General features: G+C 71.4%; 55 protein-coding genes, 2 tRNA genes and 1 pseudogene (2 of these 58 cut by a window edge). 26 read left to right on the forward strand and 32 right to left on the reverse strand.

The window, feature by feature from the left end; all coding sequences use genetic code 11:
* On the reverse strand, window positions 1–409 hold the 5' end (the start) of the coding sequence (locus tag H504_RS0101625; RefSeq protein ID WP_035302983.1) for a L,D-transpeptidase. Its footprint begins 662 nt before the window's first position; 409 of the gene's 1071 nt are visible here — the first part of the coding sequence; its start codon is at window positions 407–409; its stop codon lies beyond the left edge, outside the window.
* 264 nt (window positions 410–673) lie between these two features.
* Between H504_RS0101625 and H504_RS0101635 the strand changes: the two genes are divergently transcribed.
* The 3 genes from H504_RS0101635 to H504_RS0101645 all read left to right on the forward strand — a co-directional run bounded on the left by H504_RS0101635 (window position 674) and on the right by H504_RS0101645 (window position 3457).
* Window positions 674–746, forward strand: a tRNA-Lys gene (locus H504_RS0101635).
* 604 nt (window positions 747–1350) lie between these two features.
* Complete coding sequence (locus tag H504_RS38295; protein WP_169735302.1) at window positions 1351–2178, forward strand: DUF4184 family protein; 828 nt, start codon at window positions 1351–1353, stop codon at window positions 2176–2178.
* 295 nt (window positions 2179–2473) lie between these two features.
* Window positions 2474–3457, forward strand: coding sequence for a LysR family transcriptional regulator (locus H504_RS0101645; protein ID WP_026421330.1), 984 nt, complete (start codon window positions 2474–2476; stop codon window positions 3455–3457).
* 406 nt (window positions 3458–3863) lie between these two features.
* Here the strand turns inward: H504_RS0101645 and H504_RS32835 are convergent, their stop codons facing one another.
* On the reverse strand, window positions 3864–5150 hold the full coding sequence (locus H504_RS32835) for a GGDEF domain-containing protein (RefSeq protein WP_051385388.1): 1287 nt from the start codon (window positions 5148–5150) through the stop codon (window positions 3864–3866).
* 1512 nt (window positions 5151–6662) lie between these two features.
* Window positions 6663–7541: an SDR family NAD(P)-dependent oxidoreductase gene (locus H504_RS0101655; RefSeq protein ID WP_211239238.1), complete on the reverse strand. Its 879-nt coding sequence runs from the start codon at window positions 7539–7541 to the stop codon at window positions 6663–6665.
* Between the two features lie 439 nt (window positions 7542–7980).
* Here H504_RS0101655 and H504_RS32840 point away from each other — a divergent pair, with 439 nt between their 5' ends.
* Window positions 7981–9210, forward strand: coding sequence for an MFS transporter (locus H504_RS32840; protein ID WP_035302985.1), 1230 nt, complete (start codon window positions 7981–7983; stop codon window positions 9208–9210).
* Between the two features lie 13 nt (window positions 9211–9223).
* Complete coding sequence (locus H504_RS0101665) at window positions 9224–10012, forward strand: class I SAM-dependent methyltransferase (protein ID WP_026421332.1); 789 nt, start codon at window positions 9224–9226, stop codon at window positions 10010–10012.
* Here the strand turns inward: H504_RS0101665 and H504_RS32845 are convergent.
* Entirely contained in the window at window positions 9999–13481 is a 3483-nt protein-coding gene (locus tag H504_RS32845; RefSeq protein ID WP_051385389.1) for a BTAD domain-containing putative transcriptional regulator, read from the reverse strand. The two genes, H504_RS0101665 and H504_RS32845, sit on opposite strands and share 14 nt — an antisense overlap.
* A gap of 375 nt (window positions 13482–13856) precedes the next feature.
* Here H504_RS32845 and H504_RS32850 point away from each other — a divergent pair, with 375 nt between their 5' ends.
* The 4 genes from H504_RS32850 (at window position 13857) to H504_RS32860 (ending at window position 19104) form a co-directional block, all read left to right on the forward strand.
* Window positions 13857–16073, forward strand: coding sequence for a phospholipase A2 (locus H504_RS32850; protein WP_157440151.1), 2217 nt, complete (start codon window positions 13857–13859; stop codon window positions 16071–16073).
* A gap of 177 nt (window positions 16074–16250) precedes the next feature.
* A complete protein-coding gene (locus H504_RS32855; protein WP_245614030.1) occupies window positions 16251–18113 on the forward strand; it encodes an LCP family protein in 1863 nt (620 codons plus the stop codon).
* 126 nt (window positions 18114–18239) lie between these two features.
* On the forward strand, window positions 18240–18698 hold the full coding sequence (locus tag H504_RS0101685; protein ID WP_026421333.1) for a helix-turn-helix domain-containing protein: 459 nt from the start codon (window positions 18240–18242) through the stop codon (window positions 18696–18698).
* 49 nt (window positions 18699–18747) lie between these two features.
* Window positions 18748–19104: an effector-associated constant component EACC1 gene (locus H504_RS32860; RefSeq protein ID WP_035302986.1), complete on the forward strand. Its 357-nt coding sequence runs from the start codon at window positions 18748–18750 to the stop codon at window positions 19102–19104.
* Between the two features lie 566 nt (window positions 19105–19670).
* Here the strand turns inward: H504_RS32860 and H504_RS0101700 are convergent.
* Window positions 19671–19744: transfer RNA gene (locus H504_RS0101700), tRNA-Leu, on the reverse strand.
* A 102-nt stretch (window positions 19745–19846) separates the two neighbouring features.
* Between H504_RS0101700 and H504_RS0101705 the strand changes: the two genes are divergently transcribed.
* Window positions 19847–20068, forward strand: a complete 222-nt coding sequence (locus H504_RS0101705) for a DUF3618 domain-containing protein (protein ID WP_026421334.1) — start codon at window positions 19847–19849, stop codon at window positions 20066–20068.
* Here H504_RS0101705 and H504_RS0101710 read toward each other — a convergent pair.
* Entirely contained in the window at window positions 20065–20382 is a 318-nt protein-coding gene (locus H504_RS0101710) for a lipocalin/fatty acid-binding family protein (protein ID WP_026421335.1), read from the reverse strand. The genes H504_RS0101705 and H504_RS0101710 overlap by 4 nt on opposite strands.
* 122 nt (window positions 20383–20504) lie before the next feature.
* Window positions 20505–21095: a TetR/AcrR family transcriptional regulator gene (locus tag H504_RS0101715; RefSeq protein WP_026421336.1), complete on the reverse strand. Its 591-nt coding sequence runs from the start codon at window positions 21093–21095 to the stop codon at window positions 20505–20507.
* Between the two features lie 108 nt (window positions 21096–21203).
* Between H504_RS0101715 and H504_RS32865 the strand changes: the two genes are divergently transcribed.
* The 5 genes from H504_RS32865 (at window position 21204) to bcp (ending at window position 24672) form a co-directional block, all read left to right on the forward strand.
* A complete protein-coding gene (locus H504_RS32865; RefSeq protein WP_051385392.1) occupies window positions 21204–22718 on the forward strand; it encodes a flavin-containing monooxygenase in 1515 nt (504 codons plus the stop codon).
* A gap of 11 nt (window positions 22719–22729) precedes the next feature.
* Window positions 22730–23218: an SsrA-binding protein SmpB gene (gene smpB, locus H504_RS0101725; protein ID WP_026421337.1), complete on the forward strand. Its 489-nt coding sequence runs from the start codon at window positions 22730–22732 to the stop codon at window positions 23216–23218.
* 12 nt (window positions 23219–23230) lie between these two features.
* A complete protein-coding gene (locus H504_RS32870; protein WP_035302987.1) occupies window positions 23231–23413 on the forward strand; it encodes a hypothetical protein in 183 nt (60 codons plus the stop codon).
* 240 nt (window positions 23414–23653) lie between these two features.
* A complete protein-coding gene (locus tag H504_RS38300; protein ID WP_051385393.1) occupies window positions 23654–24166 on the forward strand; it encodes a hypothetical protein in 513 nt (170 codons plus the stop codon).
* Window positions 24167–24198: 32 nt separating this feature from the next.
* Entirely contained in the window at window positions 24199–24672 is a 474-nt protein-coding gene (bcp, locus tag H504_RS0101740; protein ID WP_026421338.1) for a thioredoxin-dependent thiol peroxidase, read from the forward strand.
* 52 nt (window positions 24673–24724) lie between these two features.
* Here bcp and rdgB read toward each other — a convergent pair whose 3' ends face one another.
* The 12 genes from rdgB to clpS form a co-directional block, all read right to left on the reverse strand.
* Entirely contained in the window at window positions 24725–25333 is a 609-nt protein-coding gene (gene rdgB, locus H504_RS0101745; protein ID WP_026421339.1) for an RdgB/HAM1 family non-canonical purine NTP pyrophosphatase, read from the reverse strand.
* Complete coding sequence (rph, locus tag H504_RS0101750; RefSeq protein WP_026421340.1) at window positions 25330–26091, reverse strand: ribonuclease PH; 762 nt, start codon at window positions 26089–26091, stop codon at window positions 25330–25332. Before rph ends, rdgB begins: the two co-directional genes overlap by 4 nt.
* Before the next feature lie 20 nt (window positions 26092–26111).
* Entirely contained in the window at window positions 26112–26882 is a 771-nt protein-coding gene (locus tag H504_RS0101755) for an MBL fold metallo-hydrolase (RefSeq protein WP_026421341.1), read from the reverse strand.
* Window positions 26883–26928: 46 nt separating this feature from the next.
* Entirely contained in the window at window positions 26929–27729 is an 801-nt protein-coding gene (gene murI, locus H504_RS0101760; RefSeq protein ID WP_035303046.1) for a glutamate racemase, read from the reverse strand.
* A 5-nt stretch (window positions 27730–27734) separates the two neighbouring features.
* Window positions 27735–28349 (reverse strand): rhomboid family intramembrane serine protease, encoded by a 615-nt coding sequence (locus H504_RS0101765; protein ID WP_026421343.1) that lies wholly within the window; start codon window positions 28347–28349, stop codon window positions 27735–27737.
* 53 nt (window positions 28350–28402) lie between these two features.
* A complete protein-coding gene (locus H504_RS0101770; protein ID WP_084467293.1) occupies window positions 28403–28876 on the reverse strand; it encodes an SRPBCC family protein in 474 nt (157 codons plus the stop codon).
* Window positions 28877–29596: 720 nt separating this feature from the next.
* The gene (locus H504_RS0101775) at window positions 29597–30547 is read right to left on the reverse strand and encodes a PLP-dependent cysteine synthase family protein (RefSeq protein ID WP_026421345.1); all 951 of its coding nucleotides are present in this window, start codon (window positions 30545–30547) and stop codon (window positions 29597–29599) included.
* Window positions 30547–30825, reverse strand: coding sequence for a MoaD/ThiS family protein (locus H504_RS0101780; protein WP_026421346.1), 279 nt, complete (start codon window positions 30823–30825; stop codon window positions 30547–30549). Before H504_RS0101780 ends, H504_RS0101775 begins: the two co-directional genes overlap by 1 nt.
* Before the next feature lie 73 nt (window positions 30826–30898).
* On the reverse strand, window positions 30899–31351 hold the full coding sequence (locus tag H504_RS0101785) for a M67 family metallopeptidase (protein ID WP_026421347.1): 453 nt from the start codon (window positions 31349–31351) through the stop codon (window positions 30899–30901).
* A 53-nt stretch (window positions 31352–31404) separates the two neighbouring features.
* Window positions 31405–32361, reverse strand: a complete 957-nt coding sequence (locus H504_RS0101790) for a P1 family peptidase (RefSeq protein WP_026421348.1) — start codon at window positions 32359–32361, stop codon at window positions 31405–31407.
* Complete coding sequence (locus H504_RS0101795; protein ID WP_026421349.1) at window positions 32358–32918, reverse strand: DUF2017 domain-containing protein; 561 nt, start codon at window positions 32916–32918, stop codon at window positions 32358–32360. Before H504_RS0101795 ends, H504_RS0101790 begins: the two co-directional genes overlap by 4 nt.
* On the reverse strand, window positions 32915–33214 hold the full coding sequence (gene clpS / locus H504_RS0101800; protein ID WP_026421350.1) for an ATP-dependent Clp protease adapter ClpS: 300 nt from the start codon (window positions 33212–33214) through the stop codon (window positions 32915–32917). Before clpS ends, H504_RS0101795 begins: the two co-directional genes overlap by 4 nt.
* A 180-nt stretch (window positions 33215–33394) precedes the next feature.
* Between clpS and H504_RS0101805 the strand changes: the two genes are divergently transcribed.
* Both H504_RS0101805 and H504_RS42275 read left to right on the forward strand, forming a co-directional pair.
* Entirely contained in the window at window positions 33395–34705 is a 1311-nt protein-coding gene (locus H504_RS0101805; protein ID WP_035302988.1) for a nicotinate phosphoribosyltransferase, read from the forward strand.
* Window positions 34705–35274 carry an isochorismatase family protein gene (locus H504_RS42275; protein WP_035302989.1) on the forward strand — a complete coding sequence of 190 codons (570 nt, stop codon included), beginning with the start codon at window positions 34705–34707 and terminating at the stop codon, window positions 35272–35274. Before H504_RS0101805 ends, H504_RS42275 begins: the two co-directional genes overlap by 1 nt.
* Here H504_RS42275 and wecB read toward each other — a convergent pair.
* The 3 genes and pseudogenes from wecB to H504_RS0101825 all read right to left on the reverse strand — a co-directional run.
* Window positions 35238–36383: pseudogene (gene wecB / locus H504_RS32885) on the reverse strand (non-hydrolyzing UDP-N-acetylglucosamine 2-epimerase); the annotation flags it as partial. The gene H504_RS42275 and the pseudogene wecB sit on opposite strands and share 37 nt — an antisense overlap.
* Window positions 36384–36454: 71 nt before the next feature.
* Window positions 36455–36616, reverse strand: coding sequence for an LPXTG cell wall anchor domain-containing protein (locus H504_RS40750; protein WP_157440152.1), 162 nt, complete (start codon window positions 36614–36616; stop codon window positions 36455–36457).
* Between the two features lie 14 nt (window positions 36617–36630).
* Window positions 36631–37362 carry a choice-of-anchor protein CoaP gene (locus H504_RS0101825; protein ID WP_026421352.1) on the reverse strand — a complete coding sequence of 244 codons (732 nt, stop codon included), beginning with the start codon at window positions 37360–37362 and terminating at the stop codon, window positions 36631–36633.
* Between the two features lie 245 nt (window positions 37363–37607).
* Between H504_RS0101825 and xrtP the strand changes: the two genes are divergently transcribed.
* The 3 genes from xrtP to H504_RS0101840 are packed head-to-tail and all read left to right on the forward strand — an operon-like array spanning window position 37608 to window position 40380.
* The gene (gene xrtP, locus H504_RS0101830; protein WP_084467295.1) at window positions 37608–38198 is read left to right on the forward strand and encodes an exosortase P; all 591 of its coding nucleotides are present in this window, start codon (window positions 37608–37610) and stop codon (window positions 38196–38198) included.
* Window positions 38195–39565 (forward strand): XrtP-associated glycosyltransferase, encoded by a 1371-nt coding sequence (locus H504_RS0101835; RefSeq protein ID WP_026421354.1) that lies wholly within the window; start codon window positions 38195–38197, stop codon window positions 39563–39565. Before xrtP ends, H504_RS0101835 begins: the two co-directional genes overlap by 4 nt.
* A 47-nt stretch (window positions 39566–39612) precedes the next feature.
* The gene (locus H504_RS0101840) at window positions 39613–40380 is read left to right on the forward strand and encodes a peptidyl-tRNA hydrolase (protein ID WP_026421355.1); all 768 of its coding nucleotides are present in this window, start codon (window positions 39613–39615) and stop codon (window positions 40378–40380) included.
* Window positions 40381–41030: 650 nt separating this feature from the next.
* On the opposite strand, the gene H504_RS0101845 is transcribed toward H504_RS0101840, so the two are convergent.
* On the reverse strand, window positions 41031–41234 hold the full coding sequence (locus tag H504_RS0101845) for a hypothetical protein (protein WP_157440153.1): 204 nt from the start codon (window positions 41232–41234) through the stop codon (window positions 41031–41033).
* A 273-nt stretch (window positions 41235–41507) separates the two neighbouring features.
* Window positions 41508–42008 carry a hypothetical protein gene (locus H504_RS0101855; RefSeq protein ID WP_026421357.1) on the reverse strand — a complete coding sequence of 167 codons (501 nt, stop codon included), beginning with the start codon at window positions 42006–42008 and terminating at the stop codon, window positions 41508–41510.
* A 196-nt stretch (window positions 42009–42204) separates the two neighbouring features.
* Here H504_RS0101855 and H504_RS0101860 point away from each other — a divergent pair, with 196 nt between their 5' ends.
* Window positions 42205–42759 carry a sugar O-acetyltransferase gene (locus tag H504_RS0101860; RefSeq protein WP_026421358.1) on the forward strand — a complete coding sequence of 185 codons (555 nt, stop codon included), beginning with the start codon at window positions 42205–42207 and terminating at the stop codon, window positions 42757–42759.
* A 175-nt stretch (window positions 42760–42934) separates the two neighbouring features.
* On the opposite strand, the gene H504_RS0101865 is transcribed toward H504_RS0101860, so the two are convergent.
* Together H504_RS0101865 and H504_RS0101870 are read right to left on the reverse strand one after the other, a co-directional pair.
* Window positions 42935–43258 (reverse strand): hypothetical protein, encoded by a 324-nt coding sequence (locus H504_RS0101865; RefSeq protein WP_026421359.1) that lies wholly within the window; start codon window positions 43256–43258, stop codon window positions 42935–42937.
* Between the two features lie 24 nt (window positions 43259–43282).
* Window positions 43283–45304: an ATP-dependent DNA helicase gene (locus tag H504_RS0101870; RefSeq protein ID WP_026421360.1), complete on the reverse strand. Its 2022-nt coding sequence runs from the start codon at window positions 45302–45304 to the stop codon at window positions 43283–43285.
* A 170-nt stretch (window positions 45305–45474) separates the two neighbouring features.
* Between H504_RS0101870 and H504_RS0101875 the strand changes: the two genes are divergently transcribed.
* The 3 genes from H504_RS0101875 to H504_RS0101885 all read left to right on the forward strand — a co-directional run bounded on the left by H504_RS0101875 (window position 45475) and on the right by H504_RS0101885 (window position 48194).
* A complete protein-coding gene (locus H504_RS0101875; RefSeq protein ID WP_051385394.1) occupies window positions 45475–46158 on the forward strand; it encodes a hypothetical protein in 684 nt (227 codons plus the stop codon).
* A 144-nt stretch (window positions 46159–46302) separates the two neighbouring features.
* Window positions 46303–46512, forward strand: a complete 210-nt coding sequence (locus tag H504_RS0101880) for a S1 RNA-binding domain-containing protein (RefSeq protein WP_026421362.1) — start codon at window positions 46303–46305, stop codon at window positions 46510–46512.
* 239 nt (window positions 46513–46751) lie between these two features.
* Window positions 46752–48194, forward strand: a complete 1443-nt coding sequence (locus H504_RS0101885; protein ID WP_026421363.1) for an FAD-dependent monooxygenase — start codon at window positions 46752–46754, stop codon at window positions 48192–48194.
* A gap of 49 nt (window positions 48195–48243) precedes the next feature.
* Here H504_RS0101885 and serB read toward each other — a convergent pair whose 3' ends face one another.
* The 5 genes from serB to H504_RS0101910 form a co-directional block, all read right to left on the reverse strand.
* Window positions 48244–49470, reverse strand: a complete 1227-nt coding sequence (gene serB, locus H504_RS0101890; RefSeq protein WP_026421364.1) for a phosphoserine phosphatase SerB — start codon at window positions 49468–49470, stop codon at window positions 48244–48246.
* Window positions 49471–51154: 1684 nt separating this feature from the next.
* The gene (ctaD, locus tag H504_RS0101895) at window positions 51155–52930 is read right to left on the reverse strand and encodes an aa3-type cytochrome oxidase subunit I (protein ID WP_026421365.1); all 1776 of its coding nucleotides are present in this window, start codon (window positions 52928–52930) and stop codon (window positions 51155–51157) included.
* Window positions 52931–53069: 139 nt separating this feature from the next.
* The gene (locus H504_RS0101900; RefSeq protein WP_026421366.1) at window positions 53070–54311 is read right to left on the reverse strand and encodes an aldehyde dehydrogenase family protein; all 1242 of its coding nucleotides are present in this window, start codon (window positions 54309–54311) and stop codon (window positions 53070–53072) included.
* 58 nt (window positions 54312–54369) lie between these two features.
* Window positions 54370–54999 (reverse strand): TetR/AcrR family transcriptional regulator, encoded by a 630-nt coding sequence (locus H504_RS32890; RefSeq protein ID WP_035302990.1) that lies wholly within the window; start codon window positions 54997–54999, stop codon window positions 54370–54372.
* A gap of 63 nt (window positions 55000–55062) precedes the next feature.
* Window positions 55063–55773 carry a M50 family metallopeptidase gene (locus H504_RS0101910; protein WP_425394025.1) on the reverse strand — a complete coding sequence of 237 codons (711 nt, stop codon included), beginning with the start codon at window positions 55771–55773 and terminating at the stop codon, window positions 55063–55065.
* Window positions 55774–55903: 130 nt separating this feature from the next.
* On the opposite strand from H504_RS0101910, the gene H504_RS39305 reads away from it, so the two are divergent.
* On the forward strand, window positions 55904–56284 hold the full coding sequence (locus H504_RS39305; protein ID WP_084467297.1) for a hypothetical protein: 381 nt from the start codon (window positions 55904–55906) through the stop codon (window positions 56282–56284).
* 140 nt (window positions 56285–56424) lie between these two features.
* Window positions 56425–56628, forward strand: a complete 204-nt coding sequence (locus H504_RS0101920; protein WP_026421369.1) for a cold-shock protein — start codon at window positions 56425–56427, stop codon at window positions 56626–56628.
* A gap of 111 nt (window positions 56629–56739) precedes the next feature.
* On the opposite strand, the gene H504_RS0101925 is transcribed toward H504_RS0101920, so the two are convergent.
* Window positions 56740–57671: the 3' portion of a Calx-beta domain-containing protein gene (locus H504_RS0101925; protein ID WP_245614031.1), read on the reverse strand. Its footprint extends 973 nt past the window's final position; only the last 932 of its 1905 coding nucleotides appear in the window; its start codon lies off the right edge, out of view — the gene reads right to left on this strand; the stop codon is at window positions 56740–56742.

Below are 57671 nucleotides of genomic sequence, written 5' to 3' on the forward strand. Positions count from 1 at the left end.
TCGCCTTCTCCGCCGCGGCCTTGTCGGCGACCGCGGTGTCGAAGTAGAACGCGAACGGCTGCCCCACACCGACCTTCTGCCCATCGGTCGGATTCATCGTTAGCGCTACCTGCCGCCGCGGCTTGACGGTGGTGAAGGTCGACGTGGACGTTGACGGCTTGCCCTGCGAGTCCTGACCGGTCGCCGTTGTCGTGTACGTCTTGCCGTACCCCAACACCTCCGTGCTCCGCCACGACCCGCCATCGGCGGCCAACGCACCCGCGACCACCCGACCGTCCTGCCCGGTCACCGCGACCGACGTCAACCTGCCCCCGGTCGCCGCCACCGTCACCGGCTCCCCCGGCGCCACATCAGCGGCCCGGTCCGCCGGGGTCAACGCCAACGCCAACGGCACCGGCGGAGACGTCATAGTGGTCGACGTAGTGGTCGACACGGACGTAGACACCGACGGCGGAGCCGACTCGGTGGCGGTGCACCCGGCCACCGCCATCACCACACCCGCCCAAGCCAGCCCAACCCGCCACATACCGGACCGCCCTCCCAAAACACCCACCCGGCCAGTGTGCCCCAACCTGCCCACGAACGAGTGAGAGCGCCACCGCACCCCCCTGATTTCTTCCGGGGAGACACCCTGTGCTAACTTTTTCCCCGTCAGCAGGAGAGATCCTGACGAGCGCCGCTAGCTCAACTGGCAGAGCAGCTGGCTCTTAACCAGCGGGTTCGGGGTTCGAGTCCCTGGCGGCGCACGACCTCGGTCGACCCATGTCCACGGAAAGCGTGGACGGGTCGGCCGTTAGTGTTTCTGGGGGGCGACCCCCCAGACCCCCACGGTGCGATCACTCTCGACCCGGCGTTGCTCGCTTGGGCCTGTCGGCCCTCACATCGAGCATGCAACCCAACGGGCCGGTCGCCCACGGTGCGGCGGACGCCGGAACCAGCGCTGCTCGCTTGGGCCTGTCGGCCCTCACATCGAGCATGCAACCCAACGGGCCGGTCGCCCACGGTGCGGCGGACGCCGGAACCAGCGCTGCTCGCTTGGGCCTGTCGGCCCTCACATCGAGCATGCAACCCAACGGGCCGGTCGCCCACGGTGCGGCGGACGCCGGAACCAGCGCTGCTCGCTTGGGCCTGTCGGCCCTCACATCGAGCATGTAACCCAATGGGCCGGTCGCCCACGGTGCGGCGGGTGCCGGAACCGGCGTTGCTCGCTTGGGCCTGTCGGCCCTCACATCGAGTGTGTAGCCAATGGGCTGTCGCCCACGGGGGGGTGACTCTGGGGGTCTGTCGACACCCGGCTTTCTCCTCGGCTTCTTCACGGGATGGGCACGGGGCGCCGGCAGGGTGGGGGGTATGCCGTACACGCTGTCGCATGTAGCTGCTGTGTTGCCGTTGGTGCGGCGGAGGCCGTTGGTGGGGGCGGGGCTGGTGGTGGGGTCCATGTCGCCGGACCTGTTGTACTTCGTGGCGTTGGAGCCGGGGGTGGACGAGCGGTCGCACACGTGGGTGGGGCTGGTGGCGATGGACCTGCCGATCGCGCTGGGGGTGATCGGGGCGGTGTACTGGCTGGTGGTGCCCGCGGTGGTCGCGTTGGCGCCCAGGTGGGTACGGGTGCGGGTGGTGCCGGTGCGGCCGCCGGAACTGGACGTGCGCGGGGTGCTGTGGCTGGTGGTGTCGGTCCTGCTGGGCGGGGTCACGCACCTGGTGTGGGACAGCTTCACGCACCACGAGGGGTGGGTGGTGCGGCACTACCCGGAGCTGCGGCTGTGGTTCGTGGAGGGGATGCCGCGGTACCAGTTCCTGCAGTTGGCGAGCAGCGTGCTGGGGATCGCGGCGGTGCTGTGGTGGTCGTGGCGGGCGTTGAAGGGGCGGACGCCGGTGGCCGAGGTGCCCGCGTTGTACGCGCCGCCGCGCAGGCCGGGGCTGGTGGTGGCGGGGGTCGTGGCGGCCGGACTGGTGCTGGCGGCGGTGCGGGCGTTCACGGTGATGGCCGGGGTGGGTCACCAGTCCGTGGTCGGCTTCGCCCGGACGGTGGCCGCGGGGGTCGCGCCGAGTCACGAACAGGTCACGGCCGGGGTGACCCGGGTGTCGATTTGTGTCGTTACCGGGGTGTTCGCGGCGTTGCTGGCGGTCGGCCTGCACCAGCGGGCGCGGGCCCGCGGCGGACGGGCAGTGGACTAGACCGGCCAGTCCGTGCTGGACTGTCCACACAGGCCATCCCAGCGGGCGGGTGGAGCGCTCCCAGATCAACCGGGGAGTGCTCGGCCGACTACGAAACGCGGTCGACCGTCGCCGGATCTGCAACTTGCAGATAACGTCTACACGTGTGGGCGTACACCCGGACCCCTGAACCGCCACTGCGCGGTCGCTGAGCGAAGTTGTCGCTAACAGCAGGTGTCCGATCAACAACGGGCAGAACTCGTGCGCGCAGGTCCTAAAGCTTGGCGTCTGTGATCCTTCGGCCTAGCTTTGTCCCATGGAGCTGGAGCTGCGCCACTTCAAAATCATCGTTGCGGTCGCCGAGGCGGGCAGCATCACCAAGGCCGCGTCCACCCTCGGGCTCGCCCAACCCGCGCTGACCGCTCAGCTCCACCGGATCGAACGAGCCCTCGGTGGACCACTGTTCGAACGCGACCGCAAGGGCGCCAGACCCACCGCGCTGGGCGAGCTGGTGCTGTCCCGGGCGCGGCTGCTGCTGCCCGCCGTCTCCGGCCTGCGCGAGGAGGCGGCCCGGTTCGCCAACAACGCCTCGCTGCCCGGCGACACCCCCGCGCGGCTGCGGTTGGGCTCGGCGACCGGCCCGGTGCTCGGCGGCCTGGTGCACCAGCTCAACGCCGCCTACCCGGACCTGCACGTCACCACGCACGTGTCGTGGTCGTCGGAGGAGCTGGCCTCGATGGTGGCCGACGGCCGGGTCGACTACACGCTCGTCGGCGTGTGCGGGGACGCCCCGCCGCCGTCGCAGCCGGGCCTGATCTGGCGGACGCTGGCCACCGACCCGGTGTTCGTGCTGCTGTCCGAGAAGAACCCGCTGGCCGAGCAGCAGGAGGTCGACCTGGCCGACCTGGCCGGGGTGCAGTGGGGCGCCACCCCGGGCGACGGTTGCTTCGCCGACTGCTTCGCCGCCGCCTGCGCCCGCGCCGGGTTCACCCCGCGCACCCTGTACGAGACCGACGTGAACAGCTGCATCGACCTGGTCGAGTCCGGCGACGCGGTGGTGCTGTGCCAACCGATGTTCCGCCGGATGCCCGGGGTGGTGCCGGTGCCGATCGCGGGTAACCCGCTGCGCTGGCGCAACCTGATCGGGTGGCACCCGGACGGGGCGGCGGCCGCGTTCTCCGACCAGTTGGTGAAGATGGCCAGCACCGCCTACGCCGACGTCATCGCGCGCAGCACCCGCTACACCGAGTTCCTCCGCGACCACCCCGGGTTCGGCGTGGAGCGCCCGGAAGCCATCTGACCGGCGGCGAACCCGGGGGTCCCGCAGGCGCACGACCGCACTATGACGCGGGTCATCCGCCCACGTCTGTCCACTGAGGACTCGCCGTCCCGTGTGGTGTCGCCAACGGCTCGACCGGTGCCAGTTCAGCGTGTGCACAACCACGTCAGCCGAGTGTGGCGCAGCTCTCACTTCGTGGCGAGACCGCCATTCGCAGCACTGGCGATGCGGCGAACAGTCCGTCACCCGGCGGTCGGTCCGGGCTGCGGGCGGACCAACGGGGCGCCCGCCAACCGGCCCAAATTCCCGCGCCGGGCGCCCGTGCGGAGGTTGGGGTCGGAGGACCCTGGCGGGTGCCGGGCGCGTCCGACTCGGGTGCGGCACTGGACTGCCCGGTCGGTCCCGGGAGCATCCCCGGCGCGGTGGCTCAGACCGCGACGTCAGCCGGGGGCTCGGCCGCCCGGACCTGGTTGCGGCCGCCGTTCTTCGCCTCGTAGACGGCGGCGTCCGCGCGCCGGAGGAGGGTCTCCAGGTCGACGCCGGAGCCCGCGGCCACCCCGATGGACGTGGTGCGGTCGCTGATCACGACCGGTTGGCCGCGCTTGTCGGTGGCGGCGACCTGCATGCCCGCGACGCCGCGGCGGACGCGTTCGGCGACCAGCGCCGCGCCGTCGATGTCGGTGTCCGGTAGCAGCAGGACGAACTCCTCGCCGCCGAAGCGCCCGACCACGTCCCCTTGGCGGGTGGTCTCGCGCAGCACGGCGCCGACGGAGCGCAGGACCGCGTCGCCCGCCGGGTGGCCCCAGGTGTCGTTGACCTGTTTGAAGTGGTCGAGGTCGAGGACGGCGACGGCCAGGGTGGACTGGGTGCGGGCGGAGCGGGACAGCTCGCGGCCTGCCTGTTCGTGCCAGCCGCGGCTGTTGAGCAACTGGGTCTTGTGGTCGGTGCGGGCGTCGCCGCGCAGGTTCTCGATCTGCAGGGCGCCCCAGTCGAGCGCGACGAGCAGCGGCACCACGAACAGCGGCGCCAGCCAGGCGTGCGCGATGGCGAGGGCGGCCAACGCGCCGAGGCAGACGGTCAGCGCGGCCATCAGGTTGTCGCGCCGGGTGCCGACGACGACCGTCCAGGTGGGTTGGGGTGTGGACAGCGCGATGACGCCGCCGATGGCGACCGCGTTGATCACGAAGTAGGTGAGGCCCGCGAGGGCCAGGACGAGGGCGTCCTGGGCGCCGAAGGTGCTGGTCACGTGCACGCCCGCGAGGCGGACCACGGCCAGCGAGCCCAGCGCGGCCAACAGGATGCCCGCGGTGCCGAAGGTGTACCGGTAGAGCGGTCGCCGGGCCACCGGGTACAGCTGCACGCGCAGCAGCAACATCGACAGCACCGCCATCCACGCGGGCAGCAGGACCATCGCGGGCAGGATCCACACGACGCTCGTGTCCATGTGCGGGCCGGTGCCGCTGTCGCGGCGGGTCTCCTCGGTGCGCCGGGTCAGCCACAGGTGCACCGCGCCCGCCCCGACGAGTACGGCGAGTCGGCGCCAATCCGAAGCCGTGGGTGGTACGTCGGTGAGGCAGGCGAGGGCTACCGCGGCGACGGCGAGGAGTTCGAAGATGATCACATACCGGCGGGCCGCGCTCGGCAGCGACCACAACCCCCACGCGCGGACCCGCCGCCAAGACGAAGGGTGTTCAGTGCGCAGCGAGTCGGTCACACTTAGCCGTGAACGGAACCGGCGCCACCCGAGTCCCCGTGTGCCACCGCGGCGGGCCCTGGTCCGCCCGGCCGCGCGACGGCGACCCACGGCGCGCGGAGCCGCCCCAGACGCGCCACCACCGGTGCCGCCACGGTTGCGATCAGCGGCCACGGCGTCACCTTCCGGCTTGTCGAACGTTTCGTCCAGCGTGGATCCCCTTGGAGGTGTGTCCGGTGCGCTCGCGTGACTGGTGACCGTCCGATCAGGCCGGTTGTCCACCTCGTCCCCGTCGACCGTCTTATCGGCGCTGTCCACTTCGACCGAAGGAGTCGCACCCGATGCGTTCCCGCGACTGGTGAGCGAATCCTCCCCGGCGCAGCGCTGTGCCGGGAAATCACCGACCGACCCGGTTCCGGGTACCCGATCCGCCCCGACCACAACCCCAGGAGAACCCGATGTCGCGCGACTGGTGAACCCCGAACGACCCGGACCTGTCCCGCCCCCGCCGACCCGAGGAGAAGCCGATGCGCTCGCGCGACTGGTGACCACAGACCCGCTCGACCCGCTCGAACCGTCCACACCGACCACTGGAGAACCCGATGTCCCGCGACTGGTGACCACCGGCCCGTGCCCACCGTCCACTTCGACCGAACCGTCCGCGCCGACCTCAGGAGCAGCCGATGTCCCGCGACTGGTGACCGACCCGACCACCGCAGCCGAACCCACCGAAGGAGAGCCCGATGCGCTCACGCGACTGGTGACCACCGATTCGTCCAGACCACCCGAACCGACCACAGGAGACCCCCATGCGTTCTCGCGACTGGTGACCGCCGACAAGTCCGAACCGAGCACACCGACCCCAGGAGAAGCCGATGTCCCGCGACTGGTGAAACCCGAATCCCCGCCGACCGAACCGACAGGAGACCGCGATGCGTTCGCGCGACTGGTGAAACCCGAATCCCGTTCCACACCGGCGACCGAGCCCCCCGGGTTCCCGCGACCGGTGCCCGCTTCCGCGCCCCGCCGACCGTCCACACCGGCGCGCGGTGCCGCGTTTGCCGAGCCCGCTGAGACCACCGAGTCCGCCGTGCCGGGCGACGCCGAGCGCGCCGCCGGGATGTCCCGCTCGGCGGAGGGTGACCCACCGCGCGCGGGGTCGTGGTCGTTGCGGCCCAACGGTCGCCCTCCTTCCTCTCGAACCGACACCGGGGGCGTGGCGAATGGGACGCCTGAGCGGCCGAGGGGTTGTCCCACCCCCGGCGCGCTCGAGACGGACCACGGGCTCTCGCCCGTACTATCGCCGTCCGCTCACGCGGTGTGTCACGCGGCCGTGCCGGGTCCGCGTCCCAGTTCCGCTTGCACTGTCCCCACGGTACGTCCTGCGCCGACAGTAGCGACCCCGCTACGCCAAGCAGCGCCCGAACGGAGCACGACAGTACTCGGACGGGTCGGGTAGCCGACTACGGCGTTCCGCCCAGCGGACCACCCGCCAATGGTGGTACACCACTTATCCCCCGCCGGGGTGGTTGATCACGCGCTGCGCACGGGCGCGAGCCACTTCCGCAGCCGCGGCGGCAGCCGCTTCTCCAGGCCGTACGGCTCCAGGTGCCCGCCCAGCACCTCGGTGAACGCCGCCGCGACCCCGTCCACGTCCCAGGCGTCCCGGTGCAGGATCGGCGGCTTCAGGTAGGGCTGGCCGACGATGTGCAGCTCCGGGCCGGTACAGCGCAAGATCTGTCCGGTCACACCGGCGGAGCGCTCGTCGAGCAGGTAGTGCACGAGCGGGGCGACCAGGTCCGGGGTGTGTTCGGGCGGTGTGTGCCGGGATGCCCGTTCCGAGGTCCACACCATCCTGGTGTACGCCTTCGGGCACACCGCGTTCACCCTGATGCCGCAGTCCTCCAGGTCCAACGCCCACGAGCACGTGAGCGAGGACACAGCACCCTTCGTGGCCGCGTAGGTGGCGATCGTCCGCTGTCCGAGGGACGCCCCGGAGGAGATGTTGACGATCGATCCACCGCCCGCGGCCCGCATCCGGCGGATCGCGGCGAGCCCGGTGTAGAGCACACCGAGCAGGTTGACCTCCACCACGGCCCGCGCCCGCGCCGGGTCGTCCTCCCACGGCAGCGCCTCGTAGGTGAGTCCCGCGTTGTTGACCAACCCGTCCACCGCGCCGAATTCGTCCACGCACAGCCGGACGATCGCCTCGGCCTGCTCCGGGTCGGCGACGCTGTGCTCGCTGACCACCGCGGGGAACCCGGCGCCGCGGATCGCCGCGGCCACCCGGCGCGCGCTCGCCCCGTCCACGTCGTTGACCACCACCGCGGCGCCCGCCCGCGCCAGGTGGTGCGCGAACGCCTCACCCAGGCCCCGGCCCGCACCGGTCACCACGACAGCCTTGCCGTCCATCCCGCTCACCCCGCACCCCGCGCAGCCGGCCCCGATCCCGCGCCGGGCCGGTGCCCGCCGCGGTGGCGTCGTGCTGTCCGCCACCGGCTGCCCGCCAGTGTTGGGCACCCGCGAACCCCGAGTCGCCGCACGGGGTACGACGGCGACGAGCGGTGACGGGGATGCGCCGAGCGTGGTGGTCCGTTCAGCCCGCGGGTAGGCGCGGACCGATCAGAGCCGTTGCGCCGGACGGGCGCATCACCGGGATTTCCGGCCCCTGGTTGCTTCACCGCCACCGATGACCGCCGATACTGCCGGTACTCTGTGCGACGCCGCGATGACCGTGCGGCAGGCGTCACCGGGTTCACCGCCCCCAGACCCCGGGGTGCGGAGGATGGAGTCAGCCAGCGGGCCACGAACCCGCCGGACGGGAGCACACGTGAGCCGAGCAGCGCCGGGAATGGCGGCGGTTCTGCGGAACCGGGAGTTCCGCGCGCTCTGGGTCACCGAGGCGTTCTCCGTCGCCGGTGACCAACTGACCCGGGTCGCGCTGGCGATCCTGGTGTTCGAGCGCACCGGTTCGGCGTTCTACGCGGCCGGGATCTACGCGTTGACCTTCCTCCCCGCGCTGGCAGGCGGACTCGGGCTCTCCCAACTGGCGGACCGTTATCGTCGACGCACGTTGATGGTCGTGTGCGCGGCGATCCAGGCCGTCGTCGTCGCGGTAATGGCAATTCCCAGTATACCGCTGTGGTTGCTGTTCGTTCTGGTCATCATCGTGCCGATGGTGCAATCGCCCGCGTTGGCGGCGCAGAACGCGACCACCCGCGAGGTTTTCGCCGACGACGACCAGCTCTACCTGCGCAGCCAAGACCTGCGCGGCATCTCCACCAACACGATGATGCTGATCGGCCTCGGTGGCGGCGGGTTGCTCGTCACCGCCATCGGTACGACGTGGGCGCTGCTCATCGACGCGTCCACGTTCGTCATCTCGGTCGTGCTCGTCCAGCGCGACGTCCACAACCGGCCGCCCGCGGGCTCCAAGGACGACGGGTGGTTCGACGGCGCCAAGTGGGTGTTCGGCGACCGCAGGCTCCGGGTGCTGATGACGTTGTCCTGGCTGGTGGGCTTAGCCGTGATCCCCGAGGGCCTGGCCGCCCCGCTCGCGCAAGAGGCGGCGGCGCCCAAGGGAGCGGTCGGCTGGCTGTTGGCCGCGGACCCGATCGGTTTCATCATCGGCACGTTCCTGCTGTCCCACTTCGTCCCCGACCGGCACCGGGTCAAGCTGATCGGGGTGCTGGCCACCGCGTCGGTCGGCGTGCTGGTGGCGTTCTTCGCCAAACCCAGCCTGATCCTGGCGCTGGTCCTGCTCGCCCTGGCCGGAGCCGTTGGCGCGTACCAGATCACCGTGATGGCGGTCTTCAACTCCATCGTCCCCAACGAGATCCGCGGCGGCGCGTTCGGCACCGCCCGCACCGGACTCCGCGTGTCCCAGGGCCTCGGCGTCGCACTGGGCGGTCTGGTCGCCGAACTGGTGGGTTCGGCGATGAACGCGGTAGCCCTGGCCGGTTTGCTCGGCGTCCTCATCGCGGTACCGATGACCATGGTGTGGTCCCGCATCCACGAGGCACCCGAACAGGCGGGTTCGACAGTGCGGGATCCGGCCGGGCGCCGGGAGGAAGCCGCCTGAGTACCGTGGTCCGGTGATCACCCCCGAGCACGACCGGCTCCGCCGCACCTTCGGCGAGGACCCCGAGCTCTACCACCGCCGCCGCCCCGGCTACCCCCGGGCGATGTACGCGGACTTGGCCGTCGGCAAGGGAACCCGGGTACTGGAGATCGGCTGCGGCACCGGTCAGGCCACGGTCGCGCTCGCCCGGTCGGGGTGCGTGGTCGTCGCCGTGGAGCTGAGCCCCGAGATGGCCGCGCACGCCACCCGGAACCTGGCCGAGTTCCCGGACACCCTCGTCGTCACCGCGCCGTTCGAGGACTGGCCGCTCCCGGACGGCCGGTTCGACCTGGTCTTCTCGGCGACCGCGTTCCACTGGGTCGACCCGGACATCCGGGTCGCGAAGTCCGCCGATGCCCTGCGCCCCGGCGGGCGGCTGGCCGTTGTGTCCACTTTCCACATCGCGGGCGGCAGCGACGCGTTCTTCGCCGAGGCGCAGACCTGTTACGAGCGTTGGGACCCGAGCACCCCACAGGGTCTACGCCTGTTGACGTCAGCCGGGATTCCCACCGACTCCACGGAAATCGACGTCTCCGGTCGCTTCGGCCCGGTCGCCTTCCACCGCTACGAGTGGGACCAGACCTACACAACAGACGAGTACACCGACCTGCTGCTCACCTACTCCAACCACCGCGCGCTCCCGGAAACCGCGCGGCACGGCCTGATCGACGACATCGCCGACCTCGCCGACACGCGCCACGGCGGGCGGGTCACCAAGCGGTACCTGACCCAGCTCGCGGTGGCGGAGGTCAGTCCGCGCTGAAGGCCGCCAGCAGCGCGCGGACGTGGGCGCCCTCGGGGACGCCGAGTCGCTCGAAGACCGGGAGGGCTGAGCTCCAGTCGTCGACCGCGCCGTCGGAGTCGCCGCGGAGTTGGCGCAGGAGGGCGCGGACGTGTCGGGCGCGGGCGGCGGCGAGGGTTTGGCCGGTGCGGGTGGAGATCTCCAGACCGTTCTCGATGTGGTGTTCCGCGCCGTCCGGGTCGCCGCTGTCGAGGTGCGCGTGGGCGAGTTCGGTGAGGGCGCGCGCCTCCAGCAGGCGCATCCCGGTGTCGCGCATGAGGGACAGCGCGTTGGTGCCGTGCTCGATGGCGGCGCGCGGGTCGCCGGTGCGGCGGTACAGCGCGCACAGTCCGGTGAGGACGGACGCCTCGCCGTAGCCGAACCGGATCTCCCTGGCCAGGCCGAGTGCGCGCGTGTAGTGGGTGGCCGCCGAGGACCACTCGCCGGTGCGCTGCTGGATGGTGGCGAGGATGTCGAGCCCGCTGACCTCGTGCCTGCGCTCACCGAGTTGCCGCCCGGCCGCCATGGCCGTGCGGACCTGGGCGGCCGAGGTGGCGTAGTCCCCCGCGTCGCAACCGGTCTCGGCGAGGCAGATGAGCATGCTGACCTCACCGTGCCGGTAGCCGTACCGGCGGCAGATCGCCATGCCCTCCCGGTACCGCTGGGCGGCCCGGGGCAGGTCCCCCATCGCCCACAGCGCGAGCCCGAGGCCCTGGCACGCGGCGGCCTGCACGTGCCGGTTGCCGATGCGGTTGCTCAGCTCCAGCGCCTCGGTGTGCCGTTCGATGGCCTCGTGCGGCTGGCCGAGCGACAGCGCGGTCCCGCCGAGGTAGTTGAGCGCGCCCGCCTCACCGAAGCGGTTCCCGATGACCCGGTTGAGGTCGAGCGCCTGCTCGTAGAACGCCGACGCCTGGGCCGGTTGTCCCAGTTGGGAATGCGCGCGGCCGAGGTTGTGCAGCGCGGCCGCCTCGACGATGCGGTTGCCGGTGGACTGGCTCAGCTCCAGCGCCCAGCGGTGGCTCTCGATCGCGGCCGGGTAGTCGCTGAGGTTGGTGTGGATCAGGCCGAGCAGGTCGTGCACCGAGGCCTCGGCGTCCAGGTTCCGCGCGCCCCGCGCCGCCGCCAGCGCCGCCTGGCCGACGGCGAGGCCGTCCGCGCCGTGGCCCCGGTTCCAGAAGTACGGCCGCAGCGCCTCGGCGAACCGCCACGCGTACCGGTGCAGCCCGAGCCCCGACGCCGCCGTCGCCGCCGCGACCAGGTTGGCCCGTTCCGCGTCGAGCCAGGCGATGGCCTTCTCCGCCGAGCCGGGCTCGGGCAGCGACCCGACCCGCCACAGGACCGCGCTGTGCGCCTCGATCTCGCGCAGGTAGTGGTCGAACAGCCCGACGACGGCGGCGACCCGGTCCGCGTCGGAGTCCTCGGTGTCGGCGCGGTCGAAGGCGTACTCGCGCAGCAGGTCGTGGAAGGTGTAGCGGCCGCGGGCGTGCTCGCGGATGAGGTTGCCGTGGTCGAGCACTCGCAGCAGCCGGGTGGCGTCGGCGAGCTGCTGACCGCTCAGCGCGGCGGCGCCCTCGGCGTCCAGGTCGGTGCCCGGGACGAGACCGATCAGCCGGAACAGCCTGCGCGCGGCCGGGACCAGCTTCTCGTAGGACAGGTCGAAGGCCGCGCGCACCGCGCCCGACTCGTCGCCCGCCACCGCCAGCCCGTTCATCCGGCCCCGCTCACGCAGCTCACGGTTGTAGTCGGCGATGCTGATCAGCGGCCGGATGGCCAGGTTCGCGCCCGCGATGCGCAGCGCCAGCGGCAGGTGCCCGCAGATCGCCGCCATCTCGGCCGCCGCGTCCGGCTCGCGCCGCATCCGACCGACGCCGACCAGGCGACCAAGCAGGTCGACCGCCTCCCGCGGGGCCAGCACGTCCAGCGGCACCTGGACCGCGCCGTCCTGCGCGGTGAGGCCGGTGAGCCGGTCGCGGCTGGTCACCAGCACGACGCAGCCGGTCGACCCGGGCAGCAGCGGCCGCACCTGCTCGGCGGTGGCGGCGTTGTCCAGCAGCACCAGCACCCGCTTGCCGGTCATCAGCGTCCGGTACAGGCCCGCCGCCTCGTCCGGGTCGATCGGCACCCGCTCCGGGGCGACGCCGAGCGCGTGCAGGAACCGGACCAGCACCTCCTGGGTGGTCAGCGGCACACCGGACGCGTAGCCGCGCAGGTTCACGCTGAGCTGGCCGTCCGGGAACCGGTCGCGCACCCGGTGCGCCCAGCGCAGCGCCAGCGCCGTCTTGCCGACACCAGCGGTGCCGGAGAGCACCGCGATCACCACCCCGGGGTTGCCGTCGACCTGGTCGAGCACCAGGTCCAGGTCGGCGAGCGGCTGCGCCCGGCCGACGAACCCCGGGGTCTCGGCGGGCAACTGGGCGGGCGGCCGCTGCGCGACCGGCTCGGGCGCGGTCGGAGGCGGCGGCCGGTCGCGCAGCACCCGCAGGTGCGCGTCCTGGATCTCGACGCCGGGCTCGACGCCCAGCTCCTCGTCCAGCCGGGCGCGGATGTCGGCGAACACGCGCAGCGCCTCGGCCTGCTCGCCGGTGCCCGCCAGGCCCAGCATCAGCCGGGCGTGCAGACCCTCGTGCAGCGGCTCCTCGTGCGCCAGCGCCCGGATGCCCGCCACCACCCTGGCGTGTCTGCCCAGCGACAGCGCGATGTCGGCGTGGCCGAGCGCCACCTCCCGGCGCCGCGCGGCCATCGCCACCGCCGCCGGGTGCTTGCGCAGCCGGGCGGGCAGGTCGGCCAGCACCGGGCCGCGCCAGCAGGCCAGCGCCTCGTCCAGCAGGTCGGCCGCCCGGTCCGGGTCGCTGCCGCGCACCGCGCGCGCCTCGCGAACCAGGTCCTCGAACCGCAGCGCGTCCACCTGCTCCGGTTTAACCGCCAACCGGTAGCCCGCCGGGGTCGCGGCGATCACGCCCGCGTTGCGCTTGCCCGCGGCCACCAGCGCCCGCCGGAGCCGCGACGCGTAGGTGTGGATGAGGCCGAGGCAGCTCTCCGGCGGGTCGTCGCCCCACAGCACGTCGACGATCTCGTCCCGGCCGACCGGCCGGTTCGGGTGCAGCGCCAGCAACGCCAGCAGCGACCGCTGCTTCAGCGCGCCGACCGGGACCTCCCGCTCGCCCTGCGCCACGGTGAACGTGCCGAGCACCCCCAGGTCCAAGTGCGTCGAGCGGGGTGGCCGGGTCGGGCCCGGGTCCGTGCCGTCGGTCAACACCGCCGGGTCGACCCCGAGCGCCTCGGCCAACCGGCGGACCGACCCGGCGCGCGGCATCCCGACCTCACCGCGCTCGATGTAGCGCAGCGCGCGCACACTGACCCCGGAGCGCTCGGCGAGCTGCTGCTGGGTGAGACCGACCCGGGTGCGGTGGGTGCGCAGCAACGCACCGAACACGCCGGGCGGGTCGGCCATTCTTCCCCCTCGTCAGGATCCGGTGCCCCGGATGCGGAAAAGTTGCCGCCGGTCGGGCAAAAGACTTGCCGGTTGCCCATCGTAGTGCATCAACTACCCCGATCCCCCCTGGTCGACGGCACTGTTGCCGGTCCGGTCGGGGTCAGTTCGCGGTACAGGCAGGATGCCAGGAGACCCCCGTAGCGTGTGGAGTCGGGGGACCGGGGGTCCGCGGGGGGACCACTCGTGGCGCGGCGTCCTGGGGGTGCGCCGTGCCACGGCCCGGTCCGGCCCCCTAGCGCCTTTCCGCCGCCCCGGTCCGCGGTCCGCCGGTAGCCTCCCACGGGTGGGAGAGCACACAAGCGGTACCGCGGCGACCGGCCGGTGACCCGGACCATGACGGCGACCACCATTCCCGCGCCCCGGATCAGCGACGACCGGGTCGACCCGGTCGACACAGCCCCGCGCGTACGGCTGCACCGGCGGGTCGGCTGGCTGCTGCTGGTGGTGCTGGTGGCGGGCGGGTTCGGCGTGGTCGCCTCGCGCGCACCGACCGAGCCGACGCACCCGCCGACCGGTGACGTCGCGAGGGCCGCCGCCGCGCTGGACGCCCTGGTGCACCCCGGTTCCGGCCGGGACCCGATCCCGCTGCTGCCCGCCGACTTCACCCGGATCAGCGGCGTCACCCCCGGTCACCTGGTCGACCCGGACGGGGTGCGCCGCGCCGTGCACACCGACGGCGGCTGCTCGACCCCGTGGGGCGACGACAACACCCGGTGGGACTTCTCGGTCGGCTGCAAGGCCCACGACCTGGGGTACGACCTGCTCCGGTACGCCTCGACCAAGGGCCAGCCGCTGGGCCCGGAAGTGCGGCGGGCACTGGACAACCGGCTGACCTACGACATGCACCACCAGTGCGAGCTGAACCCGCGCGGCTCGGCGGGCACCTGCCAACTGACCGCGTCGCTGTACGCGGCGGGGCTGGTGGCGAACTCGTGGCACCAGCGGTGGGGTCCGCCACGGCCGGAACCGATCGGCACCTGGGCGGTGGCGCTGCTGGCGGTGGCCGCGCTGCTCGCGGTCCGGGTACCCGCGTTCGCCCGTCGCCGCACCGGGGTCCCGCGCGGGGCGGTGCCCGTCGGCCCGCGCGCCTGCGACCGGGCGGCGTACCTGGGGCTGCTGCGGGTGGTGAGCCTGTCCGGGATCGTGCTCGTCGAGTCGGTGCTGGCGTTCGCCCCGCTGCTGGGGGTGCGGACCGCCGCGCTGTGGCCGCTCACCTGGCTGCTGCAACTGGTGCCGCTGTTCTTCTTCGCGGGCGGCGACTCGAACCTGCTGGCCTGGCGGGCCGCGCCGGCCGACGGCAGCGGCTACGGCGGGTACCTGGCGAGCCGGGTGTGCTGGCTGATCCGGCCGGTGCTGGCGTTCGTCACCGCCTGGCTGGTGGTGCCGCTGTCGCTCGACCTGCTCAACACCTCCGACGCCGCGGTCGACGCGTTCACCCGGCTGATCACCCAGCCGCTGTGGCTGCTCGGCCTGTACCTGCTGGTGGTCGGCGCGACACCGGGCCTGTACTGGCTGCACCGCAAGGCCCCGATCGGGACGCCGGTCGCGCTGGCCGCGGTGGTCACCGGTCTCGGTCTGTTCTGCACTGGCACCATTGCGGCCTACGCGGGCGGCATCGTGCTCGCCGCGCTGTTCGGGCACCTGTCCTTCCACTACGCGGACGGGAGTTTCGACCGCCTCCCCCGCCGCGCGCTGACCGCCGTCGCCGCCGGGGCGCTGACCTGCCTGCTGCTGTTGACGACGGTGGGCGGGCACACGAAGGACCTGGTCGCCGAACCCGCGGGCACCGCCAGCTTCGTCCCGTCCGCCCTGGCCGTCCTGCTGCTCGGACTGATCCAGGTGTGCCTGGTGGTGGGACCGCGGCCCGAGCGGGTCAACGCCATCGCGCACGGCGCCGCCGCCACCGCGGTCCGGCGGCTGCGCGGGGCGCCGATGACGGTCTACCTGGTCTACCTGTGCGCGATGCTGCTGCTGGCGGGCCTGATCGGCACGGTCACCAGCACCGGGCTGCCCGCCACCGTCATCGGCTGGCTGACCACGCCGCGCACCCTGGTCGCCCTGGTCCTGCTCGGGGTGCCGACGGCGCTGGCGTTCCTGCTGTTCGAGCGGCGCGGCACCCTCGGCCCCGGCCTGCTGCGGCCACACGAGCCGCACGACCGGCCGGGCGCCCGCTGGGACGCGCTCGCCGCCGCCCTGGGCACCGGCTACGGCGCGCTCGGCATCATCGGGTTCGCGCTCAGCGGCCTCACCGGCGCGCACCACGGCCCGGTGCTGCTCGGCGTCCCGGTCGACCCGATGGCCAGCATCGTGCACCTGCTGCTGGGCTGGTACCTGCTGCACGCGGTCCGGATCGGCTCGACGGCGACCCCGTGGCCGTGGTTGCTGACCGCGCTCGCCCTCGTGCCGCCGATGTCGTCGGCCACCGGTCCCGCCGTGCTCGTCTACGCGGCGAGCATGGCCGTCGCGGTGGCGGCGGCGGGACTGTGCGCGGTTTCCCGCTTCACCCGCAGGTCACGTCCGGCGGCCCCAGCGGCGACAGTGACCCGATAGGGGTTGGATCAAGCTCCGGGACGCGTGCCGTGACAAGGGTCGCGCGGCGGTGTGCCACGCTACGGGACAACCCCGGACCGGCCGCGCACGTCTTCCACTCCACAGGCGGCCGGGCGCGCGCGGGGTGGGTAGCACTCACACGGAGCCCGGCAGGGACGCCGACAGGGAGGAGCGGGCGTGGAGTACCGGCCACCGAGGCCAGGCGATCGCGCGGGAGCGGGCGGTCGACCGGCACCGCGCGAGACCCCCGGCGGCGCCCAGGTCCCCGGCAGGCGGATGCCGCCCGGCGAGCGGCGCCCGGACCAGCCACGCACGCAACGCCCCGTCGACGGCGCCGGTCGCGGCACCCCCCGCGGTGGCACCGGTCGCGACAGCGCGAGCCGCGGGTACCGGCCGGAGCGCACCCCGGCCCGGCGCCCGGAGCCGCGCACCGGTCGACCGGAGTCCGCCCGGTCGGGAACGGCTGGGGCCGCGGCTGATGTGCGTACGGCGACCAGGGTGGAGTCCGCACGGACCGGGTCGGCGCGCGGGAGCGAACAGCGACCGGCCGCGGGCACCGAGCGGATCAGGTCGCGCGAGCGGGAGCAGCGCCCGGTGCGGTCCGGGTTGATCGCCGGTCGGGTGCTCGTCGCGCTGCTCTCGGCCCTGGTGCTGGCGGCCACCGGCTACTACTGGCGGGTGACCGACGCGTTCTCGGAGAACCTGACCACGGCCAACGTCGTGGAGGACACCGGCGAGAAGCCCGCCGACGGCGCGGTGGACATCCTGATGGTCGGCATGGACAGCCGCACCGACGCGCAGGGCAACCCGCTGTCGAAGGAGCAGTTGGCGGCGCTGTCCGCGGGCAAGGACGACGGCGAGATCAACACCGACACGCTGATCGTGATCCGCATCCCGAACGACGGCGGCAAGGCCGTCGGCATCTCGATCCCGCGCGACTCCTACGTGGACATCCCGGGCTACGGCAAACACAAGATCAACTCGGCGTACGGCCGGGCCAAGCTCGCCTCGATGGCGCAACTGCGCAAGCAGGGCGTCAACGACTCGCGCGAGCTGGAGGTCAAGTCGAACGAGGCGGGCGCCAAGAGCCTGATCGCCACCATCAACAAGCTCACCGGCGCCACCATCGACCACTACGCCGAGGTCAACCTGCTCGGCTTCTACGACATCACCAACGCCATCGGCGGCATCGACGTCTGCATCAACAAGGCGACCAAAGACGGCTACTCGGGCGCCAACTTCCAGGCGGGCCCGCAGAACCTGTCCGGGGCGGCGGCGCTGGCGTTCGTCCGGCAGCGGCACGGCCTGCCCAACGGCGACATCGACCGGATCCGCCGCCAGCAGGTGTTCATGAGCGGCATGGCGAAGAAGGTCGTCTCCGGCGACGTGCTGGCGCCCGGTTCGCAGATGCTGGGCAAGCTGCAGGACGCGATCGCCAAGTCGGTGGTGCTCGACCGCAACTGGGACATCATGCGGTTCGCCCAGCAGATGCTGTCGGTGACCGGCGGCAACGTGGCGTTCCAGACCATCCCGTTCGGCTCGCTGGACCTGGACACGCCCAGCGACGGTTCGGCGGTCGAGGTCGACCCGAGCGCGGTCAAGCAGTTCGTCACCGGCCTGCTCGGCGGTGGCGGCGCCCCGGCACCGACCAGCGGCGCGACGACCCCGCCGGACACCCCGGCGACCAAGCCGACGGTGACGGTGCTCAACGGGTCCGGCCGCACCGGCCTGGCCGCCGAGGTCGCGAGCACCCTGTCCGACCACGGTTTCAAGACCGGCGAGACGGGCAACGCGACCACCCGCGCCAAGTCGGTGATCCGCAACGCCAAGGGCGAGGACGCCAACGGCCAGGCCGTCGCCGACGCCCTCGGCGGCAAGATCACCGCGGAGCCGGACGCGAACCTGGCCAAGGGCAAGGTGACCGTGCTCATCGGCAAGGACTACACGACCACCTCGGGCGGCACCCGGCTCGCCGGTCCGCCGATGATCGCGCTGGACGCCCGGCAGCAGCAGCCATCGGGTCCGGAATGCGTGAACTGAGCGTTTGACGTTCATCCGATCGGAGCAACTTCGCCGGAACCCGCGTAAGCCCCGCGGCCCAGCTCGCTTCCTGTGGTGGAGGCGCCGGATCCGTGGCCGGTCGCCGTTCGACGAAGGGGCTGGACGTTGCGCATCGATGGGGCGACCTACCAGCGGGTGCTCGGTGACGAGATCCGCAGGCTGCGCAAGCAGCGGGGCTGGACCCGCAAGGAGCTCAACGGGCGGCTGCAGAGCGACATCTCGCTGCAGACCCTGGCCACCTACGAGCTCGGCACCCGCCAGTGCTCAGTGGTCCGCTTCGTCGAGATCTGCGTCGCCCTCGACACGCTGCCGCACGACCTGATCGCCCGCGTGCACGACCGCGTCTTCGCCGACACCCCCCTCGGCCGCGTCCGCGTCGACCTCCGCGCCGCCGCCGAGGACACCCGCCCCCAGTTGCTCCCCCTGCGCCGCTGGGCCGCCGAACTCCGCACCGACCACGACGAGGTCCACCTGGACCTGACCGCCCTCGACCGCCTGGCCGAACTGTGCGGCATGGACACCGCCGAGCTGATCGCCCACATCCGCGAACTGAACCACCGGTAGCCCCCTCATCCCTACACTCGGGCTCCCCACCTCGAAAGGCCCCCCACCGGTGAGCGACCCCACCCTGACCGCAGCCATCAGCGGCGACGACGACGAACTCCGCACCCTCGCCCGCTGGCTCCGCGACGAGGACGACTTACGCGGCCACGTCCACCTCGTCAACCACCCAATCCACCCCGGCCACATGGGCGGCGCCCTCGACGCGGTAGCAGTAGCCCTCAGCAGCGGCGGCACCCTCACCGTCCTGGTGAAGTCGCTGTTCACCTACCTCAGCACCCGCCGAAAAGAGGTCGTCCTCAAGCTCCGCCTCAAAGACGCCCAAGGCCGCGAGTTCGAAGCCGAGGCCACCTCCACCACCACCGCCACCACCCTCCTCACCCAAGCCGAAAAATTCTTCGCGGACTAACCCCCACCCCCACCCCTTCATCGGCAAGGCCCCCCCGGCCCCCGGCCTGCACCGACGAAGCTCCACACTCGCACCGCGCGCCTCGAAAGCCGCCGATACCAACCGCCCGCTGGGGTGAAGTTGTTGTGTTTGGGGGGACGGCAACCGCAAAGCTGACAGGCGGGTAAGGCCACGCTTTCCAGTGGCCCCGCCTTTTAACCTTACCCCGCGGTGGCCGTAGGGGCCCCAAACACAACAACTTCACCCCAGCGGGCACAGCCCGCAAAATCTGGCGCCCCAGGCCGGCGTCGCCGAAGGCGACCAGGCCGAACCCCGAGGCGAAGCCGAGGCTCAGAGACCTCTCACACCAAGATCAACCGAGAACAAAGCCCCTGAATACACAGCCTAAACGGACCCGCCGACAAGATCCGCCCACCAACCGAGAACCATGATCAACCCGAACTTGAGCCCCTGAATACACAGCCTAACCAGCACCACCGACAAAACCCCCACACCAAGATCACCGCACACAAGCACGCGCAGGACCCACCCGCCAGGTTGCCCCACGCAACCAGTCGGTGAACGAGTAGGGCCGGAGAGACTCGAACTCTCACTGGCACGGACCTAAACCGTGTGCCTCTGCCAATTGGGCTACGGCCCCGGGGTAGCGTGCACAGCCTAACGGCGTGGCCCGTGCGCGGGTCGGGTGGTGGGTGATCTACCGTGGGCGGCGCCGATCGGTGGGCGTGGCGAGGAGGACGAGTTGGCGCGGGACCCCGACACCATTCAGCGGGAGATCGAGCAGGCGCGGGACGCGTTGGCGACCACCCTGGACCAGTTGAGCGTGAAGGCGAGCCCGAAGCGTCTCGTCGACTCGGCCAAGTCGAGCGCCAAGTCCACCTTGGACGACCCCCGGGTGAAGTACGCGCTGATCGGCGTCGGCGTGTTGGTCGGTTTGCTGGTGGTGCGCCGGATCTTCCGTTAGGCCAGTGCCGACGGCCGGACCGGTTCGCTCGCGGCCTGGGCCGGGATTGTGTGCGCCGGGGCCGCCGGGTCGTCGCCGAGGCCGAGTCGGGCGGTCAGGTAGGCGGCGGTGAAGTTGACCGCGTCGCCGTCGAGGGTGTGTACGACCGTGCGCTTGCGGTCGCCCGCGAGCATGTCTTCGACCAGTTGGTCCGCGCGTTCGCGGGCGGCGACCAGGTCGCGCGCGGTGGCGGTGCGGGTGGTGTCGCCGACCTTGACCTCGACGGTCCAGTCGTCGCCGCGCGCGGTGTAGTTGGCGTGGATCGGTGCGTACATGGTCCGCCCCCTCCTGCTCGGTGCCCGTGGGGTGAGGCGTGCGTCCCCACACCGCTGAGCTTGCGCCCGCGCCCTGGTTTTCGCTCGTCGGGACCGGCGGTCGGGGGCACCCGTGCGGGCGATTACCGGCGGGTCATGGCCGAAAGGCCGGTCCAGATGACCCGCATCAGGTGATCCGCCGCCTGTTCGGGGGACACCGCGTCATCACCGTCGCGACCGACGTACCACAGCGACAGCCGCTCGCAGGCGCCGACGACGACCTGGGCGGCGGCCTCCAGCTCGACCCGGGGGGCGTCCGGCAGGAACGCGGCGAACAGCGCGATGTCGATCTCGACCTGTTCCTGGCGGACGGCTTCGACCTCGGCCGCGGCGGCCGGTCCGGCGACGGCGGCCTCGTTGCGCAGGACCAGCGACCAGGCCCGGCGGTGCGCGTCGGTGAACCGGAAGAACGCGACCAGGCCGCGGCGCAGCGCGTCCTCGGGGTCGGTGGCGCCGACGACGGCCGCGGCGGTGGCCGCGGCGAGCTGGCCGCGCGCCTGCCGGATGCAGGCGACGAGCAGGCCCTCCTTGGAGCCGAAGTACTCGTAGAGCATCGGTTTGGAGACCCCGCAGCGCTCGGCGATCTCGTCCATGGCGGCGGCCTGGTAGCCGCGTTCGGCGAAGATCTCCTCGGCGACGGCCAGCATCTGGCGTTCGCGTTCGGCGCGCGGCATCCGCCGCTTACGCTCGTCCAGCCGTCCGGTCACCGGGCCGACTCTACCGGAAGTAACCTACTTCGAGTAAGGTGAACCGCGAGTAACACCTGATCGAGGAGGTCGGCGATGGGCATCGTGCACACCGGCGTGGTGGTGGTCGGCACCGGGTTCGCAGGCATGGGCATGGCCATCCAGTTGCGCCGCGCGGGCCGCGACGACTTCGTCCTGCTGGAGAAGGCGGACGACTTCGGCGGCACCTGGCGGGACAACACCTACCCGGGCTGCGCCTGCGACATCCAGTCGCACATGTACTCGTTCTCCTTCGAGCAGAAGCCCGACTGGACCCGCGCCTACGCGCCGCAGCCGGAGATCTGGCAGTACCTGCGCGACGTCGCCGCCAAGTGGGACCTGGCCCGCAACACCCGCTTCGGCGCCGAGGTCATCGGCGCGCGCTGGGACTCCGCCGAGAACCGCTGGTACGTGTCGACCAACAGCGGCGACACGTACGTCACCCGGTTCCTCGTCGCCGGGCTCGGAGCGCTGCACATCCCGTCGATCCCCGAGCTGCCCGGGATCGAGAGGTTCGCGGGCAAGACCTTCCACTCGGCGCGGTGGGACCACGACTACGACCTCACCGGCAAGCGCGTCGCGGTGATCGGCACCGGGGCGAGCGCGGTCCAGTTCGTGCCGCGGATCGCCCCGGACGTCGCCGAGTTGACGCTGTTCCAGCGGACGGCGCCCTGGGTGATGCCGAAACCCGACCACGTGATGCCGGAGTGGTCGCAGAACCTGTTCGCCAAGGTCCCGGGGGCGCAGCGGGCGTACCGGCACCTGCTGTACTGGGTCAACGAGGTCCGCGCGGTCGGGTTCAACGGGCACCAGCGGATCCTGAAGTACGCGTCGAAGCTGGCCGCCGCCAACATCCGCCGCTCGGTCAAGGACCCCGACCTGGCCGCGAAGCTGACCCCGGACTACGTCATGGGCTGCAAGCGGGTGCTGATCTCCAACGACTACTACCCGACGTTCAACCGGCCCAACGTGCACCTGGACACCGCCGGGATCGCCGAGGTTCGCGAGCACAGCGTCGTCGGCGAGGACGGCCGCGAGCACCAGGTCGACGCGATCATCTACGGCACCGGGTTCCACGTCACCGACTCCTACGACTACCTGAAGATCACCGGCCGGGACGGGGTCGACCTGGCCGGGCTGTGGCGGGACAACGGCATCAACACCCACCTCGGGATCACCGTGTCCGGCTTCCCGAACCTGTTCTTCCTGCTCGGCCCGAACACCGGCCTCGGCCACAACTCGGTCGTCTTCATGATCGAGTCGCAGGTCCGGTACGTCGCCGACGCGATCCGGCTGGCCGAGCGGGAAGGCGCCGACGCGCTGGACGTGCGGCGCTCGGCGCAGGACGCGTTCAACGCCGAGGTCCAGCGCAAACTCGCCGACGGCGTGTGGACCAAGGGCGGCTGCACGAGCTGGTACCTGGACTCCCAGGGCGTCAACCGCACCATCTGGCCGGGCTTCACCTGGCGCTACTGGATGCGCACCCGCTCGGTGGACCCCGCCGACTTCGAGCTGATCAGCCGCACCCGACCGGCGGAAAAGGGCTCCGGTCTGGTGCCCGCCATCGGCTAGCGTCTTCGGCCATGGCCACCGACCCGAACAGCGCGACCATCGCCACCAACCGCAAGGCCCGGCACGACTACGCGGTGCTGGACACGGTGGAGGCCGGGGTCGTGCTGGTCGGTACCGAGGTCAAGAGCCTGCGCGACGGCAAGGTCTCCCTCGTCGACTCGTTCGCCACCGTCGACGACGGCGAGATCTGGCTGCGCGGCCTGCACATCGGCGAGTACGCCATGGGCACCTGGACCAACCACGCCCCGCGCCGGGTCCGCAAGCTCCTGCTGCACCGCCGCGAGATCGACAAGCTGGCGCTGAAGGTGCACGAGTCGGGCCTGTCGCTGGTGCCGCTGTCGATGTACTTCAGCTCCGGGAAGGTGAAGGTCGAACTGGGCCTGGTCCGCGGCAAGAAGACCTGGGACAAGCGCCAGTCGCTGGCCGCCCGCGACGCCAACCGAGAGATCGAACGGGCCTTCTCCCGCCAGGCCAAGGGGCGCCGCGCGCACCGCGCGTGACACCATCGACCTGTGCGCGCCCCCCGCCTGTTCACCGCCCTGCTGGGTCTGGTCGACAAGTTCGAGGAACGCGGCGTGCACGTCCCCGGCGCCGACGACGGCCGCGTGTCCCCCTGGCGCGACTTCGGCTGGCTCATCGCCTTCTGGCTCGTCGCCATCGGCGTCTTCATCCTCTTCTTCGCCCTCGCCGCTTGATCGGTCCGCCGGTCGGTGAACGGGTGACCGGATGAGCCCGCGCCACGGGACGCAGTGGCGGCCGTCACTGTGGGTGTACCGGTGATCACGGCTCGGCCACAGTGCGGAACCAGGTGCGACTCAACGGCCTATCCGGCTCGTCGTACCAGCCGGTTGGCGGCCATGGTGGAGTCGTACACCCACCCACCACCCACACACCCGCCGCCCACCCCAGTCCCCCGGCCAGGAAGAGGCACGCCCGTGAAGACCGTCGGTTTGGCGGCCGCAGCCTGCGCGCTCCTGGCGGTGGTCACCGGGTGCGGCTCCGGTCCCTCGGCCACGGCCACCCCGGCGGCGGGCGGCGACCTGGCGCGCGCCAACACCTCGCTGCGCGGCGGTGAGGCCCGGCCGCTCGGCAAGGGGCTCACCCTCACCGCGTCCGCGCCGAAGCCGTTCGTGCCGACGTCGGGGGCGTTCCCGGTGGTGTCGCGGGCGGTCGGGTTCGAGATGACGGTGCAGAACGACGGCACCGCCCCGTACGCCCCCACGCTGCTGTCGCTGACCGCCAGCACCGACGACGGCGGCACCAAGCAGGTGATCGACTCCGCGCAGGGCTACACGGGCGTCATCAGCGACGACAGCGTGCAGCCGGGCCGCACCGTGCACTTCCAGGTGGCGTTCGCGGTGCCGACGGCGAAGACGGAACTGGTCATCACCGCCCAGCCCGACCCGGCGGGCACCGAGGCCGTCATCGTGTTCGACGGCCAGGTGTAGGCGGGGCGGTCCGGGCCGCTAGCGTCGTCACCATGACTGAGCAGACGAAGCTCTCGCCGGGCGACGTGGCCCCGGCTTTCACCCTGCCGGACAGCGAGGGCACCGAGGTGTCGCTGGCCGACTTCCGCGGCAAGTCGGTCGTCGTGTACTTCTACCCGGCCGCGTCCACCCCCGGCTGCACCAAGCAGGCCTGCGACTTCCGCGACAACCTGGCGGAGCTCAACGACGCCGGTTTCGCCGTGCTCGGGATTTCCCCGGACAAGCCCGCGAAACTCGCGAAGTTCGTCGCCGAGGAGGGTCTGACGTTCCCGCTGCTGTCGGACCCGGACCGCGCGGTGCTGACCGCGTACGGCGCGTACGGCGAGAAGCAGATGTACGGCAAGACGGTCACCGGCGTGATCCGCTCGACCTTCATCGTGGACGCCGAAGGCAAGATCGCCACCGCGCTGTACAACGTGCGCGCGACCGGGCACGTGGCGAAACTGCGGAAAGACCTGAAGATCTGACGGCACACGGCCACCTGGAGAGTTGACCCGGGGTGGGTCGACTTTCCAGGTCTCAGCCCATCGAGCTCAACGCCACCAGGCGCGGGAGCAGCAAGCGCAACGCCTGCCCGCGGTGCGAGATCGCGTCCTTCTCCTCCGCCGTCAGCTCCGCCGACGTCCGGTCCTGCCCGTCCGGCACGAAGATCGGGTCATACCCGAACCCGTTCGTGCCCCGAGGCGCGCGGATCACCGTCCCCCGCCAGTCCGCGCGCAGGATCGTCTCCGTCCCGTCCGGTAGCACCAACGCGATCGCGCACACGAACCCGCCGCCTCGGCGTTCGTCCGGTGTGTCCCCGAGCTGCGCGAGCACCAACTCCAGGTTCGCCTGGTCGTTCCCGTGCCCACCCGACCAGCGCGCGGAGAGCACACCGGGCATGCCGTTGAGCGCGTCGATCACGATCCCGGAGTCGTCCGCGATCGTGGGCAGTCCGACCGCCGTCACCGCGTCCCGAGCCTTCGCGACGGCGTTCTCCTCGAACGTCGCACCGGTCTCCGGGGCCTCGGGGAACGCGGGGACGTCGTCGAGGCCGACGATCTCGATGCCGGACACGCTCTCCGCTTCCAGGATGCGGCGCAGCTCCGCGAGCTTCTTCGCGTTCCGGCTGGCCAGCAGGACCTTCACCGCGCGCCCTTCGGTTCCGGGAGGGTGCCGGGGTAGGGCAGCGCGAGCGCCTCGGCCTGGATCCGGTTGAGCTCGGCGCAGCCCGCGAGGGCGAGGTCGAGCATGGCGTCGAGGGTGGAGCGGGCGAAGGTGGCGCCCTCGCCGGTGCCCTGGACCTCGATAAGGGTCCCGGCGTCGGTCGCGACGACGTTCATGTCGACCTCGGCGCGGGCGTCTTCCTCGTACGGCAGGTCCAGCCGGACCCGGCCGCCGACAACACCGACACTGACGGCGGACACCGCGCACGACAGGGGCTGCGGATCGGCGAGCTTGCCGCCCGCGCCCAGGTACGTGATCGCGTCGGCCAGTGCGACGTAGGCGCCGGTGATGGCCGCGGTGCGGGTGCCGCCGTCGGCCTGGATGACGTCGCAGTCGAGGTGGATCGTGTTCTCGCCCAGCGCGGACAGGTCGATGCAGGCGCGCAGCGACCGGCCGATGAGCCTGCTGATCTCGTGTGTGCGCCCGCCGACGCGGCCCTTCACCGACTCGCGGTCGCCACGGGTGTTGGTCGCCGAGGGCAGCATCGCGTACTCGGCGGTGACCCAGCCGAGCCCGGAGCCCTTGCGCCAGCGCGGCACGCCCTCGCTGACACTGGCGGCGCACAGCACCCTGGTGCGCCCGAAGGTGACCAGGACCGACCCGGCGGGCCAGTCCTGGTAGCCGCGGGTGATCGTGATGTCCCGGAGCTGGTCGTCGTTCCTGCCGTCGCTTCTCACCACGCGGTCAGCCTAGATGGCGGCTAGATCTCGTAGGCCGCGCCCTGCCGAACGAGGGCGACCTCGCCGTCGAACGCCGCCGCTGCCTCGGCCAGGACGGCCGCCCGGTCCGTCCACGGCGGAACGTGGGTGACCAGCAGCCTGCCCGCCGCCGCGGTCGCCGCGAGCTCGCCCGCTTCCCTGCCGGACAGGTGCAGGTCGGCCGACGTGTGCGCGCCGTGCGTCCAGGACGCCTCGGCGAGCAGCACGTCGGCCCCGCCCGCGAGCGCGGTGACGGCGGCGCAGGTGCCGGTGTCACCGGTGTAGACCAACGAGCGGCCGCCGTGGTCGATCCGGAAGCTGTACGCGTCGCACGGGTGCGCGGCGGTCGTCGCGGTTACCTCGAACGGTCCGATGTGGAAGGTCGTGACCGCGAGTGGACGGAAGTCGAACACATCGGACAGATCCGTGACAGCCAGCTCGTCCGCGTCGGTCGCGTACGCGGCGGCGAACCGGGTCGGCGCCGCTTTCGGCGCGTGCACGGGTAACCGGTGCGCGCGCGGGTCGCGGGTCGGGTTGGGGTGGTAGCGGCGCAACACCGCCAGCGACGCGAAATCCGCGCAGTGGTCGGCGTGCAGGTGCGAGAACAGCAACGCGTCCAGGGTGAACGGATCGCGCACCGCCTGCAGCGCGGCGAGGGTGCCGCTGCCGAGCTCCACGCCAAGCAGGAACCCCTCCGCTTCGAGCAGGTACCCGGACGAGGCGGCGTTGGGTCCGGGCACGCTCCCGGAACACCCGAGGACAGTCAGCAGCACGTCGGACAGCCTGTCACAGCGGGAACCCCGGCACGACGGCTGTGGATCACCATCGAGCCAATGGAGCAAAGCCCGCCACACCGGGGCCGAGGAACCGGCGGGCCAGCCGGTCGAACGGTTCCGCCCGCCCGGTGGCGCCGAACTCGTGCACCGGGTCGCCGTCGGACTCGGTGAGCAGACCGGTCTCGGTGAGCACCCGGAAGACGTCCTTCGCGCATTCCTCCGCACTGGACACCAGCGTCACGTCCGGGCCGAGCACGACCTGCAGAACACCGGTGAGCAGCGGGTAGTGCGTGCAGCCGAGCACCACAGTGTCCACAGCGGCCTGTTGCAGCGGCTCCAGGTAGGTCTGCGCGAGACCGAGGATCTGCCTGCCGGAGGTGACACCGCGCTCGACGAAGTCGACGAACCGCGGGCACGCCGCGCCGGTCACCCGGATGCCCGGCGCGGCGGCGAAAGCGTCGTCGTACGCGCGGGAGCGGATGGTGCCCGCGGTGCCGATCACGCCCACCTGTCCCGTTTTTGTCACCGCCGCCGCCCGTCGGACCGCGGGCACGACGACCTCGACGACGGGGATGTCATAGCGCTCCCGCGCGTCGCGCAGGCAGGCTGCGGACGCGGTGTTGCACGCCAGCACGAGCATCTTCACGCCACTGCCGACGAGCTCGTCGGTCAGCTTCAGGGTGATCTCCCGAACGTCGGCGATCGCGCGCGGCCCGTACGGGTTGTTGGCGGTGTCGCCGATGTAGCGGAGCCGCTCGTGCGGCAACTGGTCGATGATGGAGCGGGCCACGGTGAGGCCGCCGACACCCGAGTCGAAGATGCCGATCGGCGCGTCCGGGTCCAGGCCGGTCACGCCGGGGTCGCCTTGGCCGTGGACCGGTTGCCCAGCGACACGAACCAGGCGGCCAGCACACCGCCGAGCGCGCCGAACAGGTGGCCCTGCCAGGAGATGCGGGGGTCGCCGGGCAGCACGCCGAACAGCATCGTGCCCCAGTACAGCAGCAGGACCACGGCCAGCCCGAGCTGCACGGCGCTGCGGGTGAACAGGCCGCGGACCAGCAGGAACAGCAGCCAGCCGAAGCACAGCCCGGAGGCGCCGACGGTGAGCGACCCGCTGTCCGCGGTCAGCCACACGCCGAACCCGCTGACCAGCCAGATCGTCGCCGTCACCGCGACCCACTGGCCGAGGCCGTTGGCCATCGCCAGGAACGCCAGCACCACGAACGGCAGCGTGTTCGCGAACAGGTGCTGCCACCCGTTGTGCAGCAGCGGCGCCCACAGGATGCCCATCAGCCCGGTGGCGTCCCTCGGCACGATGCCGAACTGGTCCAGCCCGCCCCGCACGACCCGGTCGACCAACTCGACCAGGTACAACACGACGGCGAACCCGCCGACGACGATCGCCGCCTGCGCCGGGTTCGGCGGCAACACCCGCGCGGACGGCCTGCTGGGCACTGTGTTCACACCAGTGAGGGTACGTGCCGGTTCGTGCCCCGGGATCCGGTTGAACCCCGAACTCACCCCGAGACGACCGCCCGCGCCAACCGCGCCAGCGACTCCGCCATCCGCCGCTTCACCTCCCGCGTCGCCGCGGCCCGCATCAGCAAACCCTTGACCGGGCTCGCCGGCCGCTGGACCGTGCGCAAAGTGACCGTGGTCCGCTCCCCGTCGGCCACGAGTTCGATCCGGAACACCGTCGACACCGCGAACGTCGGCGCGGGCTGCCCGTCCAACCGCTCGTCGGTGTGCTTCCACGCGATCACCGCGGGCGGCTCGAACTCGACCACCTCCTGGTCGATCTCCGACCGCCGGTTCCCCCACCGCCCGTGCTGCCTGCGCAACTGCCCCTTGCCCTCCCCCGCGATCACATCGGTCCGCTCCGCGAACGAAAACCAGTCCGCCGCGCGATCGGGATCCGACACAACCGCCCACACCTGCCCAATGGCGGCAGGCACCTGAGCACTCCGAACGACCTCCACGACATCGGGCATACGGGCAATCTAGTAGCCCACCCCCTGATTGCCGCCGCCGCGCTGTCCACAGTGCCCCGCGCCATCCACAGGCTCCCAGCACCACCCCTTGACAACCCGCGATCCGCGCTACGGTCAGGAATGGGCCCCGGCGCCCCGGGTGGGCGGGCCCCTGCCTGGACCACGACGGCAACTCCGTCAAGCAGCAGGCCACACTCGATCGGCGGATACGGACCCCACCCGCATCACACGGACCCGCCCCGCATCACACGGACCTCGCCCTCGTCCACAAGACATCAAGCCATCCACAGGACAACCCGGCCCCCTCTTGACAACCCGCGATCCGCGCTACCGTCAGGAATGGGCCCCGGCGCCCCGGGTGGGCGGGCCCCTGCCTGGACCACGACGGCAACTCCGTCAAGCAGCAAGCCGCACTCGATCGGCGGACATTGACCCGCCCCTCATCGCATGAGCCCCGCCCTCATCACACAGACCCCAACCACATCCACAAGGCATCGAGCCATCCACACGACAACCCGGCTCCCCCTTGACAACCCGCGATCCGCGCTACGGTCAGGAATGGGCCCCGGCGCCCCGGGTGGGAGGGGTCTGGGTGGGCCGAAGCGGGCGCCGTTGTGGGCGAAGGCGGGGGAATTCGTCAAGCGTGTGGGCGAGAGCGTGGGGGCGGAGTCGAGCGGGTTGTCCCGCAATCGGTGGGTGATGGCGGGACAACCCGGGGGGTCAGGCCCAGAGGTGTCCGTCGAGGCGTTCGGCGGCCTCGTCGAGGGTTCCGCTGTAGGCGCCGGTCGACAGGTACTTCCAGCCCGCGTCGGCGACGATGAAGACGACGTCGGCGGGGTCGCCCGCGCCCGCGGCTTTCTCGGCGACGGCGAGGGCGGCGTGCAGGATGGCTCCGGTGGAGATGCCCGCGAAGATGCCTTCGGTCTCCAGGAGTTGACGGGTGCGGCGGAGGGCGTCGTATGAGCCGACCGAGTAGCGGCCGGTCAGCACGGACGGGTCGTAGAGTTCCGGGACGAAGCCCTCGTCGAGGTTGCGCAGGCCGTAGACCAGTTCCCCGTAGCGGGGTTCGGCGGCGACGACCTGGACGTCCGGTTTGTGTTCGCGCAGGTACCGGCCGACGCCGACCAGGGTGCCGGTGGTGCCGAGGCCCGCGACGAAGTGCGTGATCGACGGGAGGTCGCGGAGGATCTCGGGGGCGGTGCCGGTGTAGTGCGCGGCGGCGTTGTCCGGGTTGCCGTACTGGTAGAGCATGATCCAGTCCGGGTGTTGCTCGGCGAGTTCCTTGGCCCGGCGGACGGCCTCGTTGGAGCCGCCCGCGGCGGGCGAGTAGACGATCCGGGCGCCGTAGGCCTGCAGCAGTTGCTTGCGTTCCTCGGACGTGTTCTCCGGCATGACGCACACCAGGCCGTAGCCCTTGAGCTTGGCGGCCATGGCGAGCGCGATGCCGGTGTTGCCCGAGGTGGGCTCCAGGATGGTGCTGCCGGGTAACAGCCTGCCGTCCCGCTCGGCGGCCTCGATCATGGCCAGCGCGGGACGGTCCTTGATCGAGCCGGTCGGGTTGCGGTCCTCGAGTTTCGCCCACAGCCGCACCGTCGGGGACGGTGACAGCCGGGGCAGGCCGACGAGGGGGGTGTCGCCGAGCGCGTGCAGCAGCGACTCGTAGCGAGCCACTAGAGCGCGCCACCGGCGACGGCGGGGAGGATGGTGACGTTGTCGCCGTCGGCGACCTTGGCTTCCAGGCCGCCCGCGAAGCGCACGTCCTCGTCGTTGACGTAGATGTTGACGAAGCGGTGCAGCGCGCCGTCCTTGACCAGGCGGGCCTTGAGGCCGCCGTGGTTGGCGTCGAGGTCGTCGATGACCTCGGCCAGGGTGGCGCCCGCGGCCGGGACGGACTTCTCGCCGCCGGTGTGGGTGCGCAGGATGGTCGGGATCGAGACGGTGACGGCCATGGTTCAACCTCCGGGTGGTGCCTGGGTCATGGGAGAAGGACGCGGGGGCGTGCCGCCGGTGTTCCGGCGGTGCTCACGCCTCGGGGACGTCGTCCGGGCCGGTGTGCGCGAACCGGTAGGACTCGACGACCTCGACGGGCTCCTCGGTGATCGCGCCGTCGACGATCCGGAACGAGCGCAGTTCGTGCTGGTGCGGGTCCCGGGTGGAGACCAGCACGTAGTGCGCGAACGGCTCGGCGGCGATCTTGGCGTCGGTGCGCGACGGGTAGGCCTCGGTGGCCGTGTGCGAGTGGTAGATGACCACCGGCACCTCGTCGTTGGCGTCCATCTCCCGGTACAACCGCAGCAGGTCCGCGGAGTCGAACTCGTAGAACGTGGGTGAGCGGGCCGCGTTGAGCATCGGGATGAACCGCTCGGGGCGGTCGCTGCCGTCGGGACCCGCGATGACGCCGCACGCCTCGTCCGGGTGGTCGCGGCGGGCGTGCGCCACCATCGCGTCCACGAGGTCTCGGCGGATCGTCAGCACGTGGCCATCCTACGGGGTGGTTGGGGGTCTCCCAGTGTGTGAGAGGCCGCAGTTCAGGCCCAGGCATCTCGGTACGAAAGCAAGTCGCCGACGGTGGTGGCGGCCAGCGCGCCGTGGACCACGGCACGAGCGAACACGTCCGCGGCGGCTGTGTACAGGGCGTCCAACTCGACGGGGCCGCTCACCGGGCGAACACCGGTGGCCGCCGCGAACACCGTGTCACCGTCGAACAGCGTGTGCGACGGGCGCAGGGCGCGGGCGAGCCCGTGCTGGGCGGACATGGCCAACCGCTTGCACTGGGCCTTGTCCAGCGCGGCGTCGGTCGCGATCACGCCGATGGTCGTGTTCAGGTCCGTGGGTCGGGCCGCCAGGTGCGCGGCCCACCCCGGCGGGGGCGGGAACTCGCCCGGCTCGCCCGCGGTCCAGAAGCCACCGGTCGCCAGGTCGACGACCTCGCCGCGCGCGTTGACCACCGCCAGCGCGCCCACTGTGAACTCGCCCACTCCACCGTCGCCCACCGTGGCGCTCGCGGACCCGATGCCGCCCTTGAGCGACCCGACCTGGGCGCCCGCCCCGGCCCCGACGCTGCCCTGCCGGACCGGGCCGTCGGTGGCCGCCGCGCACGCCGCGCGGCCGAACTCGGCGTCCGGCCGGTGCCCCCACCCGTTGCGCGGCAGGTCGAAGATCACCGCGGCGGGCACGATCGGCACCACCTGGTGCGGCTCCGGCCCGACCGGGAACCCCTGACCGCGCTCGCCCAACCAGCGCATGACCCCGTCCGCGGCCGCCAGCCCGTAGGCGCTCCCGCCGGACAGGCACACCGCGTCGATCCGGTCGACCAGGTTCTCCGGGGCCAGCAGGTCCGTCTCGCGGGTACCGGGCGCGCCGCCGCGGGAGTCGACGCCGCCGACCGTGCCCGGTGGGAACAGCACCACCGTGGTCCCGGTCGCCCAGCCGTCGCCGACGCGGTCGTGGTGGCCAACCCGCACGCCCGCGACGGCGGTGATCACGGGGTGGACAGCGCCTGGACCAGCGACTCCTGCACCCAGGTCAGCCAGTGGTAGACCGACAGGTGCGGGCTGCGCGGGTCGTCGTCGGGCAACTCGTCCGGCATGTCCTCGGTGACCTCGATCGCGGTGCCCAGCGCCAACCGGACGTCGTTGAGCGCCGCCAGCCACGCGTCCGCCTGCTCCAGCGACAGCCGGATGCCGCCCCCGTACACCGGGCAGGTCTCCAGGACCACCGCGGCCACCCCGGTCTTCAGGTCGAGCAGGGCGGGCTCGTGCAGGGAGCGCAGCACGGCGGCGGAGTCCAGGTCGGCCTTGCTGGGGTTGTCGTCGTCCAGGCGGTGGAAGTCGGGCAGCAGCCGGGACAGGATCGGGTCGTCCGGCGAGGTGGACGGTCCGGTGCGGATGCCGGTCAGCTCGGCCAACTCGTCCTGCGGGGTCTCCTCGACGCGCGCGCGCAGCATGTCGTCGATCTGCGACACCAGGCCGCGCAGCACCGCGGCCTCCTGCCGGTCGATGTCGGCGTGCACCAGGTCGCCCTTGCGCTTCCAGGGTTTCACGATGTGTGTTCCATGGTCGCCCACAGACCGGCGGCGTGCAGCTTCGCCACGTCGGCCTCCATCTTGTCCTTGCTGCCCGAGGACACGATCGCCTTGCCCTCGTGGTGCACGTCGAGCATCAGCTTGGTCGCCCGGTCCCGGCTGTAGCCGAACAGCTTCTGGAAGACGTAGGTGACGTAGGACATCAGGTTGACCGGGTCGTTCCACACGACGGTCTGCCACGGCCGGTCCTCGGCCACGACCTCCGCGGTGGACGGCGTCGCCTGCGTCTGCTCCCTGTCGACGGCTGCGGTCATGGGTCAATGGTTGCACGAGCGGTTTCGTCCAGTCCGGCGGATCTTCATTCGATCGGAGTACGCGATCACCGATCGTGCCCGACTGGGCCAATCGGCGGGACGCGGGACCGACGCGGGACTGTGGCGGGCGCCTCGTGCGAGCGCGGACCGGGACGGCGGGCGGCGGCCTAGGCTCTGCCCATGGGTGTGAACGTGGGCGTACCCGCGCCGAGTACCGCGCTGCTGACCGACCACTACGAGCTGACCATGCTGGCGGCGGCGTTGGCGGACGGCACGGCGGACCGGCGCTGCGTGTTCGAGGTGTTCACCCGTCGGCTGCCGGACGGCCGCCGCTACGGGGTGGTCGGCGGCACGGCGCGGGTGGTCGACGCGGTCGGGGCGTTCCGGTTCGGCGCGGCGGAACTGGCGCACCTGCGGGCGACGTCGGTGGTGGACGAGACCACGCTTTCGTGGCTGGCGGACTACCGGTTCAGCGGGGACGTCGACGGCTACCCGGAGGGTGAGCTGTTCTTCCCGGGCTCCCCGATCCTGACCGTGCGCGGTACCTTCGCCGACGCGGTGGTCCTGGAGACGCTGGTCCTGTCGATCCTGAACCACGACAGCGCCATCGTGTCGGCGGCGGCGCGGATGTCGGGGGCGGCCAACGGTCGTCCGATCATCGAGATGGGGTCGCGCCGCACGCACGAGGCCGCCGCGGTCGCGTCCGCCCGCGCGGCCTACATCGCCGGGTTCGCCACCACGTCGAACCTGGCCTCCGGCAGCTCTTACGGCATCCCGACCGCGGGCACGTGCGCGCACGCGTTCACGTTGCTGCACGACGACGAGCGGTCCGCGTTCGCCGCCCAGGTGGCCGCGTTGGGCGTGGGGACCACATTGCTGGTCGACACCTACGACATCACCCGGGGCATCGAGCTGGCCGTGGAGGTCGCGGGCACGGACCTGGGCGCGATCCGGATCGACTCCGGCGACGTCGGGGTGCTGGCCCGGCAGGCCCGCGAGCAACTGGACGCGCTGGGCGCCACGAAGACCCGGATCGTGGTCTCCGGCGACCTCGACGAGTACGCCATCGCGTCGCTGCGGGCCGAACCGGTCGACGCGTACGGGGTGGGCACGTCGGTGGTCACCGGCTCCGGGGCCCCGACCGCCGGGATGGTCTACAAGCTGGTCGAGGTCGACGGCCGACCGGTCGCCAAGCGCAGCTCGCACAAGGAGTCCCGCGGCGGCCGCAAACTCGCGCTGCGCAGGCACAAGCCGACCGGTACCGCGTTGGAGGAGGTCGTCTACCCGGCGGCGGGACCCGCCCCCGAGATCGGCGAGCACGACCGGCCGCTGCAGATTCCGCTGTTGCGGGGTGGACAACCGGTGGCGGACCTGCCCACGCTGGAGGACAGCCGCAACCGGGTCCGCGCGGGCCTGGTCAGCCTCCCCTGGGAGGGCCTGAAGCTCTCCGGCGGCGAACCCGCCATCCCCACGGTGTACCTGGAGCAGTGATGACGTCAGCGTTGGTCGTGGTCGACGTGCAGAACGACTTCTGCGAGGGCGGCTCGCTGGCCGTCACCGGCGGCGCCGCGGTGGCCGCCGCGATCTCCGCGCACGTGGCCGCCCACCGGTACGACCACGTGGTCGCCACCCGGGACTTCCACATCGACCCGGGCAGCCACTTCAGCGACACCCCGGACTACGTCGACAGTTGGCCGGTGCACTGCGTCGTCGACACCGCCGGGGCCTCGTTCCACCCCGCCCTGGACGTCGCCCCGATCGAGGCGGTGTTCGCCAAGGGCGCGTACGCGGCGGCCTACTCCGGGTTCGAGGGCGTCGGCCCGGGTGGGGTGTCGCTGGCGGACTGGCTGCGGGAGCGGCGGGTCGACCGGGTGGACGTGGTCGGCATCGCCACCGATCACTGCGTGCGGGCGACCGCCATCGACGCCGCGGCCGCCGGTTTCACCACGACGGTGCTGCTGGACCTGACGGCGGGGGTGGCGGCGGCGACCGTCGAGTCGGCCTTGACGAGCCTGCGGGCGGCGGCCGTCACCCTGGTCGGCACACCGACCGTGGGCTGACCGGCCAGCAGCCGGTCGATGGCGGCGCAGACCCGGGTGGCCGCGTCGCCGTCGCCGAACGGGTTGCCGCCCTCGGGGACGCGCAGACCGGAGCTCAGCACGCGTTCGGCCTCGTCGAGCAGCCGGGCCCGGTTGGTGCCGACCAGCCGGGCGCAGCCCGCGCGCACCGCCTCCATCCGCTCGGTGACCTCGCGGGCGACCAGCACCGGCACGCCGAACGTCGGCGCCTCCTCCTGGATGCCACCGGAGTCGGTGATCACCAGGGCGGCCCGGCGCAGCGCGCGGACCAGGTCCGGGTAGTCCAGCGGGTCGGTGACGACGACCCCCGGGTGGCTGCCGAGCGCGGTCGCGACCTGGCCGCGCACGGCCGGGTTCGGGTGCGCGGGCAGCAGGACCCGCAGGTCGGGGTGTCGATCGGCCAGGGTGCGGACGGCGTCGAGGATGCAGCCGAGCGGGTTGCCCCAGGACTCGCGGCGGTGCACGGTGACCAGGACCAGCCTGCCCGCCGTGCGGTCGAGGTCGCGTTCCAGCCGGGCCAGCGGGGCGCTCGCGGGCGGCAGGTCCACCGCGGCGATGTGCCGCACCGCGTCGACCACGGTGTTGCCGGTGACCTCGATGGCGGCCGCCGGGATCGCCTCGGCGCGCAGAGCGGTGGCGGCGTCCTCGGTGGGGGCAAGGTGCAGCGCGGCGATCCTGGCCACCATCTGCCGGTTGCCCTCCTCGGGGAACGGGGCCCCGAGGTCGCCGGTGCGCAGCCCGGCTTCCAGGTGCACGACCGGGATGCCGCGCCAGAACGCGGCGAGCGCGCCCGCGAGCGTGGTGGACGTGTCGCCCTGGACGAGCAGGGCGGCCGGGGCGCGGCGGGCGAGCACGGCGTCCAGCCGGGGCAGCAGCTCGCCGACCAGCTCGGCCTGACCACCGGCCGGGCGGTCGATGACGAGCACCTCGTCCGGGCTGAGGCCGAACGGGGTCAGCGCCTGCTCGACCATGCCGGGATGTTGTCCACTGTGGACGATGTAGGGGTTCAGCCCGGTGGCGGCGATGGCCACCGGGGCGGCCTTGACCGCCTCGGGCCGGGTGCCGACCAGGATGAGCAGTTCCTTGCGCATGGGTGGTCCTCGAGTGGGGAAGTGGATCCCGGGACCGGTGGGGGCGAGGCGCTCCCGGGATCCACTTCGGATTAGTCGACCGCGCGGCGGGCGCGGCGACGGGTGGCGTGCAGCAGCAGGAGGCCGCCGACGAGCAGGACCACGCCCAGCGCGATCCACCAGCCCACACTGGCGCCGGTCATGGCCAGGCCCGCGGTACCACCGACGGCACCTCCGGTCGGTGCTCGGTACATGGTGCCCTCCCCGCCTACGCCGCGTCGACGCGACGGCGCCGGATTGCCGTGACACCAACGGGTAGCGCCACCACGGCGAGCAGGCCGACCCCGGCCCACAGCCCGGCGCCGGAGGCCAACGGCATCGGCGGCGCGGCCGGACCGCAGGTGGCGCTGCCGAGGACGACGTCGCCGTGCCCGACGACCGCGTCGAGTCGCAAGTGGACGGCGTTGACGGTCAGGCTGCCGTTCGCGTTGTCGATGTGTTCGTTGAGGACGATCGAGGCGATTCCCGGCAGGCCGATGGTCGTGTTCGGCGCTGGGCGCAAGGGGACCGCGGCGAGCGACAGGTTGACCCGCGCCAGCTCGGTGGAGCCGGTGACACCGGCCTGGGTCGCGTCGCAGCGCGCGGTGATCGCGCCGACGGTGCCCAGGCCCGAGAGCAGCACCCGCACGTCGGCCAGACTGGCCTCCGAGTGCACGACCCCGGTGTCGTCGTCGCGGTTGGCGGCACTGGTGACCAGACCGGTCGAGGCGACGCCGGGGACGTCCACCCTGCTCAACCGGGCCGTGGTCGGCCCGGAGGTGCTGCTGGGGGCGAGCGGTCCGACGTTCGCGGTGGAGCGGCCGAGCAGCGCGATGTCGGCGGTGACGACGACGGCGGAACCGTCGCCGGGGGCCGCCGAGGCGGGCAGCGCGCCCGCCAGCACCGCCGTGGTCACCACGGCACCGACCAGGCAGGCGCGGCGCGGCCAACGCTTGAGCATGTTCTTTTCCTCCAAGGGGATGAGCGGTGCGCAAGCCGTTGGATCCGCCACGGGGGAACGGCGGAGGGGACCGGGGCTTGCGGTGGGCGTATCGCCGGGACCGGCCGGGGAAGCACAGATCCGGGCCGATGCAACCCGATCGTGTCGATCACGAACGGTATTCCGGATTCCGCTGACGCTGAGTGGGCGCCGATCCGGGTTGTATCACCCGGATCGCCGATGAAGCCCCGGTGGTGGGGTGGCCGATGAAGTCTCCGACGCGTCGGGTGAACGACGCGCACCCATTCTCGGTGAAGGGAGCAGCGGTGGCCCCGGCCAACACGCTGCCGGTGTCCCGACCGTCCACGACCGCGACCAGGGCCTTGGCGGCCGTGCTGGTGGCGGCGGCGGTGGCACTGGTGATCGGAAATCGGCTCTACCGGACCGCGGAGATGACCCTGGCGAGCGGCATCCTGCGCCTGGCAACCGGTTCCGGGGTGTACCTGGTGCCGGAGCGGCAGGCTGTCTACTTCGGACTCGGCAGCGCGCACGCGTTCGGCCTGCGGATGAGCCCGGAGTGCACCTCGGCGTTCCTGGTGCTGCCGCTGCTGCTGATCGCCGCTGTGCTCATCGGCCTGCGCGGCCGGGTCGCCGGTCGGGTGCTCGGCGCGTTGGCGGTGGCGGTCGCGGTCGTCGTCGCGGTGAACCAGCTCCGGGTGCTCACCCTGGTCGGCCTGATCAGTTGGCTCGGCACGGACCAGGGCTACTACTGGGGGCACACGTTCTTCGGCTCGATGATCAGCGTCGTCGGCGGCGCGGGCGCGCTGGTGCTGTTCGTCTGGCAGGCGACCCGGTGAGCCTTTCGCTCGTTCTCGGCTTCACCCAGGCGTTGGCGCTGACGATGAGCGTGGCGTTCATGACGTACGTGTTCCTCATCGTCATCCCGTACCTGCGCCACCGCCGCGCCACCCCCGGTGACCCGTACCGGTTGGAGTGGCACTTCTTCGTCCCGTGCCGCGACGAGCAGGCCGTCATCGGCGAGACCGTCCGGTACCTGCGTGGCAACTTCCCGCACGCGCACGTGTGGGTCATCGATGACGACTCCGCCGACGGAACGGTCGGTGTCGTCAAAGCCATGCAGGGACCCAGGCACGGCGGCGACCGGAACCTGCACCTCGTCCAGCGTCGGTTGCCCAACGCGCGCACGGGGAAGGGTGCCGCGCTCAACGCCGCGTACCGTGCGTTGAAGAGTTGGATGGGGCGACACGCGGACACCGACCGCGCGGTGATCGTCGTCGTGGACGCGGATGGCCGCCCCGCGGCGAACTGCCTCGCGGTGTGCGCGGCGGACCACCTGTTCGGCGATGCCCGGGTCGGCGCGGTGCAGGTGGACGTGCGGATGAGCAACCGGGGGACGCCGCCGCCGGAGCGCGGGTTCTGGCGGCGCAAGTTCGGCCTGGCCATGGTCCGCATGCAGGACCTGGAGTTCCGCAGCGCCATCGCCGCCATCCAGATGTCCCGGGGCCGCACCGGCACGATCTCCATGGGCGGCAACGGCCAGTTCACCCGGCTGTCCGCATTGGACTCCATCACCCACGGCCTCGGCCCTTGGCGCGGCGCGCTGCTGGAGGACTTCGAGCTGGGTGTGCACCTGTTGACACAAGGGTGGAAGACCGGGTTCACCGTCGACACGCATGTGGACCAAGAGGCGCTGTACAGCCTCCGCAGGTTCTTGGCGCAACGAACGCGTTGGGGCCAGGGGACAATGCAGTGCGGTAGGTACGTCCGCCGCATCTTCGACTCGACCCACCTGTCGACACTGGGGGCCGCCGAGATGCTGTACTACCTGGCGCAACCGTGGATGCAGTTGCTGGGTACGCTGATCTACCCGATCCCGTTCTTGCTGCTGGGCGCGCGCGCCGTGCACGACTTCGACGCCGTGTGGGACTGGTTCATCGGCGGCTCCTGGCTGCTGTTCCTCACCTACGGCGCGTTCGGACTGCTCCCGTTCGTGATCTGGGGGCCCATCTACCGCCGCCAGTGCGAACCGGGTAAGGGCTTCTGGCGCGCGGTCGGCTACGGCTTCGCTTACGCCCTGTACATCTACACGTTCTACATCACCTCGTGGCGCGCCGTCGTCCGCCTGGCCCGCGGTCGCAACGGCTGGACCAAGACCCGCCGCAACGAGGAACGCCACACCGGCGTCGTCGCCCTCGACCACTGACCCCGGGTATCGTTGGGTGGCACCGTCGATCCTCGGGAAGGCCCAGTGTGAGCGTCCTCGACCCTCTCGCCGCCAGGTACGCGTCCTGGCTCACCCTCCCCGCCGCCGCCACCAACGACACGACCGACGAGGACCCGGCAGCCATCCGCGCCATGCCCATCGTCCTCCGCGTCGACCGCGATCCCCCACCGTCCCGCACCCCACTCCTGGAAGCCGCCGCCGCCGCGTCCCTGGCGGTCTGCCTCGACCCCCGCGCGGACGTGGACGGCCCCTGGCACGCCGAGGTCGAAGCCTGGGTCAACGGCCGCATCCGCAAAGTCACCCGCCGCGCCCGCGGCGCCCACTGGACCGCCGTGCAAGACCTCCCCGGTATCACGGTGGAGGTCAACGGCGCCCAGGCCCGCGCCCTGGTCCCCGGTTTGGTTGCCGAGTCCCCCAAGACGTTGTCCCGCCTCCAAATCTCCGGCAGCGAACTCCCGCCCGACACCCCCGGCCCCATTCCCCCCGACACGCCGGTCCTCTGGCTCAACCCCACCGTCCCCATGACGGTCGGCAAAGCAGCGGCCCAAGTCGGCCACGCCACCATGCTCCTGGCCGCCCTGCTCACCGACTCGGACCTGAAATCCTGGTCCACCACCATGTTCACCTGCGCCGTCCGCACCCCCACCCCGTCCCAGTGGTCCACCCTCCACCCCGGCGACAACCCCCTCACCGCCTGGCAAACCCACACCACAGTCGCCGTCCGCGACGCGGGCTTCACCGAAGTCGCCCCCGGCACCGTCACCGTCATCGCCCAATGGCGCCCGACCCACTGACCGCCGACCCACTCCTCCCCCACCCCAGCCCTTGACATGCGCTCCGCCGTGGTCCAGACAGGGGCCCACCCACCCGGGGCCCGGGGCCCCATTCCTGAACCTAGCGCGAAACACGAGCTGTCAAGAGGGACCACCGGCACACTGTGGACACCCTGACGGCTTGTGGACAACCCCTCCCAGCCTCAGCTCACCCCGTCAGCCCCGAGCCCCCAAGCTCGGCTCCGCCCACCCAAGCCCAGCCCATCCGCTCAACCTCAGCCCGTCCGCTCAACCTGAGCTCACCCGACCGAACTCAGCTCGTCCGACCGAACGCAGCCCATCGAGTCTCGCCACACACTTGACGAACCCCGCCACCGCAGTCCACACAGGAGCCCGCCCACCCGGGGCACCGGGGCCCATTCCTGACGATAACGCGAAACGCGAGCTGTCAAGAGAAGCACGGGGTGCGCTGTGGACAAGCTGGAAGCTTGTGGACAACCAGCCCGCCAACCTCAACCCACCTTCCTCGTCGTCAGCCCATCCACCGAAGCTCAGCCCATCGAGTCCCGCCACACACTTGACGAATCTCGGAGGGCCACATCCGCTCGAACAGGTCCGCAACGATTTCCGCGCGCCGGTAGCGGTTGAGCCGACGGTGGCGCAGGCCTCACTCACCCGCGCCCCCGGTCGTAACCCGCTGTCATGTCCACCGATTCCCGCGGGTACTTCTTGGACTCGACCGGGCGTCCCAGGTCGCGAAAGCAGTGCGCGAACTTGGCGGCCAAGTGCGCCGAGTCGAAGTACGCCAACCACTCCGGGCGCTCCTGGGCGTCTGCCGCCGAGAGGGCACGTTCGGATTGCCTGAGTGCGTTCATGCAGGCAGGTCCGTGGCCCTGCCACGCGTACCCATGGGCCGCCATCACAGCGGACTCCGATTCCAACGGACTGGGACGCCAGCGCCAGGTCAACGACGATCACACCAGACCTGAAGAACACCACCTGGTGGCTCACCCCCGCCAGCATCTCAGCGGCCAACGCGTCATTGTCGACCTCTTGGCAGAGCCGCAGCGCTCGATCGAGGTGCTTACCACCCGCGTCGGCGTCACCCGTGTCGTAAGCCATCCAACCCGCAAGCTGGTTCAGCTCCGCTACCGCCGCGTGTAGGTCGGTCGTGCCGCGTCAGTCGCCCCGATGTCCCGCAGCAGCGGCACCACTTGCGCGGACGGGTAGTCGGTTATCGCGGACCGGGCATGTCCACCACCGAACCGGTTGTCCAGACTCCGAAATGTTCGTGTCATGTCACGAATCATGGTCACCTCAGCGGCGTCCACCGACCGTTTCGGCGCCGCTGCCGCCACGACGGGTGTGGAAAACCATTCGAAGCCCGAGGCCGCCAACCCGATCACCTTGACCATCTCACGTCGCCGCACGTCGTCCTCTCCCATGTTGTCGCGAACCACGCTAGAAGCGTGCGAGGTATCGGTGTATGCGTCAGATGGCTGCCGCCGGGTGAGCTGGAACCAGAGGTGTCGCTCGGGAATGCGCAGCACCCGCGCCCAGAGTTCGAGCTTGTAGAGGTCGTACACCGCCGATTGTGAACGCTCGATCCGGCCGACCTGGCCCTGGGTGAGCGGCAACCAGTTGCCCACCCGCCGATGCTCAGCCCATCGAGTGCTGCCACACGCTTGACGACATCGCCGCCATGGTCCACACAGGAGCCCGCCCACCCGGGGCACCGGGGCCCATTCCTGACGATAACGCGAAACGCGAGCTGTCAAGTGAGGTGTGGGGCCATCTGTGGGTAGCCTGGCTGCTTGTGGACAACCACGACGAAGGGGCTATGACGTGGGTGAGCAGAAGGACCGCATGCTGGCGGGCGACTGGTACCTCGACAACCCCGAGCTGGTCGGGGAGCGCCTGGCGTGTCAGCGAAAACTGGACCTGTTCAACGCGACCAAGGCCGATGACGATCTCGAGCGCGCACAGATCCTGACCGGCCTGTTCGCGGCCCTCGGTCACGGCGCCCGTGTCCTGCCGCGATTCCAGTGCAGTTACGGCGCGCGGATCAGCGTCGGGGCGAACGCCTTCGTCAACAGTGACGCGTTGTTCATGGACGATGCCGTGATCACGGTTGGCGACGATGTGCGGATCGGGACGCGGGTGCAGTTGGTGACGGCGCTGCACCCGGTGGACGACCACGAGCGTCGGCGCGCGGGGTGGGAGCGCGCGGCGCCCATCACCGTCGGGGACAACGCTTGGCTCGGGGCGGGTGTGATCGTTTGTCCGGGCGTGACCGTCGGCGCGAACGCGGTTGTCGGTGCGGGCAGTGTGGTCGTCCGGGACATCCCGGGCCACGTGTTCGCCGCGGGGAACCCAGCGCGGGTGATCCGGCGGCTGTGAAATCACCCGGGGGAACCTGGTCCAGTGCTTGACGAATCGGGCGCCGTGGTCCAGGCAGGGGCCCACCCACCCGGGGGCCGGGGGCCCATTCCCAACGATAGCGCGGAAAGCGGAGTGTCAAGAGCGGTGACCGTGGGCTGTGGACAGTCGAGGAGCTTGTGGACAACTCCGTGGATCAGCGCTGCCAGATGACGAAGAGGCCGTCTTCGGTGGTGGTCATGGCTTCGACGAAGGCGTCGTTGTCGAAGTTGGGGAGGGATTGGAGGCGGCCCATCAGGTCGTCGGCTGACGGGTGGCCAGCGGGGACGGCGCAGCCGCCGCCGCCGGTGCGCATGAGGAGGAAGAACACGTCTTCTTTCCAGGGGCCCTCGGGGGTGGTGCGGATGGCGACCTCGGCGAGGTCGGTCCAGGACACGGCTTCCTCGGTGCCGTCGGCGAGGGTTCGGCGGACGCCGGTGTCGTCTACCGTGATCCCGCCGTCGCCGGGAAAGTGGGGCACTGGTCCTCCGTGGGGTGCTGCGGGTCAGTTGGCGGCGTCGAGGCGGCGGAGCGCGGCGCGGACGATGTCGGGGTCGGTGGTGGGCCAGAACGGGGGCAGTGAGGCGCGCAGGAACCCACCGTAGCGGGCGGTGGCGAGCCGCGGGTCGAGTACCGCCACGACGCCCTTGTCGGACATGGACCGCAGCAGCCGACCGGCACCTTGGGCGAGCAGCAGCGCGGCGTGCGTGGCGGCGACGGTGAGGAAGCCGTTGCCGCCGCGGGACTCGACGGCGCGTTGCCGGGCGGACGCCAGCGGGTCGTCGGGGCGGGGGAACGGGATGCGGTCCATGACGACCAGCGTCAGCGACGGGCCGGGCACGTCGACCCCTTGCCACAGGGAGAGCGTGCCGAACAGGCAGGTGGCCGGGTTCTCGGCGAACTTCTTCACCAGCAGCGCGGTGGAGTCCTCGCCCTGGCACAGGATCTCGACGTCGACCTTGTCGCGGAGTTCGGTCGTGGCCTGCTTCGCCGCGCGCATGGAGGAGAACAGCCCGAGTGTGCGGCCGCCCGCCGCGGTGACCAGTTCGCGCAGTTCGTCGAGGTACGCGGGTGGCAACCCGTCGCGGCCGGGCGGCGGTAGGTGGCGTGCGGTGTAGAGGATGCCCGCGCGCGGGTGGTCGAAGGGCGAACCGACGTCGATGCCGGTCCAGCGGATGTCGTCGGAGGGTTCCTTGTCGGTCGCGGTTCCCTCGGCCTTGACACCAGCCCTTTGCTTACCCGGTAGGCCCCACTGCCGCGCCAACGCGTCGAACGTACCGCCGAGCGTTAGCGTCGCCGACGTGAGCACTGTGGTGTTCTCACCGAACAGCTTCTCCCGCAACAGCCCGGCTACGCCCAACGGCGCCACGCGCAGCGTCACGGGCCGTGGACCGGCAGAGCTCACGTCGCCGCTGACCCACACGACGTCTCTTAGCCGGGAATCCGCCGACTCAAAGGCCTCCAAGAGACGGATGGCCGTGTCGTGGACTTCCTCCAGTGCGGACATCGCGAGTTTGCGCGATGTCGCGGCCTCCGGGTCGTCCTTGCGTTCCGGTCCGATCGCGGTGATGCAGCCGTGCGCGGCGTCGCGAATTCCCTGCAGGGTCACCGCGAGCGCTTCCGGCAGGTCGTCGAGCCGACCGGCGGGCGCCTCGGACAGCAGCATCGCCAGTCCCTCGCCCGCCTCGACGAGCCGGTCGGCGATCTCCTCGGTGACCAGCCGACCGGACCGGCGCGCGGCCACCGCCACCGACGTCGCGGACAGCTCCCCGGTGGCGGCCGAGGTGACCCGGTCGACCAGGTCGTGCGCCTCGTCGATGATCACCACGTCGTGTTCGGGCAGGACCTGGGCGGTGCCGAGGGCGTCGATGGCCAGCAGCGCGTGGTTGGTGACCACGAGGTCGGCGCGGCCCGCCTCGGCCCTGGCCTTCTCCGCGAAGCAGTCCGTGCCGATCGGACAGCGGGACACGCCGAGGCACTCGCGGGCGGACACCGACACCTGCCGCCACGCCTGGTCGGACACGCCGGGCACCAGTTCGTCGCGGTCGCCGACCTCGGTGTCACTGGCCCACTCGCGCAGCCTGCCCACCTCGCGGCCCATCCGGGACACCGCGAACGGGTCGAACAGCACCTGGTCGTCGGGTTCTTCCGGGCCGTCGAGCCGGTGCAGGCACAGGTAGTTGCGCCTGCCCTTGAGGATGGCGAAGGTCGGCGTCCGCTTGAGCGGTTTCGCCAGCGCCTTGGCCAGCCGGGGCAGGTCGCGGTCGACGAGTTGGCGCTGCAGCGCGATGGTCGCCGTCGACACGACCACGGTCTTGCCGTTGGCGACCGCGTGCCGCACCGCGGGGACCAGGTACGCCAGGGACTTGCCGGTGCCGGTGCCCGCCTGCACGGCCAGGTGGTCGCCGGTGCGGAAGCTGGCGTGCACGGCCTCGGCCATCTCGACCTGGCCCGGCCGCTCCGCCCCGCCGACCGCCTCGACCGCGGTGGCCAGCAGGTCGCGCAGCGGGGGCAGGGAGTCCGGCATGGCGGAGACGGTACCCGTGGGGTCCGTCAGTCCCGCCCGGCGGTCGGGGTCACCTGGTCGGGTGGACGTCCGGTTCTCGCGGGTGGTCCTGGCTGCCTGGCTCGCCCCCGGCCCGATCCCGCGATCCACTCGGAACGAGAGATTCGTTCACTTCGCGGAGGGAGTTGGTCATGTCCAGGATCATCACACTGCGCCTGGGGGTCGCGCTCGCAGCCACCGGGCTGGTCGCGTTCGCGGCGGTCCCGGCGCAGGCGGAGGCCGTCCCCGCCGACAGCAGCGGAAGCGTGGGCGCGGCACAGGCGCTCTACGGGACCGAGGCCATCGACATCGGTCCGCTGGCGCCGTGCGCGGCGGGCGGTCCCGGTATCGGCACCACCGCCGGGCAGGCGTCCGACGCGGGTCTGGTCAGCTACGGGCCGGGCAGCAGCACCTGCACCTACGACCCGTCGACGAACTCGGCGTCGGCGACGATCAACGGCAGGCAGTTCCAGTTGAACAAGAACAACATCCCGGGGGTGCCGTCGTTCAGCGTGGCGACCTACACGGTCTCCTGCACCACGACCGACACGGGGGTGACGTCGTCGATCTCGCTCAACGGGGTCAAGGGCCTGCAGGTGCCCGACGACATCCCGCCGGACTACACGATCACCGTGCCCGGCCTGGACCCGGACGGGCCGCCGATCGCCCGGATCGTGCTCAACGACACCGTCAAGGCCGACCCGCCGGACACGTCGTTGTCCGTGCACGCCATCAAGATCTGGCTGTACCCGGACACCGGCGCGGCGGCCCCGGGCAGCGGTTCGATCACCGTGGGCTCGGTGACCTGCAACCCGGCCCACCTGACCGAGGAGTAGTGGCTAGAATGGGTGGCATGACTGCCGGGTCGGCCACGCGCCGTGCACAGAACGGGCGCCCGGCCCTGGCCTGACCGCCCGCGGCCCCCCTCCCACGGCTGATCGAGATGTCCGGATCAGCGACGTGGGAGGAGGTGAGAAGCGATGAGTTGGTCGGATTTCGCGGCCCGGCACCGGCCGGGCGACGTGATCGAGGGTGTGGTCACCGGTGTCGTCCCGTTCGGGTCCTGGGTCGAGTACGCCGGGGTGACCGGCTTGGCGCACCGGCAGACGTTGCCGGTGGGCAGCCGGGTGAGCGCCCGCATCCTGGACATCGACCAGGTCGGGCAGCGGTTCAGCCTGGCGGCCGAGTGATCGCGCGATGAGTGGGCGCTGGTCCGGGGAAGCTTCGATTCCCCGGACCAGCGCCATCATTGGACCACAGGCGAATCGTCCGGGGCTTTTCGGCGGAAACCGCCCGGTTCCGGCGGCACGACGAGGACGCCGCTCCCCTCACATCCAACGTATAACGCACCGGGGGGCTTGCCACAAGACCCCCGTGGTGGCACAGAATCCCCAGCCGTGGCGCGGAACCAGGGGAAAACGGGGTGGCGATGACCGAGCACGCGGTGGTGATCTCCGGCGGGGGTCCGACCGGGCTGATGCTGGCGGCCGAGTTGACGTTGGCGGGGGTGGACGTCGTCGTCGTGGAGCGGCGCACGAGCCAGGACCTCGTCGGTTCCCGGGCGGGCGGCCTGCACGCGCGCAGCATCGAGGTGCTCGACCAGCGCGGGATCGTCGACCGGTTCCTGGCCGAGGGGCGGACGGCGCAGGTCGCCGGGTTCGGCGGGGTGCGCCTGGACATCAGCGATTTCCCGAGCAGGCACAACTACGGTCTCGCGCTCTGGCAGAAGCACTTCGAACGCATCCTCGGCGGTTGGGTCGAGGAACTGGGGGTGCGGGTACTCCGGGGCACCGAGGTGGCCGGTCTCACCCAGGACGGCGCCGGGGTCGACGTCGAACTGGCCGGTGGTCGCCCGCTCCGGGCGGAATACCTGGTGGGGTGCGACGGGAGCCGCAGTCCGGTGCGCCGCGCGGCCGGGATCGGGTTCACCGGGGTCGATCCGACCCGGAGTTGGTTGATCGCCGAGGTCGAGTTGACCGAGGAACCCGTGGACTGGGCGGCCCGGCACACCGCGGCGGGCATCAACGGGATGAGCAAGCTGGACGACGGGCGGATCCGGGTCCTGATCTCCGAGGACACCCTCGGCCCGGCCACCGACCCGACCATCGACGACCTGCGCGCGGCGCTCATCGACGTGTGGGGCACGGACTACGGGGTGCACAGCCACGGCTGGCTGTCCCGGTTCACCGACGCGACCAGGCAGGCCACCGCGTACCGCGCGGGCCGGGTGCTGCTCGCGGGCGACGCCGCCCACGTGCACGCGCCGATCGGCGGGCAGGGCCTGAACCTCGGGCTGCAGGACGCGGTGAACCTGGGGTGGAAGCTGGCCCAGGTGGTCACGCGGACCTCGCCGGAAGGCCTGCTGGACACCTACCACGCGGAGCGGCACCCGGTCGCCGCGCACGTCCTGCGGACCACGCTGGCCCAGTCCGCCCTGCGCGGGACCGACGACCGCACGAAGGCGTTGACCGAGTCGATCGCCGAGGTCCTCGCCTTCGACGAGCCACGCCGGTACCTCGGGGGCGTGATGTCCGGCCTGGGGTTGCGCTACGACCTCGGCGCGGGCCATCCCCTGCTGGGGCGGCGAATGCCCGACCTGGACCTGACGACCGCCGATGGCCCGCTGCGGGTCTACGAGCTGCTGCACCAAGCCCGTCCGGTGCTGCTGACCTTCGACGAGCCGGTGGACGTGCCGTCGAGCCGGGTTCGGGTGGTGGAAGCCGAGTACAACGGTATTTGGGAGCTGCCGGTGCTCGGGGTCGTGGACGCCCCGACCGCGGTGCTGGTCCGGCCGGACGGCTATGTGGCGTGGGTGGGCACGGGGACCCGGGAAGGTTTGCCGGACGCGCTGAGTACCTGGTTCGGGGCCTGACCGGGGTGGCCACCGCCCACGCTGGGGGTGTGGGCGGTGGCCACCGGTCCTAGATGCGCTCGGGGTCGATCCCGTCGGCGATGTCGGCGGCCTCGACCTCGTCGCGGGTCACGCCGAGGACGAACAGCACCACGTCCAGGTACGGGTGCGACAGGGCCGTGTCGGCGACTTCGCGCAGCGCGGGCTTGGCGTTGAAGGCGATGCCGAGACCCGCGGTGGACAGCATGTCGATGTCGTTCGCGCCGTCGCCGACCGCGACGCACTGGGCGAGCGGCACGTGGAAGGCGTCGGCGAACCGGCGCAGCGCGGCCGCCTTGCCCGCCCGGTCCACAACCTCGCCGACGACCCGGCCGGTGAGCTTGCCGTCGACGACCTCGAGTTCGTTGGCGGCCTGGAAGTCCAGGCCCAGGTCGTCGACGAGGGTGTCGATGATCGCGGTGAAGCCGCCGGAGACGACGCCGCAGCGGTACCCGAGGCGCTTGAGGGTGCGGATGGTGGTGCGGGCCCCCGGGGTCAGTTGCAGGGCCTGGGCGACCTCGGTGAGGACGTCGGCGGGCAGCCCGGCGAGGGTGGCGACCCGGCGGTGCAGGCTCTCGGTGAAGTCGAGCTCACCGCGCATCGCGGCCTCGGTGATCTCGCGGACCTCGGCCTCGCAGCCCGCCTTCGCGGCCAGCATCTCGATGACCTCGCCCTGGATCAGGGTGGAGTCGACGTCGAACACGATCAGCCGCTTGGCGCGGCGGGCCAGCAGGTCCCGCTCGACCGCGATGTCCAGGCCGACCCGTCCGGACAGCTCCGCCACCGCGGACCGCAACGCGGCGTCGGCCTCGTCGGTGTCCTTGGCGACCGAGACGCGCAACTCCAGACCGGTGACCGGGTAGTCGGCGACCCGGCGGATCGCGTCGATGTTGGCGTCCAGCGCGGCGAGCCTGCGGGCGACCGCGCCGAGCGCGCGGGCGCTGACCGGCCTGCCGAGCACGACCAGCACGTGCGACGACCCGGACCGGGTCTGCGGGTCGACGCCGACCTCGACGATGACCCTCATGGCCACGGTGGCCATCGCCTGCTCGATCGACTCCTGCAGCCCCTCGGGGTCGTGGTCGGTGCTGACCAGCGCGCCGAGGACGAGCTGGCCGCGGATGACGACCTGCTCGACGTCGAGGATGTCGACCCCGTGCCGGGTCAGCGCGGCGAACAGCACCGAGGACACCCCCGGCTTGTCCGGTCCGGTGACCGTGATCAGGACAGGGGTCTGGGGACCTGGTGAGGTGGACACGATCCGGTTGCTCCCATGACGACGGGCCCGACGGGTCGGGCTGATGGGTGACTGGGTGTGGTTCGGACTGTGTCGCCTACCTCGACCGGATTACGGCCGACGAGGTGACGGACGGGTCGGTGAACCCCGGCGGGATCGGTACACCCCAGGCAGGCCACGTCGGCTGCCCAGCCGGGTCGAACCCCCAGCCCAACCCCAACACGGCAAACCCGGCAGACGTCGTCGGCTGCCACCGCCCGGGGTCGAGCATCCACAACAGACCGCCCGAACGGCACCAGCCGCCCGAACGGGCACAACAGGCCAACTGGCCAGGCACGCCGGGACTGCACAACCCCAACGCCCCCTACCGATCGCTCGGCAAGCTCCACCCGATCCCCCAGGCGCGACTCCCCCACCCGCCCGGCGACCCACCCCGCACTCACTGGCCCTTGACGGGGACTCCGCCGTGGTCCAGGCAGGGGCCCGCCCACCCGGGGCACCGGGGCCCATTCCTGACCGTAACGCGGATCGCGGCTTGTCAAGAGAGGGCAGGCCCAGGCTGAGGACACCCCAACCCCTCGTGGACAACCACCCAGCCCACCCCCACCCGATCGAGCCCCACCAGACCCTTGACGACCACCCCGCCACAGTCCACACAGGAGCCCGCCCACCCGGGGCACCGGGGCCCATTCCTGACCGTAACGCGGATCGCGAGTTGTCAAGAGGGGACGGCGTGAAGCTGTGGACAACCCAACCACGTGTGCACAACCACCCCGACCAAGCCCACCCGGTCGGGGCCGACCGCACGCTTGACGGAAACGCCGCCGTGGTCCAGACAGGAGCCCGCCCACCCGGGGGCCGGGGGCCCATTCCTGACCATAGCGCGGAACGCGGGTTGTCAAGAGGGGATGGCCTGGAGCTGTGGACAGTTCGACGACCTGTGCACAACCACCGCGCCCAAGCCCACCCGATCGAGCCCCACCAGACCCTTGACCGAAACGCCGCCGTGGTCCAGACAGGGGCCCGCCCACCCGGGGCGCCGGGGCCCATTCCTGACCGTAACGCGGATCGCGAGTTGTCAAGAGGGGGCGACCGGATGTTGTGGACAATCCGACCGCCTGTGGACAGGTATCGCGTCCAACCTCAACCGATCGGGGCCGTCCAGATGCTTGACGAAAACGCCGCCGTGGTCCAGGCAGGAGCCCGCCCACCCGGGGGCCGGGGGCCCATTCCTGACCATAGCGCGGAACGCGGGTTGTCAAGAGGGGATGGCCTGGAGCTGTGGACAGTTCGACGACCTGTGCACAACCACCGCGCCCAAGTCCAACCGATCGGGGCCGTCCAGACGCTTGACGGAAACGCCGCCGTGGTCCAGACAGGAGCCCGCCCACCCGGGGCACCGGGGCCCATTCCTGACGATAGCGCGAAACGGGACTTGTCAAGAGGGGGTGGCCGAGGCGTGTGGACAGCTCGGCAGTGTGTGGACAGCCACGAACAAGGGTCAACGGCGGTAGAGCGAAGGGGGTTGGCTGGTGGAGAGCCGGGCGCGGTGTTGGTGGCGGTAGGAACGCGGGGCGCGCGGTGGGGGTTGATCTTCCGGAAAAGGGAAGGCGGGTGGGGCTTAGGCACTTCACGCGCCCAGGCTCCACCCGCCTCAGTCCTTCCGGCCGGCCCCGCCGGGTGAGTCATCCGGCGGCCGGTTCGCTCAATTGGGCAACGTGGGGTCGCCCTTCGAGATCTCGTCGGGGTTCATCTTCTCCGCCACGACCTCGGAGGGGGCGGGTTTGTGGCCGTGGCCACCCAGCAGGCCGACGTACTTGTCGGCCTCGGCGATCTCGCGCATGTGCGGGTAGTGCAGGTCGAACGCGGGCCGTTCGGAGCGGATGCGCGGGAGTTCGGTGAAGTTGTGCCGGGGCGGCGGGGAGCTGGTGGCCCATTCGAGGGAGTTGCCGTAGCCCCACGGGTCGTCGGCGGTGACGATCTCGCCGTAGCGGTAGCTCTTGAAGATGTTGTAGATGAACGGCAGCGTCGACGCGCCGAGGATGTAGGCACCGATGGTGGAGATCATGTTCAGCGTCTGGAAGCCGTCGGTGGGCAGGTAGTCGGCGTACCGGCGGGGCATGCCCTCGGCGCCGAGCCAGTGCTGGACCAGGAACGTGCCGTGGAAGCCGATGAACGTGGTCCAGAAGTGCAGCTTGCCCAGGCCCTCGTCGAGGAACCGGCCGGTGATCTTCGGGAACCAGAAGTAGATGCCCGCGAAGGTGGCGAACACGATCGTGCCGTAGAGCACGTAGTGGAAGTGCGCGACGACGAAGTACGTGTCGGACACGTTGAAGTCGATGGCCGGTGCGGCGAGGAGCACGCCGGTGAGGCCGCCGAAGAGGAAGGTGACCAGGAAGCCGACGCTGAACAGCATCGGGGTCTCGAAGGTCAACTGCCCCTTCCACATGGTGCCGATCCAGTTGAAGAACTTCACGCCGGTGGGCACCGCGATGAGGAAGGTCATGAAGGAGAAGAACGGCAGCAGCACGGCGCCGGTGGCGTACATGTGGTGCGCCCACACGGTGACCGACAGCGCGGCGATGCCCAGGGTCGCGTAGATCAGGCCGCGGTAGCCGAACAGCGGCTTGCGGCTGAAGACCGGGAAGATCTCCGACACGATCCCGAAGAACGGTAGAGCGACGATATAGACCTCTGGGTGGCCGAAGAACCAGAACAGGTGTTGCCAGAGGATGACGCCGCCGTTGGCCGGGTCGAAGACGTGCGCGCCTAGTTGTCGATCGGCGAGGAGGCCGAAGAGGGCCGCGGTCAGGATCGGGAACGCGAGCAGCACCAGCAGGCTGGTGATCAGGATGTTCCAGGTGAAGATGGGCATCCGGAACATGGTCATACCGGGCGCGCGGAGGCAGACCACGGTGGTGAGCATGTTGACCGCGCCGAGGATGGTGCCGAGACCGCCGACGGCGAGACCGGTGATCCACAGGTCCGCGCCGATGCCCGGCGAGTGGATCTTGTCCGACAGCGGGGTGTAGGCGAACCAGCCGAAGTCGGCCGCGCCGCCCGGGGTGAGGAACCCGGTCATCACGATGATGCCGCCGAACAGGTACAGCCAGTAGGAGAACGCGTTCAGCCGGGGGAACGCCACGTCCGGCGAGCCGATCTGCAGCGGCAGCACGAAGTTCGCGAACCCGAACAGGATGGGCGTCGCGTACAGCAGCAGCATCACCGTGCCGTGCATGGTGAACAACTGGTTGTACTGCTCCTGGGACAGGAACTGCTGGCCCGGCACGGCGAGCTCGCTGCGGATCAGCATGGCCATGGCGCCGCCGACCATGAAGAAGGCGAACGACGTGACCAGGTACATGACGCCGATCTGCTTGTGGTCCGTCGTGCGGAACAGCCGCAGCAGGTACGAACCCTTGGCCGTCTCGCGTGCCGGATAGGGCCGCGTGGCGATCGGCTGCGGGGCTACTGCCGTCACTCCTGCCTCCTGCAACTGGTGGGCGATCGTCGTCGGACCGGCGGGACGGCCCGTTGGGGGGATCGTAGCCCCGGGCGCGGTCCCGGGCTCGGGTGGGGACGGTGTGCTGTGGACAACTCGTGATCGGCAGTTGCCCAGGTCACACCGGCAGGACGGCGTACTGGCGCAGGGTCAGGTCGGTGAAGGTGACCGGGCCGCGGGGGCCGGGGACCCGATCGATGTTGATCCCGGTCTCCGGCACGCCGAGCAGCCGGAACCCGTCGAGCAGCCGGGTGGGCGCGTTCCAGAAGACACCCGTTCCGGTGTACCCGGCGATGAACTCGTCCGCGGTGGCGCGGTCGGCGGTGACGATGCCCGCGGCCAGGCCGGACGTCTCGGTGTTGGCGACGCGCAGGGCGTGCCGCAGGTCGTCGACGGGGGCGACGGTGACGGTGGCCTCCCGGTCGGCGTCCAGGGCCCACTCGTAGCCGATGGGGTGCTCGTGCGGGGGCAGCGAGGCGGTGACCCCGGCGGCGGCGAGGGCGGCCTGGACGCCGGGCAGGGCGCTGTCGTAGACGTCGCGGTGGATGAGCAGCAGGTTGAGGCGGTTGCAGACGCCGAGCCGGTCCAGGCTGCGGGTGATGAGGTCCGCGGCGACCTGGTCGTCGGCCTTGGCGTCGTAGTACAGCACTCCCCCGCCGTCCGCGTGCGCGAGCGTGCGGACACCGCTGGCGGCGGCGCGGCGGCCGAGTTCGCGGGTGCTCTCACCGCTGCCGCGCAGGATCACCAGGGGAATGAGGTGGGGTAGGTCTACGAGCGCTCCGGCGGCCTCTCGGTCCGGGCTGGGGACGAGCTGGATCGCATCGGAGTCCAAACCGGCGTCGGACAGCGCGGGCGCCACGACGTGCTCGATGAGGGTGGTCGCGGACCTTAGCGCCGCCGAGCCCGTGCGCAGGACGCCGCCATTGCGCGATTTGACCAATTGGGACGCCACGTCGACGGTGACGTTGGGGCGGGCCTCGTAGTTGGCACCGATGACTCCTACCGGGCGGCGCAGCTCGACCAGCCGCAGGCCACCGTCGAGGGTTCCCACCTGGCGGGACCGCTCGGGGTGCGGCACGGAGGCCAGCAGCCGCAACTGCTCGGCCATGCCGGTGAGCCGGTCGTCGGTGATGCGGAGCCGGTCGAGCAGTCCGCCGCTCATCCCGGCGGCCTCGGCGGCGGCCACGTCCCCGGCGTTGGCGGCGAGGACCTTGGCGCGCGCCGAGGACAGCCGGGCGGCGATCTCGGCGATCGCGTTGTCGATGGTCTCGTCGTCCGCGCCCGCCAGCGACGGCGCCGCCGCGAACGCCTTGGCCGCGCACGCGGACACGAGTTCGGCGGTGGTGGGCTGGTCGGTCACGTTCGTTCCCTTCGCTGGGGTGCCGGAGCCTGAGAGTCTGCCCCATGCCCCACCAGCGCTAACCGCCGATGGTCGACTCGTAGCAGGCGGCGACGAACCGCAGCCGCCGGTCGTCGAGGTCGGGCCGCGGGTAGACGGCGTTGACGAAGGTCTCGCCGTCGAACAGGTGCAACCCGGTGAACACGGCCACCTGTCGGATGTCATCCGGTTGGGCGGCGATGGCCGGGATGCGCAACGCGGTGGTGTATATGTCCGCCGAGTAGGCCTCGATGGTGGGAGCGAGCCGGGCGCGCAGGTCGTCGTCGGTGCGGGCGGCGAGCAGCAGTTCGAACCACACGATGTTCAGCGGCGCCCGGGAGGCGGCCCGGATGGCGCGCAGGACCTCGACGAACTCGGCGCCGCCGGAGAAGAACGGGGCGGTGCGCTCGAGGAAGTTCGCGACCTGCCGCCGCCCGACCTCCTGGGCGGCGGTGACGACCAGGTCCAGCCTGGTCTCGAAGTGCCGGAACAGCCCGCCGTGCGAGACCCCGGCCCGCCCGCAGATCTCCTGCACGGAGGCCTTGGCGTAGCCGACATCGGAGATGGCGGCGATGGTGGCGTCGACCAGCTTGCCGACGGTGGCCTCCCGGCGCTCGCGCTGGGTGCGCCGCCTGGGTTGGACCGGTGGGTGCGCCTGCGCCTCGGTCATCGCCTCGCCCTCTCGACGGGTTTTCCGAGCACAACGCGCGAGACGCGGGGAGGAAACGTGCTTTCACAGCAACAGCCAGCCGACGGCCAGCAGCAGCGCGCCGATGTTGATCATCGTGAAGGCGCCGACCCAGAAGAACCCGGGTGCGCCGGTGAGCCGCGCGAGCTGGTCGGCGTCGGACTCCGGCGCCTGCCCGCGGCTGCGCTTGGCCTGCAGCTCGACGACCGGCCGAACCCCGCCGACCAGCAGGAACCAGGCGATCAGGTAGGCGAACCCGGCCTGGATCCGGTCGGGCGCCAGCCAGGACACCGCGAACAGCACGACCCCGGTGAGGACCACGGAGAACACCCCGTAGGCGTTGCGGACCACCACCAACACCGCGAACAGCAGGATGCCGCAGACAACCAGCACCGCCGTCACCCGATCGGCCGCCAGCAGAGCCGCGAACACCAGCCCGAGCACCGACGGGGCCACGTACCCGGCCAGTGCCGTGCACACCATCCCCGGCCCGTCGGCCTTCCCCCGCGACAGCGTCACGCCGGAGGTGTCCGAGTGCAGCCGGATCCCGGCCAGCCGCCGCCCGGCCAGCACCGCGACCACCGCGTGCCCGGCCTCGTGCACGATCGTGATCACGTTCCGCGCGGGCCGCCACAACCCGTTGACCAGCACGACGACCAGCGCCGCCGCCGCGGCCACCAACACCACCTCCGGTGGCGGCTGCCAGTGGTCGCCGAAGATCTGCTGCCAGATGTCCTTGTTCACCGCTGCCCGCACCCCACCGATCCTCCCCCAACCCGCTCCGCGAGCCCGCCCGGCACCGGAAGGCACTGCGGCGCAGGGGTTGCGCGTCGCCGCCCGGGAGTTCGACGGGCAGGGGGTGGGCCGCGCTGGGTAGCCTCCCGGCATGGTGAAACTGACCTGGATTCCGCGGGTTTTGGGCCTGGCGACCGCTGTTTACGGGGCCGCGATCGTGGTGCGGCCCGCCGTGTTGGCGGAACCGACCGGGTTGGTGGCGGCGTCCGGGCGGCCCGCGCGGGGAGTGGCCGTGTTGACCAGGAGTGTCGGCGTGCGGGATGTGGCGACGGGGTTGGCGATGGCGGTGGCACCCGCCGGGGTCGCGCTGCGGTTGGCGATCGCGGTTCGGGTGGTGTCGGACGTGGGGGACGCGGTGGGGTTCGGGACCGGGTTGCCGGAGGCGGGCGCGCGACGGAAATCCGCTGCGGTGGCTGGGGTGTGGGCCGGGTTGTGCGCGCTGTCGGCGTTGGCGGCGGGACGGCGCGGGTGAGGCGGCAACCCGCTCCCCGTTGTCGGTGCGTTGTGGTTGACTGGCTGTGGTCGCCTGTATCGCCAGTGTGGTTGGGGGCGCGGGTGACCGGGATGTCCGCACCAGCGGTCATCCTCCAGCAGGACGGCTAGGAGAGAAGCATGGCCCAGGGCACCGTCAAGTGGTTCAACTCGGAAAAGGGGTACGGGTTCATCGCGCCTGACGACGGCGGCGCCGACGTGTTCGTGCACTACTCGGAGATCCAGACGACCGGGTTCCGGACGCTGGAGGAGAACCAGAAGGTGCGCTACGAGGTCGGTCAGGGCGCCAAGGGCCCGCAGGCGACCGGGGTGACCGCGGTCTGATCGCGGTCTGATCAAGCGCTGAGCGGAGAAGCCCCGCCCGCGGCGGACGCCGGGGCGGGGCTTCTCACTGAGCGGGATCAAGCACTGAGCTGGATCACGCACTGAGCGGGATCAAGCCTGGCAGGGGTTTCCGGTCGGGTGCAGGGTGGTGCCCTTGATGCCCGCCTTGGCCTCGCCGAGGATGACGGTGCCGACGACGGTGTCCAGCGCGAACGCCTGCCGCACGTACTCGCCGTTGACCTGCGTGGTCGCGTTGATCCGCAACGTGCCCGCCACCAGGGGGATGGTGAGGGTGCCGCTGCCCACGGTCACCGCGAGACCGTTGACCTTCAACGAGGCCACGTTCGACGTGGCGCTGAAGACCGGGCTGAGGCTGCCGTCCGGTTGGGCGGTGCAGGTGTAGCCCGCGGACGCGGTGACGGCACCGACCTGGATGTTGGCGATGCCGAGCAGGCTGATCGTGGTGCTGCTGACGGTCGTCGACGACAACACCCCGTCGGCAGCGGCCGGGACCGACGCCTGGTTGTGCGGGGTGAGCACGGTCTGCGAGCCGACGTCGCCGGTGATCACGTTCAGGATGCCGCTGGCGGGCAGGCTGGCGTTGAGCAGGCTCGGCGACTCTTCGACGCACGGGGCGTCCTGGGCGTTGGCGACGGCGGCGGCCAGCAGCAGGATCTTGGCCGCGGTGGCCTGGCAGGTGTAGGTGCCGTCGCGGGTGACGTCCTGGATGGTGCCGGTGCCGGTGCCCTTGCCGATGATGGCGCCGACCGCGTTGGACAGCACGACCTGGAACGTCTCGGTCGGCTCGTCCACCAGGTCGGGCAGGATCGGTACCGCGATCGTCTTCGTCGTGTCGCCCGGCGCGAAGGTCAGCGTGCCGGTGGCGGGGGTGAAGTCGGCGCCCGCGATGGCGGTGCCCGCGACGGTGGCGTAGTTGACCGTGACCGGCGTGGTCGTGCTGCCTGCGAGGGTCACGGTGAACGTCGCGACGCTGGTGCCGGTGCCGGGTTCGAGCACGGTGACGTCGTTGATGGACAAGCCGA

Origin of the sequence: Actinokineospora inagensis DSM 44258 (assembly GCF_000482865.1) — a bacterium.
Classification (GTDB): domain Bacteria; phylum Actinomycetota; class Actinomycetes; order Mycobacteriales; family Pseudonocardiaceae; genus Actinokineospora; species Actinokineospora inagensis.

Excerpts from the sequence above, each read along its gene's own strand:
- H504_RS0101825 (WP_026421352.1), bottom strand. The coding sequence starts at position 37,362 with ATGCTCAAGCGTTGGCCGCGCCGCGCCTGCCTGGTCGGTGCCGTGGTG.
- H504_RS32890 (WP_035302990.1), bottom strand. The coding sequence starts at position 54,999 with ATGACCGAGGCGCAGGCGCACCCACCGGTCCAACCCAGGCGGCGCACC.
- H504_RS0101710 (WP_026421335.1), bottom strand. The coding sequence starts at position 20,382 with ATGTACGCACCGATCCACGCCAACTACACCGCGCGCGGCGACGACTGG.
- H504_RS32865 (WP_051385392.1), top strand. The coding sequence starts at position 21,204 with ATGGGCATCGTGCACACCGGCGTGGTGGTGGTCGGCACCGGGTTCGCA.
- H504_RS42275 (WP_035302989.1), top strand. The coding sequence starts at position 34,705 with ATGACGTCAGCGTTGGTCGTGGTCGACGTGCAGAACGACTTCTGCGAG.
- H504_RS0101875 (WP_051385394.1), top strand. The coding sequence starts at position 45,475 with ATGTCCAGGATCATCACACTGCGCCTGGGGGTCGCGCTCGCAGCCACC.
- H504_RS0101845 (WP_157440153.1), bottom strand. The coding sequence starts at position 41,234 with ATGAACGCACTCAGGCAATCCGAACGTGCCCTCTCGGCGGCAGACGCC.
- H504_RS0101880 (WP_026421362.1), top strand. The coding sequence starts at position 46,303 with ATGAGTTGGTCGGATTTCGCGGCCCGGCACCGGCCGGGCGACGTGATC.
- smpB (WP_026421337.1), top strand. The coding sequence starts at position 22,730 with ATGGCCACCGACCCGAACAGCGCGACCATCGCCACCAACCGCAAGGCC.
- H504_RS0101645 (WP_026421330.1), top strand. The coding sequence starts at position 2,474 with ATGGAGCTGGAGCTGCGCCACTTCAAAATCATCGTTGCGGTCGCCGAG.
- H504_RS39305 (WP_084467297.1), top strand. The coding sequence starts at position 55,904 with ATGGTGAAACTGACCTGGATTCCGCGGGTTTTGGGCCTGGCGACCGCT.
- H504_RS0101920 (WP_026421369.1), top strand. The coding sequence starts at position 56,425 with ATGGCCCAGGGCACCGTCAAGTGGTTCAACTCGGAAAAGGGGTACGGG.
- xrtP (WP_084467295.1), top strand. The coding sequence starts at position 37,608 with ATGAAGTCTCCGACGCGTCGGGTGAACGACGCGCACCCATTCTCGGTG.
- H504_RS32850 (WP_157440151.1), top strand. The coding sequence starts at position 13,857 with ATGACGGCGACCACCATTCCCGCGCCCCGGATCAGCGACGACCGGGTC.
- H504_RS0101655 (WP_211239238.1), bottom strand. The coding sequence starts at position 7,541 with ATGGACGGCAAGGCTGTCGTGGTGACCGGTGCGGGCCGGGGCCTGGGT.
- bcp (WP_026421338.1), top strand. The coding sequence starts at position 24,199 with ATGACTGAGCAGACGAAGCTCTCGCCGGGCGACGTGGCCCCGGCTTTC.
- H504_RS0101885 (WP_026421363.1), top strand. The coding sequence starts at position 46,752 with ATGACCGAGCACGCGGTGGTGATCTCCGGCGGGGGTCCGACCGGGCTG.
- H504_RS0101770 (WP_084467293.1), bottom strand. The coding sequence starts at position 28,876 with ATGCCCGATGTCGTGGAGGTCGTTCGGAGTGCTCAGGTGCCTGCCGCC.
- H504_RS0101715 (WP_026421336.1), bottom strand. The coding sequence starts at position 21,095 with ATGCCGCGCGCCGAACGCGAACGCCAGATGCTGGCCGTCGCCGAGGAG.
- H504_RS0101780 (WP_026421346.1), bottom strand. The coding sequence starts at position 30,825 with ATGGCCGTCACCGTCTCGATCCCGACCATCCTGCGCACCCACACCGGC.
- H504_RS32845 (WP_051385389.1), bottom strand. The coding sequence starts at position 13,481 with ATGGCCGACCCGCCCGGCGTGTTCGGTGCGTTGCTGCGCACCCACCGC.
- clpS (WP_026421350.1), bottom strand. The coding sequence starts at position 33,214 with ATGACCGCAGCCGTCGACAGGGAGCAGACGCAGGCGACGCCGTCCACC.
- H504_RS38295 (WP_169735302.1), top strand. The coding sequence starts at position 1,351 with ATGCCGTACACGCTGTCGCATGTAGCTGCTGTGTTGCCGTTGGTGCGG.
- H504_RS0101870 (WP_026421360.1), bottom strand. The coding sequence starts at position 45,304 with ATGCCGGACTCCCTGCCCCCGCTGCGCGACCTGCTGGCCACCGCGGTC.
- H504_RS32840 (WP_035302985.1), top strand. The coding sequence starts at position 7,981 with ATGGCGGCGGTTCTGCGGAACCGGGAGTTCCGCGCGCTCTGGGTCACC.
- H504_RS40750 (WP_157440152.1), bottom strand. The coding sequence starts at position 36,616 with ATGTACCGAGCACCGACCGGAGGTGCCGTCGGTGGTACCGCGGGCCTG.
- H504_RS0101805 (WP_035302988.1), top strand. The coding sequence starts at position 33,395 with ATGGGTGTGAACGTGGGCGTACCCGCGCCGAGTACCGCGCTGCTGACC.